We start from the raw sequence: 55,277 nt of genomic DNA, 5'->3' as shown, positions 1-55,277 counted from the left end.
GCGTACAGCCCAGCCCGTCGCGCCAGACCGCTCGTTGCTGCCAGAACAGGCCGAGCACGGATGAGGTGACCTCGCGGTTCTCCTCATCCATCTCATAGCCGATCACGCTGGCCGCATCGCCCAGCAAGGGGTTGAGATAGAAGTCATAGGCCTGGTCCGGATCGAGACCGGACACCCAGGTCAAAGAGCACATCTGCTTGGCAACAATGCCGGTGCCGGAGGGCAGGTAGACCCGCCCGATCGGCGACAGGTTGAGTGCCGTGATCCCGGCGGCCAGCAGGACGGCCAGGGCGGTCCCGGCGATATAGCGCTTTTTCATGTCAGTCCCCCGCGTGTCGTCGATTTGTGGGTCAGCCCAGCTTGTCGAAATCCGGTGCCCGGCGTTCGAGGAAGGCGGCCGCTGCTTCGGCAAATTCCGGCGATTGCAGTTGCGAGGCGAAGATCGCGTTCTCGCGGTCCATGCGGTCCTCGATGCTTTCGACCGGCTGGCGCATCAGGGCCTTGGACGCTTTCAGCGAGGTTGGCGCTTTGGCGGCAAGGATGGCGGCGATGAAGCGGGCGGTCTCGTCCAGCTTGCCCGGCTCGGTGACGCGATTGACCAGGCCCGTCTCGCGGGCCCGTGTCGCGTCCCAGGTCTCGCCCAGCAGCAGGAGTTCGGCGGCGACTGCATGGCCGAAAATACGCGGCATCAGCTGGGAGGAGGCAAATTCCGGTGCCAGGGCCAGGTCGACGAAAGGCGTCTTGAACACGGCCCGGTCCGAGGCGACGACCAGGTCGCAATGCAGCAGCAACGTCACACCGATCCCGATGGCGAGGCCATCAACGGCGGCGACGACCGGCTTCTGTGCATTCAGCAGCGCCAGCATGAAGCGGCGCACCGGCGGGACGTCGTGCTCGTTGAAATCCGGCGGGCGCTGGGTGAAGTCGACTATGTCATTGCCGGCGGTGAAGACGCCATCGGTACCGGTGATGATGCTGACGCGGACCGACGGATCGGTGTCGGCGCTTTCCAGAGCCTCGGCGGCGGCGTCATACATGTCCTGGGTAAGGGCGTTTTTCTTTGTTGGACGGTTGAAGCGTATCGTGCGGATACGGTCTGCGGTTTCGACCAAAACCTGTTCGCTCATGCGAGCCTCCCTAATGGGTTTGCCCATTCGGGCTTGTGGATATGGCGGGAGCCTAGAGCAAAAGCGGGGCGCTTGAACACCGTTAATCAGTTGACGTAAACGTCACCCGGGCCACTTGGCCGGCCATCAGAAATCCACCGCGATCCGGGTCAGGACGCGGTGCAACATGTCGGCATCCTCTTCGCCCAGCCGGTTCTCCAGCTCGGTATTGAGGTCACGCAGGATGTGGTCGGCGGTATCGCCCAGGGCCCGCCCCTTTTCGGTCAGCGACACGATCGCCGAGCGCTTGTCGCTGGGCGAGGTCTTCTTGGTGACAAGGCCCAGCGCTTCCATGCGATTGACCAGGCCGGTCACGGCCGGCGGGTGCAGGGAGAGCATCTCGCCGATATCACCCATGCGGCGCTCGCCGCGGCGGGCCAGCAGGAACAGGACGGCAGCCTGGGCAGAGGTCACGCCAGCGACGGATTTCAGGCGTGCGTCGGCGTCCCGGTTGAGCTTGCGGGCGGCAATTTCGAGCAGCAGGAATAATCGCCGGTCAACGGCGCGAGCGCGGGCCATGCTCGGCAGACTGGGTTGATTCTGCGGGCGAGGGGAGCGTCAGCGATATTTCCACACCTTGGCCTGTCTTACCTCGCGGTCCTCAAGGTCGCGGGTGACGGGAACCGTGTATTCGGCCAGCCTTTCCAGCCGGTCCTGGGGCAGGAAGGAGCGTCCCGGGTCGCCGATCAACACGGTCGCGCCACGGGCATTGAGGGTCTCCAGCCAGCCGCCGATCAGGCGTGCCGGTTCAGCCTCGTAGAAGACATCACCGGCCAGCACCACATCCCACCCGTCATCCGTGCCGACCAGATCGCCGAGCCGTGTGGTCAGCGCGACGCCATTGGCCTGCGCGTTTGTCTCGATGGCGGCGATGGCGAAAGCGTCCAGTTCGCAGGCTTCGACCGTGGCGGCGCCGGCCTTCATCGCGGCAATGCCGGAGACCGCGCCGCCGGCGGCAAAGTCGAGCACGCGCAGGCCGGAAACAATGGCCGGATTGTCGAGGCAATAGCGCGCCAGCGCTTGTCCGCCTGCCCAGGCGAAGGCCCAGAATGGCGGTGGCAGTCCCATTTCGCCGAGCGCTTCCTCGGTCTGCTCCCAGATCGCGACTGTCTCGACCGCCAGGTGCAGTTCGACCTCGGGCACCATTGGCGGCGCCATCAACGCCGTATGCGCGCGGATGAAGGCGTGGGGGTCATCGAGCCGGGGGGTGCCGGTCATGGCGCTTCCTGTCAGTATGGGGCGACCCCGGGTTATGCGTCCGGTGGCGAAGGAGCAAGCCATGACCACACGCGTGACACGGTCCACCTATGTGCTGGCCGTCAATGACCTGGACTCAACGGCCCGCTGGTGGGTGGAGAAGCTGGGCTTCGAGCACTGGCTGCGGGCGGATGGCTGGGCCTTCCTGCGCCGCGATAATTGCTATCTGCGCATCGGTCATTGCGCCGATGCCATCCCGCCGGCGGAGCTCGGCGATCACCAATTCTTCGCCTATGTTGAGTTTGACGACGTCAGGGCCTTCCACGACGAGATCAAGGGGCCTGGTGTCAATATCATCCACCGTCTCACCGATCAGCCCTGGGGCATGCGCGAATTTGGCGTGCAGACGCCGGACGGCCACCGGATCATGTTTGCGCAGAATATCGGGTAGAGGGGGACGGGGCGGCTCGTCCTTCGGGCAACTCGTCCGCCGGACCTCCGACTGGGATGACAACCGGTTTGGCGACGGGCGGCAGACCTTGCCCGACCTACTCCGAAGACCGTACGAATTCCGCCTGCCCGAGCGCTGGCATGGCCCGCAACCCGTCCTCGAACCGGGTCAGGTCGCCAACCACGACCAAGGTGAACCTGTCCTCGCGCAGATAGGCCCCGGCGACGGCGTTGACCTCGCGATCGGTGACCGACATCAGGGCCGGGACGCGGCGGTCGAGATAGTCGTGATCGAGGCCGAAAGCGTCGCGTTGGGCCAGGTTTTCGAGCAGGCCATAGGTCGAGCCGGTCGACATCACGAACAGGCTGGCCAGCCAGCGCCGGGTCCCGTCCATGTTCCACACTTGATCGCGCGCCGAAGCAATGGTCGCGAAGACTGACGTCAGCGCCTCAACTGTATGCGGCGTATCGATATCGTCGGTATAGGTCCACATCCCGCCGCCGCGGGTCCACTGGATGAAACTGCTGGGTGAATAGGACCAGCCGGCTTCGCGCATGCGTGCGGAGATGGCGCCGCCCAGGGAGGCGTCCATTACCGACAGGGGCGTCGCATCCTTCGAGGTGATGCTGCCGACCGGGAAGACCAGGTGGACCGTTGTCTGCAACGAGCCGGGCCGGTCAACCAGATGCACGACGGGGCCACGGGCCGGTATCGCCAGCGGCGCGCTGTCAGGCTCGCCGCGCGGCCAGTCACCAAAGGCGTCCCGCACCGCCGCTTCCATGCGGGCGGTGTCGAACCGTCCGGCAATATAGAGATGGGTCCGGCCGGCCCCGAATTTGGTGGCGTGGAAATCGCGGATATCAGCAATTGCATAGCTATCGACCTGGCCCGGACGTGGAAGACCGAAATGGAAGGGATGGCCAGGCGGGAAGAGCGACTGAACGGCGGTCGTGAAGGCCATATAGTCGGGCTCCTGCCGGCGCAGCTCGATATCGCGCGACATGCCGGCACTGATCCGGGCAAGCGCGTCTGGCGGGAAATCGGGGCGGCGCACCGCGTCGGCGATCAGGGCCAGCGCGTCTTCGCCATGATCAGACAGCACATGCGCACCGACCAGGGTGTGGGTCTGGGTCACCGTGGTGTTCAGCGCGCCTCCCATGGTTGCGAAGCGTCGGCCGATCTCGGCCCGGTCCAGTCCGGCAAAACCTTCCTCGATCATCGCCGTGGTCAGGTCGGCAATCCAGGTCTGCTCGCCATCATCAATATTGCCCGATCTCACCGAGACGACGATATCCATGGTCGGGGTCAGCCCCCAGGGAATGAAGGTCACGGTCAGGCCGTTTTCCAGCATCAGCGATTGCGAGGCCGGCAGTTCGAAGGGCAGGGGCTCGCCCGGTGCCGGCGGCAGCAGTCCCCGGCCCGGCCCGTCGGCCAGCCCGGCGGTGGCCAGCGAGACCAGGCCTGCCAGCGCCATGACAAGGGCGAGGCTGAAACAGCGAAGGGGGCGAAGCGGATTCATGGCAGATCCTCCGCCTTGACCGGTGGGGCAAGCGGCGCGGCGGGCGGACGTCCGTCGCCGGGCACCAGTTCAAGGATGGTCCGGTTGTCCCGGCGCAGCCAGTCACGCGCCACGCGCTGTATCATCTGCGGGGTCACCTGTTCGAAGCCGTCCTCGATCCGGTTGATACGGCCGGGATCATCGTCAAACAGGGCGAAACTGGCCAGCAGGTCGGCCACGCCGAAACGGGTGCCATAGTCGAATTGCAGATAGAATTCTGCCAGGAATTTGTTGCGCGCGCTGGCGAGTACAGCGTCGCTGACGCGGGTCTCGCGCAATTCGTCGATCACCCGGTCGAACTCGGTCAGCACCGTGTCGGGCGCGATCTCGCCATCATGGATCAGGCTGGCCGTCCACAGCATCGGCCCGTCATAGTTGAAGGCATTGCCCAGAAGGTTGATGCCGCCACCCACGCCGCTGCCATAACCCAGATCATCGACGAGATGTTGTTGCAACCGGGCATCGCCGCCGCGGGTCAGGATCTGGTCGATCAGGATCATGGCGAAGTATTCCGGCGTGCCGCGTTCCGGCATGTGATAGGCGATGGCGAGGCCCGGTTGGGTGGCCAGCGGGTCGGTCAGCCGGGCGCGTTTTTCGATCGTCTGGGGTGGCTCGGACACGTCGATCTCGGGCAGGTCCGGACCGGCGGGAATATCGCCGAAATACTGCTCGACAGTGGCCAGGGTGGCGTCGGTGTCAAAACTCCCCGCGATCACCAGGACCGCGTTGCGCGGCGTGTAGTATTGCTCGAAAAAAGTCCATGCCTCCTCGACCGTGGCGGCGTCGAGATCGCTGAGATCACCGTAGAAATTGTGCGCATTGTGCCAGTTTTCATTGGCCGCCATCGGCAGGTCGACCCAGGTCCAGTCGCCATAGGCGCGGTTCTGCACATTGACGAAAATCTCGTTGCGCACGACGTCACGCTCGCGCTGGAAGACGGCCTCATCGATGGTCGGGGCGGCCATCCGGTCGGCCTCAGCCCACAGGAAAGCGTTGAGGGCGTTGGCTGGCACCACACCGAAATAATTGGTGAAATCGAGCCGGGTCGAGCCGTTGGCGATGCCGCCGAGGTCGGCGATGTAGTAGTAAAAGACCGGTTCGGGCAGGTTCTGTGAGCCGGCAAAAAAGATATGCTCGAACAGATGGGCAAAGCCGGTCCGCCCACGTGGTTCATTGCGATAGCCGACGCCATAATAGACCGCGACGGTCGCGGTCGGCACGGTATGGTCTTCGGCGAGGACCACCCGCAAGCCATTGTCGAGGGTTTCATAGCGTAGCGGGATGTTCACCCCGTTGCGGGCGGCCGCTGTCTGGCCTGATGCCGCTGCCGCAAAGAATGCACAAAGCGGCAGGACGAGCGCGGCAATGGCCCGGACGATGATACGCATGACACTCACCCTGTCTGGCTGGTCACCGGCTGCAAATCGGCGACCGGACTCGTCCCATCAAGCCCGTCACCGGGCGACGGGTCAAATCTCCAGGGCAAATGGCCGGCCATTTGCCGCAGTCAAAATACCGCAGTCAAAACACCGCGCCGGTGAGCAGGGTCGCTACCAGCAGCAGGCCAGTGGTGCGGTTGGCCTTGAACAGGTCGAGGCAGCGCGGCCCGTCGCTGATGTCGAGGCGCCGGACCTGGTTGAACAGATGCGCGGTGTAGAGCGTGAAGGGGATGACAATCCACGGCTCGGCCCGGCTCAGCCAGATCACCAGCGCGACGAGGATGGCATTGGCGCCGTAAAAGCCAGCCACCCAGAATTGCGAATTCTCGCCGAACAGGCGGGCGGTGGACTTCACGCCGACCAGCGCATCGTCCTCAGCGTCCTGATGGGCGTAGATGGTGTCATAACCCAGCGTCCAGAATACCGCTGCCACATAGAGCACGATCATCGCCGCATCGATGCGGCCGGTGGCGGCGGTGTAGGCGACGGGGATGCCCCAGTTGAAGGTCAGGCCCAGCCAGGCCTGCGGCCACCAGGTGATGCGCTTCATGAAGGGGTAGGCGGCGACCAGCAGCAGGGCGGTGAGACCGACCAGTATGGCAATCAGCGGCAATTGCACCAAAACGATCAGGCCGACCAGCGCCTGCCCGGAGAGGAAAGCCCAGGCCTGTTTCAGGCTCACCGTTCCCGCCGCCAGCGGCCGCTCGGCGGTGCGGGCGACGCGGGCGTCCAGTTCGCGGTCGATGATATCATTATAGGTGCAACCGGCGCCACGCATGGCAATGGCGCCGATGGCGAACAGGAAAGCCAGCCAGATGTCGTAGGGCGCAATCCCGTCGCCGATACGGGCCAGCATCAATCCCATCCAGCAGGGCAGGGCCAGCAGCCAGAAGCCGATGGGCCGGTCATAGCGGGCCAGGCGCAGATAGGGGCGCAGTGCCAGCGGCGCTCGGTCGACCCAGGATGTTGGCAGGCTGTCGGCGACTCGCCGGTCGAAATTCAGTTGCATCAAGGGTGTTTGGCAAAGGCTGACGGCCAATTCAAGGCAGGAATGCGGGATTGGCAGCGGGACTTGACGTCCCGGGTGCGCGCGGTCAAAGCGGTGTCATGTCGACCGATCCCCGCCTTTTCATCGATGCTCCGCTGTCTGCGAGCGCCGCCATTCCGCTGGCACGCGAGGATGCGCACTACCTGATCAATGTCATGCGACGCGGCGAGGGCGATGTCGTGCGGGTCTTCAATGGCCGGGATGGCGAATGGTCGGCTGTAATCGCCCACGCCTCGCGCAAGGGTGCGGGACTGACGGTGGCCGACCAGACCCGGCCGCAACAGGGCGTGCCTGATCTCTGGCTGATGTTCGCTCCGGTCCGGCGCAGCAAGACCGAGCTCATCGTCGAGAAGGCGACCGAGCTGGGCGCTGCCGTGATCGCGCCCGTGGTTACCGAGCGCACCCAGTCCGACCGCATCAAGTTCGAGCGCCTGCAGGCGATCACCAAGGAGGCAGCCGAGCAGACCGAGCGTCTCGACCTGCCGGAACTGCGTACCAGCGAGAAACTTGCTGCTGTACTGGACAACTGGCCGGACGACCGGCTGCTGATTTTCTGTGACGAGAGCGGCGATGAGGCCGATGCGGCCTGGGGCGGTGCGCGCGGGCGTGGTCAACCCATGGCGGCGGCGCTCGCTGGCGCTGGCGACAGGCCGGCGGCGATCCTGATCGGTCCCGAAGGTGGATTTTCCCCGGCCGAACGCGACCGTCTGCGCAGCCTCCAGCACGTCGTCCCTGTGACGCTGGGGCCGCGGATCCTGCGTGCAGAGACGGCGGCAATTGCAGCGCTGACAATCTGGCAGTCGACCTGTGGTGACTGGCGCTAGCGGGGATTTGCGCGTCACAAGGCCGTGATTCTCAGAGCCAAACCCTTGTTACCGGGGCAGTGCCCCCATATCTGTTGCGGACATTTTGAAACGGCGGGGGCGCTTGGCATGAGCGGCACGTATAATCCGGGCGGCGAAGGTGCTCCCATTGAAAGCCTCGACCAGCTGACGGCCTATTTCGCCGCCGGTGAGAAGCCGGACACGGCCTTCCGCATCGGGACCGAGCACGAAAAATTCGGCTTTGCCCTGGGCGATCACACGCCTCTGCCCTTCCGCGCCGAGGGGCCGAGCGTCGAGAAAATGCTGTCGGGCCTCGAGCGCTTCGGATGGCAGCCGGTGCGCGAAGGCGGCGAGCTGATCGCGCTGAAGCGCGACGGCGCCTCGATCACGCTGGAGCCGGGCGGGCAGTTCGAACTGTCCGGTGCGCCGCTGGAAACCATCCACCAGACCTGTGCCGAGGTGAATTCGCATCTGCGCGAGGTGCGCGAAGTCGCCGACGAGATCGGCGCCGGCTTCCTCGGCCTCGGCTTTTCGCCGAAATGGTCGCTGGAAGAAACACCGATGATGCCCAAGGCCCGCTACGGGCTGATGAAAGCCTATATGCCCAAGGTCGGCACGATGGGTCACCAGATGATGTTCCGTTCGTGCACGGTGCAGACCAATCTCGATTTCTCGACCGAAGCCGACATGGCCAAGAAATTCCGCGTCTCTCTGGCCCTGCAGCCGCTGGCGACGGCCCTGTTCGCCAATTCGCCGTTCAAGGATGGCGGGCTGCACGGTTTCCTGTCCTACCGGGCCCATGTCTGGACCGACACCGACAATAACCGCACAGGCATGCTGCCCTTCGTCTTCGATGAGGGGTTCGGTTATGAGCAATACCGCGACTGGGCGCTCGACGTGCCGATGTATTTCGTCAAGCGCAAGGGTGAGTATCTGGACGCCACCGGCAAGTCCTTCCGCGACTTCCTGGACGGCAGGCTCGATGTCGTCCCTGGCGAGAAGCCGGTGCTGAGCGATTGGGAAGACCATCTCTCCACCGTCTTCCCGGAAGTGCGGCTGAAGACCTTCCTGGAAATGCGCGGCGCCGACTCAGGACCGTGGAACACGCTGTGTGCCCTGCCGGCCTTCTGGGTCGGACTGCTCTATGACAACACGGCGCTCGATGCCGCCTGGGACCTGGTCAAGGACTGGACCGAAGCCGAGCGCGACGCCTTGCGCATCGGTGCGGCGAAGACAGGCCTGCACACGCCCTTCCGCGACGGCACGCTGCAGGATATCGCCCGCGAAGCCCTCGCCATTGCCCGCTCCGGCCTGCGCGCCCGCGCCCGGCAGAATGGGCATGGCGAAAGCGAGACGCTCTTCCTTGATGATCTCGACGAGATCGTCCGCACCGGACGCACCCGCGCCGAGGACCTGATCGACCGCTTCAAGGGTGAGTGGGACGGCTCGATCGAGCCGGTCTTCACCGAGTGCGCCTACTAGGCCTGGCGCCGTAATTCCGTGCCCGGATGAACGCTGCACACCCAAATGTGTAGCGCTCCCATGCATCAGGCCGCCGCCGAGGCTTGAGCCTTGCCCGCGCGCGTGGTCAATTGCGCCCCTATTTAAAGCCCGCGTGGGGCGGGTACTGGGGAGAGACGCGTGACGGACACCACCGCAACGCCGGGCAATGCGCCCAATCAAGACAACAAGGACACCTCCTTCTTCGGGCATCCGAAGGGTCTGGCAATCCTGTTCCTGACCGAGATGTGGGAGCGCTTTTCCTATTACGGGATGCGCGGCCTGCTGATCATCTATCTGACGCAGCACTTCCTGTTCTCGGACGAGAGCTCGGGCATCATGTATGGCGCCTACACGGCGCTGGTCTACATCATGACCATCATCGGCGGCACGCTTGCCGACCGTTATCTCGGGCAGCGAAAGGCCGTCACCTACGGGGCGATCCTCCTTGTCATCGGTCACGGCCTGATGGCTTTCGAGGGCAGTGGCTCGCGTGAGGTGTTTGACTATGAGGGCGCGGAATACCAGCTGACGCTGGACGGTCGCGGCGGTGACGCCAACCAGATCGTCGTGGCAGCGGACGGTGCGATCTCGCAGATCAGCTTCGTCGAAAGTGGTACCGTGATGCAGGTTGCAGAACCGGACCTCGTCGGCCTGCCGGCTGAAATGCCCTTCTCCAGCGACATGACCCGGATCGAGCGCGAGGAGTTGTACGTCAACATCCTCTATTTCGCCCTGGCGTTCATCATCGCCGGCGTCGGCTTCCTGAAAGCCAATATCTCCACCATTGTCGGCTCGCTCTACGGGCTGGGCGACACGCGTCGGGATTCGGGTTTCACGATCTTCTACATGGGCATCAATCTGGGGTCCTTCCTGGCCTCCTTCTCGGTTGGCATTATCGGGATCTACTGGGGTTGGGCCTGGGGCTTCGGTCTGGCCGGTATCGGCATGTTGGCCGGCCTTTTGACCTTCCTCTTCTTCCAGCCCTGGCTTGAAGGCCGCGCCGAGCCGCCCAACCCGGCCAAGCTGAAGGAAAAGGTCCTCGGCTTCATGAATGTCGAATGGGCCTGCTATGCGACCGGTATCGCCATCGTCCTGGTGTCGATGCTGATCGTGAAATTCCCGGACATGTTCGCCGATGTGGCGGGCTGGCTGGGCATCGCCATGTTCCTGGTCCTGATCGGCTATGCCATCACCAAGACCCAGGGCGATGAGCGCAAGAAGATGTTCGCGGCGATCTATTTCGTCCTCGCGCAGATCCCGTTCTGGGCCCTGTTCGAGCAGGCGGGCTCCTCGCTGAACCTGTTCACTGACCGTCTGGTCGACCGCACCATGTTCGGCTGGTCCGTTCCGGCGCCAGTCTTCCAATCGCTCAATGCGGGCTTCATCTTCCTGTTTGCGCCGATCATGGCGTGGCTGTGGATTTCGCTGGCGAAAAAGGGCTGGAACCCGTCGACACCGGTCAAGTTCGCGCTGGGTGTCTTCCTCGCAGGTCTGGGTTTTTACACCCTGGTCGGCGGCATGGGTGCCAGTGGGGCGACGGGCCTGACGGCCGTCTACTTCATCTTCCTGATCTACTGGATCCACACCATGGGTGAGCTGATGGTGTCGCCAGTCGGCCTGTCGGCCGTGACCAAGCTGGCCCCGGCCCGTGTGGTCGGCATGACGATGGGGGCCTGGTTCCTGTATTCAGGCCTGTCCAACTTCCTGGCCGGTGTAATCGCATCCTCGACCGGTGCCGACACGATCGGCGGTCAGCTGACCGACGTCGCAGCGGCCAAGGCGGGCTATGTCGAGGTCTATTCCAATGTCGGCCTGGTCGGCATGGGTATTGCCCTTCTGATGCTTCTGATCTCGCCGCTCATCAAATGGCTGATGGCGGGTGCGGACGGCACGACGATTGTCGCGCACCCGACCGAGACCGAAGCTGGCGGACCCTCCGTGGACCGCTAGACCGGCGTACGACCCGATCCAAAAGAAGGCCGCGGAATCCTTGTTCCGCGGCCTTTTTCTTTGCGCTTTTCTGAGTGGATCAGAGCCCGGGCATCTGCACCCGGTTGCCATTGCACCGGGTCGCCTCGGTCGTGCCGGATATCTCGAACACGCCGGCGGTGCGGTCGACCCGGATGCGGGCATGGCGCAGAGTGTCCATGCCGAGGATCATGGCCGGCTCGTCGGCCCAGCCCAGCGCGTCGAACACGTCGAGATCGGATTGCAGGGCCGGGGCCTGGTCGACGCACAGCCCGCCGATCTGCAGCTGGCGGATGAGGACCGGGCGGGCCTCCTCGCCATCGGCATCCTCGATGCCTGTGACAGCGACATTGACGTTGAACTGGATGCCGGCATCAAACAGGTGCCGGCGCAGCTGGCGATTGATCAGCGTGTGCGAGCTGCCGGTGTCGATGATGACATGAACGGTTGCCGAGCGCCGGCGCAGCCGGGCTTCGCCGATCAGCAGGCCGCGTCGCTCGATCTGCCCGTCCGGGTGTCGGGCGGGCTCACTGTCGAGGATCAGCTGCAAGCCGTCGAAGTCGATTTCGTAGCGGTCGGCATCGATGGCATCGGCGCCGAGCAGGCCGGCCACCGGCAGCGGGTGATCGGCCGGAACCGGGATGATAACGCTGTAGACGCTGACCGGGTCGAGACCGGGTACGCGCAGCTGGTTGATCTGGTGGCGTTCGGCGTCGAAGCGGGCATTCAGTGACTGCACCAGGTCATAGGTCTGCCACTGCGACACAAAGCCGATTTCCTCGGCCACGGTCTGGGCGATGGCGGTGTGGCTGGCGCCGGTGTCGAGAATGAAGAGGCGTGGTTCGCTGTCTTCCAGCGTCACTGGCAGCAGGAGATGGCCGCTGGCGGCCCTTTGAAGCGGCACGGCTGTCTGGGCAGCGGCTGGTCCTGCCAGGGCCGTCCCGGCCAGCAACAGGGCAAGGGCCAGGGATGGAAACGCCCTGGTTTTGGACTGGTATGATTGGCTGGGCATGCACGCTCCTGTGCCTGGACGCGGCGCAAGGGGCGCCGCGAAATGATGCGCCAGCAGCCCCCACGCCGACACAGGATGATCAACTCGCCCGGCCCGCATTTGGGGGATGGGCAGGTGATCAGCCTAGCCGCAGGATTGGCTCATCGCTACCGGATCACAGCCCACTCTCCCGATTGTGATCGGCAGCGGCGGGGGGCCACCGCTGCCGTCAACATCCGCGGCTCGTTGTCTAGAACGTGCTGCGGGCGCTGATCTGATAGGTCTGACCCATCGTGAAGTTCCGATAGTCAGTCCCGTTGATGATGCCGCTGGCCCGGGACCCGTCATAGAAAACGCGCTGACGGTCATCACCGGTATTGAAAACACCATCGACCTGGGCGCGGAGCGTGACGCCGAAGAAGCGGGTGGTCTCGACATAGATGTCCAGATCGCCATCGGTATTGTCGTGCAGCTGGTATTCTCGCGATCGGAAGACTTCGCCGTCGGTGATCCAGTGATAGTCCCAGCCCCAGGCCATCTGGCTCTGCGGGAAGGTCTGACGGAAATCGAGCGACAATTCCCACTCACGATAGCCCGACCAGTGCCGGTCCTCGCCGGTCAGCGGATCCTCGACATTGGTATTGTACCACTCGAGGAAGATATCGAGCACGGCATTGTTGAGGCCCAACGAATCCAGCGGCGTGGTCATGTTGCCGGTGACACGCAGATTGGTGCCGTCACCGATATTGCCGGGTGCGTCGAACACGCCGGTCGGGGTGACGATGGACACCCAGCCGTCGAGATCCTCGACCCAGTCATAGCCGATCTGCAGCGAGAAGGAGCCGGCATCGCCGAAGCGTCGCTCCCATTCGCCTTCCAGCGTCCAGGTGCGTTGCGGCACATAGTCCGGATTGCCGAGGGTGGAGTTGTTGTCGGTCACGTCGACCGAGGAGGCGAACTTGCCGAACTCCAGCTGGTCGACATCACGACGGCCTGTGAACCGGAAGCGGTTGCGGTCATCGGAGCGGTAGTTCAGCGTCACGCTGGGCTTGGGATAGGTGAAGGAGCGCGTCTGCTGGGCATCACCTGTCTGGGCGATTTCCGAGAATTCGTAGCGCAGGCCGCTTTCCAGGCTGACGCGATCATTGATCTGCCAGACATGGTTGGCAAACACTTCGCTACGGCTTTCCTCGACCCGGGTTTCGGCGACCGGCAGATTGATCGGCGTGATGGTGACGCCGTCATTTTCCGACAACGCCAGATGGGTGTCGCGGGAATTGATTGCGTGTTCGCCGCCGATCTCAAGGGAATGACGTTCATTGGGGTCCCAGGACAGGGTCTGCCGTATGGCGGTCTCTTCCATTTCAGCGCCGGCGCTGACGATGACCGAGTCGGTGAAACCGGCGACAGGGTCATAATTCTCATAGGCTTCCGGCCCGTCTTCCCACCGATCCCGTGTGGCCAGCAGCATGGTCTCGATCGAGATCTGGTCGGTCAGGTCGCGTTGGTAGGACAGGGTGCCGGAATACAGGCTGCCATGGTTTTCGGTCTCGTTGTGCTCGAGCCGTTGCGGCGTCAGCGTGTTGCCAGCAACCGAGTCATAGGCGGCATGGCGGACGCGGGTCCAGGTCCAGATATTTGCGCGGGCATCCATCCGGAGACGCGAATTGTCATCAATGTCCCAATTCATCGACCAGCTGGGCGCAAACTCTTCGTATTGACGCTGGTCATTGTCGGAACCGCGCGAGAACTCGACGCCATTGGCATCGTGGCGCGACTCGCGGCGCTGGGCGCGGTTGCCGGACATGCCGGTATCAATGCCGAAGGTCATTTCAGTCGGGCCGACGGGGCGGGAATAGGAGGCGATCAGGCGCGGGCCGAGCCGACCGCTGTCGGACACTTGCAGGCGGGCATCCCAGGAGCCGGACACGCCAGCGCCTTCACGCAGGACCACATTCACCAGGCGCGAATGACCGCGCATGTCGTATTGCGGCAGCGCTTCCTGGATGAGTTCGATGCGCTCCACATCGTCGACCGGGATGCGTTGCAGCACGGTCTGCAATGAGAGCGACTTGTTCGATGGACGGCGTCCGTTGATCAGGAGATTGCCGAAGCTGTCACCCAGGCCGCGGCGGCTGGTATCACCGTTCGACAGGCCGAAGCCGGGAACGCGTGAAACCATGTCCAGCGCCGTGACTGGCGCGAAATCGGTGAAATAGGTCGGCTGGTATGCGGCGACCCCCGCCTGCCGCTGGACCTGTACCGTATTGTTGGACGCTGGTCCGTCCTGCATGGCGCCTGCGGCCGTGCTTGCGAGTGTGCCGATGAAAACACCGGCCACCCCGTTCATGAAAGTCCCTCGCATAATGTCCCTACGCTTTGTGCCTGCCCAACGCCCCGTGCCCCACCGTGTAGGGGTGACGTAGCCCGGGCGAAACGTAAGCTTCGGTAAGGTTGCTCACGCCCGCGTCATCTGGGCTCCGACCGGGACCGGGCCTTGCGGCGCTCAAGACCTGTCAGGCAAAGGCGATGTGGCCGCCGCGGATTGTCCGGCGGCAGCCATTTCGGGAGTTCATGAAATTTTGGTCAGGTTCTGCCGGGACGGCGATTGACGGCCGATTGGCGGCTATCAGCCGCCGGAACCGCCCACGGTCAGGCCGGAGATCCTCAGGCTTGGCTGCCCGACGCCGACCGGAACACCCTGTCCGCCTTTGCCACACATGCCGACACCGGGATCCATCTCGAAATCATCACCGATCATGGTGATCTGGGTGAGGGCGGTCGGACCGTCGCCGATCAGGGTTGCGCCCTTGACCGGGGCGACGACCTTGCCGTCCTGGACCCGATAGGCCTCGGTGCACTGGAAGACGAACTTGCCGGACGTGATATCGACCTGTCCGCCGCCGAAATTCACGGCGTAGATGCCGTCCTTCAGGCTTTCGACCATTTCCTCGCGCTTGTGCTCACCGGCCAGCATGTAGGTGTTGGTCATGCGCGGCAGGGGCGGGTGGGCATAGGACTGGCGACGGCCATTGCCGGTCGGCTTGTGGCCCATCAGGCGGGCATTCATCCGGTCCTGCATATAACCGGTCAGGATGCCGTCCTCGATCAGGACCGAGCGTTCGGTCGGCGTGCCTTCATCATCAATGGTCAGCGAGCCGCGCCGTTCCGGCATGGTGCCGTCATCGACCACGGTGACGCCCTTGGCAGCGACCTGCTGGCCCATTCGACCGGCGAAGGCAGAGGAGCCCTTGCGGTTGAAATCGCCTTCCAGACCGTGTCCGACAGCCTCATGCAGCAGTACGGCAGGCCAGCCCGGTCCGAGCACCACGTCAAACACGCCGGCGGGCGCGTCGACGGCATCCAGATTGACCCGGGCGATACGCAGGGCTTCGTCGGCCAGCGGCTTCCAGGCGTCGGGTGTGATCCAGCGATCGAATTCGGCGCGGCCGCCGGCGCCGGCGGATCCGGTCTCGCGGCGACCGCCGCGTTCCACCGTGACCGATACATTCAGGCGCACCAGCGGACGGACATCGCTTTTCAGGTCGCCGCCCGCGCGCAGGATCGAGACCGAGCGTTTGGCACCGGCAATCGAGGCGGAGACCTGGACCACGCTGGCGTCCTTGGTGCGGCAGTAGGCATCAATTTCCTGCAGCAGGGCGGCCTTTGTCTCGAAACCGGGGCGGGCGACCGGGTCGATGGCGTCATAGAGCTTGCGATTGGTTCCGGCCGGGGGCGGGGCGAGCACGCCGGCATGACCGCGCTTGACCGCAGAGGCCGCCTCGGCGGCGCGGCGAACCGCGTCCAGGGTCGGATCGGAGGAGTGGGCATAGCCAAAGGCATCGCCGGCCACGCAGCGCAAGCCGAAGCCGCGCGAGGAGTCCAGATTGGCGGCTTTCAGGCGGCCATCATCGAAGACCAGCGATTCCGACACTTCCGTCTCCAAAAAGAGCTCGCCATCATCGGCGCCATGCAGGGCGTCGTGCAGGATGGGCTGGACGCTGTCGGCATCAAAATCGAACTGGCTGATCGGATCATCGGACATGATGCGTGCACTCCCGGAGGCTTCTCGACTTCATACATAGTCGAGCCGACCCCGGGCGTGAACACAATCGCGCCGGTCGAGCACAGTGCAGCGCGGGTGCGGCTGCTAAGGGTCGGTCAGCGCGAGGAGATGCGAAAGCGCGACAACTCGCTTACCGGCCGGTCCCAACCCGGTCGCAGATGTCGCGCCTGCCGGTAGGAGTCATAGGCGGCAGCGAGCTCGTCCAGGGCTTCCAGTGCGATGCCCCGATTGAGCCAGGCGTCGGCCTCGCGGGTATCATGGTCGCGAATTGCCAGGTCGGTCTGCTCGATGGCTTCGTGGTAGCGGCCCAGCCCGATCAGCGCGCAGGCGCGGTTCACGGCCAGCGCACTGGGCGGAAACCCGCCCATTGATTCGGCCGTTTCGAAATCGTCGAGCGCGTCGACATGGCGGTTCTGGTGGATCTTCAGGATGCCCCGATTGACCAGTGTGGCCGCGCGATCCCGTCGGGAGACACGGCTGTCGCGCAGTGCAATGTCGCAATCCTGCATGGCGCGCACGTCATGGCGTTCGGCCATGGCGTGGCGGTAGCAGGTGGCGGCGGGGGATTGGCCCAGTACCTGCAGTTGTGCGGCGGCCGGACTGGTACTCATACAAACCATCAGGGCAGCGAGTGAGACGAATGGACGCATCGGTCGCTCCTTTCCGTTGCTATGAACGGTCCGATGCTACTACAGCTGTCTGGTAACGCCTGATCAGAACTTCGCGAGCTGGGGAACCGGTCTTTACGTCGCCCGTCATTCTCCTGTAATGCGGCGCCCAGTGTAAAAGACACGAGAAAAAATACCGTTGATGGCCTGACAGGGCACGAGACGCTCTCTATATTCCGCCGCCATCGGTGGGGGATTCCCACCTTAATGCCTGACTTGTATGGGGAAGCCATGCGATTCCTGACCGCACTTGCGCTCACTTGGACGACTTTCGCCGCCGGCGCGTTTGCCACGCCCGGCCAGCCGACGGACGGAGCGCTGGGTTTTCAACCCGCCGTGACGCCGATCATGGAACGGATCACCTGGTTCCACGATATCTTGTTGCTGCCGATGATTACGGTGATCACGCTGGTCGTGATGGGCCTGTTGGTCTTCGTCATGTTCCGCTTCAACCGCAAAGCCAATCCGACACCGTCGAAGAACAGCCACAACACGCTGCTCGAAGTCGTGTGGACCGCGGTTCCGGTCTTGCTGTTGATCGTCATCGCGATCCCCTCCTTCCCGCTGCTCTACATGCAGGACGAGCTGCCGCCGGAAATCGACTTCACGCTGAAAGCGACCGGCAACCAGTGGAACTGGTCCTATGAGTATCCCGACCACGAGGTCGCGGAATACTTCTCGAACATGATCGAGGAGGAGGACCTCCAGCCGGGTCAGCTGCGAAACCTGTCGGTGGACTATCCGCTGGTGGTGCCGGTCGATGCGACCGTCCGCGTGCTGGTGACCGCAACGGACGTCATCCACAACTGGGCGATGCCGGCCTTTGGTACCAAGATGGATGCCATTCCGGGACGCATCAATGAAGCCTGGTTCCAGGCGACCCAGGAAGGCGTCTATTACGGCCAGTGCTCCGAACTGTGTGGCCTGCGCCATGCCTTCATGCCGATCGAAGTCCATGTCGTGCCCCAGGACGTCTTTGACGCCTGGATCGCGGCCAAGGCCGAGGACGAGTACTCCGAAGCCGCTGACGCGATCATCGCTGAATACACCGCCGCGCGGGAAACGCGCCTGGCGCAACTCGACTAGGGATGGGCTGAACCATGTCTGCTGACGCCGCAACGCACGACGATCATACTCCCAGCATGTGGGACTGGCGCCGCTGGGTGCTGTCCACCAACCACAAGGACATCGGCACGATGTACCTGGTCTTCGCGATCTTCGCGGGGATCATCGGTGGTGCCCTGTCCGGCATGATCCGCCTCGAGCTGATGGAGCCGGGTGTCCAGTTCTTCACCGGTGAAGACACCGGCTGGGGTGCCTGGTTCGGCAATGCCCACAACTACAATGTCGCGACCACCATGCACGCCCTGGTCATGATCTTCTTCATGGTCATGCCGGCGATGATCGGCGGTTTCGGCAACTGGTTCGTGCCACTGATGATCGGTGCGCCGGACATGGCCTTCCCGCGCATGAACAACATCTCCTTCTGGCTGCTGCCGGCCTCGTTCGGGCTGGCCCTGATGTCGATGTTCGTTCCCGGCGCCGGTGCCGATCTGGGTTTCGGCGGCGGCTGGGTGCTTTACCCGCCGCTCTCGACCTCCGGCCATAACGGTCCGGCGATGGATCTGCTGATCCTGTCGCTGCACATTGCCGGTATCTCGTCGATCCTGGGTGCCATCAACTTCATCACCACCATCTTCAACATGCGCGCTCCGGGCATGACCATCCACAAGATGCCGCTCTTCGTGTGGTCGGTGCTGGTGACGGTCTTCCTGCTGCTGCTGTCGCTGCCGGTTCTGGCTGGCGCCCTGACCATGCTGCTGACGGACCGCAATTTCGGCACGGCCTTCTTCGATCCGGCCGGTGGCGGTGATCCGGTGATGTACCAGCACCTGTTCTGGTTCTTCGGTCACCCGGAAGTCTACATCCTCATCCTGCCCGGTTTCGGCATCATCTCGCACATCGTCTCGACCTTCTCGCGCAAGCCGATCTTCGGCTATCTCGGGATGGCCTATGCGATGGTGGCAATCGGCTTCATCGGTTTCATCGTGTGGGCACACCACATGTACACCGTCGGCATGCCGGTTGACCTGAAGGCCTATTTCGTCGCCGCGACGATGGTCATTGCGGTGCCGACAGGGATCAAGATCTTCTCCTGGATTGCCACCATGTGGGGCGGCTCGATGGAGTTCCGCACGCCGATGATGTGGGCAATCGGCTTCATCGTCCTGTTCACCGTGGGTGGTGTGACCGGTGTGGTGCTGGCCAATGCCGGCGTCGACCAGTCGCTGCACGACACCTATTATGTGGTCGCGCACTTCCACTACGTGTTGTCGCTGGGCGCCGTGTTCGCGATCTTCGCCGGCTGGTACTACTGGTTCGAGAAGATCTTCGGCGTGAAGTACAATTCCTTCCTCGCTCGCGCCCAGTTCTTCTTCTTCTTCATCGGCGCCAATGTGATCTTCTTCCCGCAGCACTTCCTCGGTCTGCAGGGCATGCCGCGTCGTTATGTCGACTACCCGGATAACTTCGCGCTGTGGAATTACGTCTCCACGATGGGCTATTTCATCATGCTGATCGGCATGGTGCTGTTCTTCGCGGTGCTGATCGACGCCATGATCCGTCGCCGCAAGGGTGAGGCCAATCCGTGGGGCGAGGGTGCCACGACGCTGGAGTGGACGCTGTCCTCACCGCCGCCCTTCCACCAGTTCTCTGAACTGCCGAAGATCAAATAGGACGGACTCTTGGACACCATCGTGACCCCAAGCGACCATCGCGCAGAGGGCGAGGCTGTTTCGACAGCCTCGCCCCGCGACTATTTTGACCTGATGAAACCTCGGGTGATGACGCTGGTCGTCTTCACCGCCTTTGCCGGCCTCATCGCGGCACCGGTTGATGCCGATCCCTTCCTGGCCTTCATGTCCATCCTCTGCCTGGCCGTCGGTGCCGGCGCGGCCGGGGCCTTGAACATGGCCTATGACGCCGATATCGACGCCACCATGCAGCGCACGCGCAAGCGTCCGATCCCGCGTGGCGTGGTGTCGGTGTCGAACGCTTATGGCTTCGGTGTTGTCGCCTCGATCCTGTCAGTCTTGCTGATGGCGCTGGCGAGCAATTATCTCGCCGCCGGCCTGCTGGCCTTCTCGATCTTTTTCTACGCGGTCATCTACACGATGATCCTCAAGCGTTCGACGCCGCAGAATATCGTGATCGGGGGTGCCGCCGGTGCCTTTCCGCCGATGATCGGCTGGGTCGCGGCGACCGGCGAAATCTCGCTCGATGCGGTGATCCTCTTCATGATCATCTTCCTGTGGACGCCGCCCCATTCCTGGGCGCTGGCACTCTACAAGTCCGGCGATTACGCCGCGGCCAATGTGCCGATGATGCCGGTCGCCAAGGGCGCCAAATCGACGCGTCTGCAAATCCTGCTCTATTCCATCGTGCTGGTTATCTTCGCCGGCGCACCGGTCCTGACCGGGCTGGGCGGCGCCGTCTATGGCGCGACCTCGCTCGGCGGCGGAGCGCTCTTTCTGCTGCTGGCCTGGCGGATTTTTCGTTCGCGGGCCGGTGAGGCGGGTTCGGCCGAGGAGGGCGCGCTGTATGCCGTGCGCGCCGGCGACAAGGCAGCCCGTGACCTGTTTGCCTACTCTATCGGCTATCTGACGGTGCTATTTGCCGCATTGATTGTCGAGCACGCATTTGGTGCATATGTGGCCATTCCCGGAGTGAGCCCATGACCCAAGACAATGATCTGATGAACGCCCGCGAAGGCAAGCCTACCGGCGAGACGCTGAAGCTGACGCCCGAGCAGGAAAAGGCTCGCAACAAGCGCAATATCGTGATCGCCTGGTCGCTGGTCGGTTTCATGGTCGCTGTCTTTGCGATCACCGTCGTGCGCCTGAGCCAGAATGCGGCGGGAGCGGGCGTATGATGCGTCTGCCAGCCAACAAGAACACACGCGTCGCGGCCTTTGCCGCGCTGGGTGCGGTTGTGATGGTTGGCGCGGCCTACGCCTCGGTGCCGCTCTATAACCTGTTCTGCCAGGTGACCGGCTATGGCGGCACGACCCAGGTCGCTGTCGGCGAGGCCGGCGAAATCCTCGACCGGGAAGTCACTGTCTTTTTTGACGCCAACACCAATCGCAGCCTGCCCTGGACCTTTGAGCCCGCTCAGCGATCTATGACGGTCCATCTGGGTGAAACGGCGCTCGCCTATTACACGGCGACCAATAATTCGAGCCAGCCGGTCACCGGCGTCGCGACCTTCAATGTCGCGCCCTACAAGGCAGCGAGCTATTTTTCCAAGCTGGAATGTTTCTGCTTTACCGAGCAGACCTTGCAGCCGGGCGAGAGCATCGAGATGCCGGTCCTGTTCTTTGTCGATCCGCTGATGGACGAAGAACGGCGCCTGGATGATGTCACCGGCATCACCTTGTCCTATACGTTTTTTGAGTCCCAAGACGGGGCATCGGCCAGCGCCGACGCCGCGCCTTAGCATTGAACCTTTCGGGTGCGCCGCGTATCAGGGGCACACTTCGCTGATTTGAGATCGCAGGAGATTCGCGATGGCTGGGCATGCTGCCAAACACGACTACCACCTGGTTGACCCGAGCCCGTGGCCGTTTGTGGGCTCTGTGGGCGCCTTTCTTCTGGCTGTCGGCGCTGTCGGCAACATGGCCGGCCTTGTCGATGCCGACCACCCGCTGGCCTTCATGTATGCCGATGGTGCCTGGGGCGGTCTGATCGTCGGTTTCGCCCTGGTCATCTACACGATGATCGGTTGGTGGGGCGACATGATCAAGGAGTCCAAGAAGGGCGACCACACCGCCGTTGTCGACATCGGCATGCGCTATGGCATGATCCTGTTCATCGCCTCGGAAGTCATGTTCTTCGTGGCCTGGTTCTGGGCCTTCTTCGAATACGCCATCTTCCACGAGGTCCGCATGGACCCGGCGCTCGCGACCTGGCCGCCGGCCGGAGTCGAGACCTTCAATCCGTGGCATATCCCGCTGATGAACACGCTGATCCTGCTGCTTTCGGGCACCACGGTCACCTGGGCCCACCATGCCCTGCAGCATGATGACCGCAAGGGCGCCATCACCGGTCTGATCTTCACGGTTGTTCTGGGGGCCTGTTTCACGGCGCTGCAGATTGTCGAATATGCCGAAGCCGGCTTTGCCTTCTCGATGGCCGATGGCGGCAATCTCTACGGCTCGACCTTCTACATGGCGACCGGCTTCCACGGTGCACACGTGCTGATCGGCACCATCTTCCTCGCAGTCTGCCTGATCCGCCTGCTGGCCGGTCAGATGAGCGCGAAGAAGCATTTCGGTCTCGAGGCAGCGGCCTGGTACTGGCACTTCGTTGACGTGGTCTGGCTCTTCCTGTTCGCCTTCGTCTACGTCGTCTATCAAGGCTGATAACTGACATGGACAAACCCTCCCCGTTTTCCACCGGCGCCCAGGGGCGCTGCCCGGAATGCGGGGAGGGGGCCATGTTTGACGGTCTCCTGAAGATCGCGCCGCGCTGCGATGTCTGCGGCGCGGATTTCGAAATCGCCGATGTCGGTGACGGTGCCTCGGTCTTCGTGCTTTTCATCGTCGGTTTCCTCGCGATGGTGCTCTTCCTGCTCGTCGAGGCCGCCTTCCACCCCGCCTGGTGGGTGCATCTGATGTTGCAGCTGCCCTTTGTGCCGGTCGCGTGCATTGCAACACTGCGACCGATCAAGGGCCTGCTATTTGCCCTGCAATACCAGAACGACGCCCGGGAGGCGCAACTGGACGATTGAGGCCGATCCGCCCCGGAGATGGCCCGCTCCTGGCAAGGACACTGATCGACATGCCCCGCTTCCGGCCGTTGCCCGTACTAACCGTCTTCACGCTGGCCAGCCTGGTCTTGCTGGTGACGCTGGGCGGCTGGCAGATGCAGCGCATGGCCTGGAAGTCCGATCTGATAACCGCCTATGAGGCGCGAGGCGCTGCGGTGAGTTTCCGCGAGGCGATCTGCTCTCCGGCCGAAGGCGTGTTCTCGCCACCTGTGACCGGGCCCGTCCCGCTCACTGGCCAGACCCTGCGCCTTTACACCCTGCGCGACACGGCCGGCTGGATGCGGCTGGCGCTGATGCGGGCGCCGGCCTGCGCGGCGGGAGAGCCAGTGCGCTATCTGCTGGTCGAAGTGGCCTTCGAGGACTGGGCCACCGGCGAGCGGACACCGGTCCAGAACTGGCGGGTCGAAACACCGCCAACTGCAGGTCTTTTCACTCCGGGAAACGATCCGGATACCAATGCATGGTATAGCCATGATGCAGAGACGATGGCGACGGCTCTCGGGGTCGACCCGACGGCCCTGCTGGACGTCTGGGCACGAGCGGACAATGGCATGCCGCTGTCGCTGAGCCAGACACCGCCGGCCAAGCATCTGGGCTATGCCCTGACCTGGTACGGTCTGGCGCTGGCGCTGATCGGGGTCTATCTCGCCCTGCACGCCAGCCGCGGACGGCTGCGACTATCAAAGCCATCGCAAGGTGGCGACAAGGACAAGAAGGCGGAATAATATCCGCCCCGGGACGGAGATCGAATTTGGCAGTCTGGCGCGAAACTTCGTGGGACGAAACACTGACCGGACAGGGCATACGCCTCCGGGCTCCGACACTGTCGGACTATGAGGGCTGGGCCAAACTGCGCAGCGCCAGCCGCACTCACACTGAGCCCTGGGAGCCAGCCTGGACCAGCGACGAGTTGTCCAAGGGCGCCTTTCGGCGCCGGATCGAGCGCTATCAGGCCGACCGCGAGGCGGGGCTGGGCTATCCATTCTTTGTGGTTCGTTCGCGTGATGATGTCTTGCTGGGGGCCTGCAATCTCAACAATGTCCGACGCGGCGTGCTGCAATCGGCCGATATCGGCTATTGGATCGGCTCGCCCTATGTCCGCAAGGGGCATACGCGCGGCGCCGTTCGCCGGGTCCTGGCCTTTGCCTTCGATGAGCTGCGACTGCACCGCGTCGAGGCCGCCTGCCAGCCATCCAACAAGGCGTCGCGCCAATTGCTCGAATCGGTCGGTTTCATCCATGAGGGGCGTTCGCGCTCTTTCCTCAACATCGCCGGCGAATGGCGTGATCATGATCGCTTCGCCATTCTTTCGAGTGATTTGCGCACATGACCGAAACCGGATTCGAAGCCGGCGTGAGGGCCGCCGGAGCGGTCGCCTTTGCCTGTGACCCAAAGGCGGATCAGGTCCGGCTGACCGGCGACACCGCGGCATTCGGCCTCGACGCCGAGACCATGGCCTGGCAGGGCTTTCTTGACCGTCTGGGACCGGCCGATCAGTCCCGCCTTGTCGCTGCCATGGAACGCGAGCTGGTTGACCTGAGAATCCGTTTGATAGGCGGCGATGACCGCCTGGTTTATGTCCGGTTGCTGGGCCGGCGAGGCGATGATGGTCGTGTTGAGGGCCTCATGACTCCCGCAGGCGCCACGCGTGAACTGCCGGGACGGATCGGCGAGGAACACACGCTCGCCAATGCGGTCGAGAACGGCGAGTTGCTGGCCTGGTACCAACCGATCATCGCGCTCGACAGTGGCCGTCTGGCCGGGTTCGAGGCCCTCGCGCGCTGGGACCGACCCGGTGTCGGTGTGCTGGCTCCGGACGACTTCCTGGTAATGGCCAGTGAGCTGGATCTGCTCAACCGGATTTCGACGACAGTACGCGGCCATGCCGTGGCTGACCTGTCGTCCTGGCGCAAGGCCCATCCGGCCGCGTCCGGCCTGTTCATCTCAGCCAATGCGACGGTCAGTGAGCTGGTCGACCCGGATTTCGTTACGGCACTGCTGGGCAATGTTGCGGACGCGAAGCTTCCGCCAGGCGCCTTCAAGCTGGAGATCGCCGAGACCGAGATCATGCACGACCCTGACCCGGCTGAGAGCGCCATGCAGCGCCTGTCTGCAGGTGGTGTCTCGCTGGCGCTGGATGATTTCGGTACGGGCTATTCCTCACTGGCCCGGCTCGACATGCTGCCTTTCGACGTGGTCAAGATCGATCGCTATTTCGTGCGCGCCATGGTTGGTGACGAAGCGGCCGGGACGGTGGTGCAGTCGGTGATCCAGCTGGCCACGCATTTCGGGATGAAGGTTGTGGCGGAAGGCGTGGAGAATGCCGCTGCCGCGGATCGGCTGGCAGCGATGGGCTGCCAGTATGCACAGGGCTATCGCTATGCGGGTGCGCTGGCGCCCGATGCCGCCGAACAGGCCCTGGTCGATGGCATGGCCGGGCATTTCAAGCCGCCTTTGCCAGCCTGACCCGACTGGAGCCGTCAGCCGCGCAGGCGTTTCAGAGTGCCGGAAAAATTCAGACAGGCCTCGCCGTCACCGGTGATCAGTCCGCGCACGAATATCAGTGATCCGCCGGCCCGCAGGACTTCGCCACGCGCCTCCATCAAGGCTCCTTCCTTCGCGCCCGAAATGAATTCCGATGTAAAGGCCACCGTGACGCCATAGCCGGACGGGGCCAGGGCTTCGTGGGCGATGCCGAACAAGGCGAAATCGGCAAAACTCATCAGGCATCCGCCATGCACCGCACCCATTCCGTTGAGATGACGTCGCTCGGCCCGGAAGGCCATTTCGGGCCCATCGGCGCCAACCCGCATGTAAAAGGGTCCGACCGTCTGTTCGAACGGGTCATCGGGCCAGATGCGCCAGCCGGCGAATTCACCGGTCTCAACGATTTTGGGAGCCATGGGCAGTTTCCGGAGTGGCGACGGTCAGGCGTGACCGGACAGGGCGGAGAGATGTTCGGGGCTGATGCCAAGGCATTCAAGCGCGCGGGGCCATTTGTCCGCGTCATCGGTCTCGAACACAAGCTGTTCGTCCATGTCGCAGACCAGCCAGGCATTGGCGACCAGCTCGTCATCCAGCTGCCCGGCGGCCCAGCCTGAATAACCCAGGGCCAGCAGGCTGCGCTGCGGCGGGCTGTCGGATGCCATGGCCTCCAGCACATCCTTGGTAGCGGTCAGCCCGATGCGGTCATTGATCGGCAGGGTCGCCTCGTCATTGGCGTAGTCGCGGGTATGCAGGACAAATCCTCGGTCCTTGTCGACCGGGCCGCCGACCAGCACCGGACCGTCCGGCGCGGGCTGGCTCGAATCGACCTCCAGCTGCTCGAACAGCTCCGGCAGTCGCAAGCCGGCGGCGGGCTTGTTGATGATGATTCCCATGGCGCCTTCGGCTGTGTGATCACAGACCAGGATGACGGCCCGGTCGAAGCGCGGATCGCCAATGGCAGGCGTTGCAATCAAAAGCTTGCCGCCGAGGAAGGTCTCGTCCACATGTGTCGTACTTGCAGGGGCCATGCGGGCCATGTTCACCCCAAAAGGGGGACGCGTCCAGCCGGGTTCCCGCTATCTTGCCGTGCGGATTGCCGCCATTACTGATCTACAGGAGAAATGCCATGACCATCTCGGTCGGAGATCGCCTTCCCGCCGCCAGCTTCATGACCATGACCGCTGACGGACCGAACAAGTTGAGCACGGACGATGTGTTCGCCGGCAAGACCGTGGCCCTGTTCGCGGTGCCGGGTGCCTTCACGCCGACCTGTTCGGCCAAACACCTGCCGGGCTTTGTCGAAAAGGCCGCCGAAATCCGCGGCAAGGGCGTCGATACGATTGCCTGCCTGTCGGTCAATGACGTCTTCGTCATGGACGCCTGGGGCAAGTCCCAGAATGCCGGCGATGATGTCGTCATGCTGGCAGACGGCAATGGCGAGTTCGCCAAGGCGGTCGGTCTGGAAATGGACGGCACGGGTTTTGGCATGGGCGTGCGCGCCCAGCGCTTCTCCATCCTGGTCAAGGATGGCGTGGTTGCTGAACTCAACGTCGAAGCTCCGGGCGAGTTCAAGGTTTCGTCGGCCGACCATATTCTCGGCCAACTCTAGTCCCGGCCCGTTCCGGGCTGGCCATCAACAATAAAAGGGGGTTCGCATGGACTTTGGATTGATCGGAATTGGTGTTCTTTTCATCCTCGCACTGTTCATCATCGCATCGGTGATCAAGACGGTGCCACAGGGCAAGGAGTTCACCGTCGAGCGTTTCGGGCGGTTCACGCGGACCCTCAAGCCCGGACTTCATTTCCTGGTGCCGTTCATCGACACCGTTGGCTACAAGATGAACATGCGCGAGCGCGTCCTCGACGTGCCCAACCAGGACGTCATCACCAAGGACAATGCGACCGTCTCGGTCGACGCCGTTGTCTTCATCCAGGTGCTGGACGCGCCGCGGGCGGCGTATGAGGTCGACAATCTCGACTTCGCCATCATCAACCTGTCGCTGACCAATGTGCGGACCGTGATCGGTTCCATGGATCTCGACGAGACGCTCTCCAAGCGTGACGAGATCAATGCCCGTTTGCTCGGGGTGATCGATGCCGCCACCAACCCTTGGGGCGCCAAGGTCACCCGGATGGAAATCCGCGACCTGTCACCCCCGGTCGACATCACCGAGGCCATGGCCCGGCAGATGAAGGCGGAGCGCCTGAAGCGGGCCGAGATCCTCGAGGCCGAGGGTGCCAAGCAATCCGCCATCCTGCGAGCCGAAGGTGAAAAGGAAGCCGCGATCCGTGAGGCCGAAGGCCGCAAGGAAAGTGCCTTTCTCGACGCCGAGGCCCGTGAACGCGAAGCCGAAGCCGAAGCGCGCGCGACCCAGATGGTGTCGGACGCCATTTCCAAGGGCGATGTGTCGGCGATCAACTACTTCCTTGGCCAGAAATACATCGAGGCCTTCGGCAAGCTGGCAACAAGCGAGCAGCAGCGCACGGTGATCATCCCGGCTGAATTCTCCAACATCCTGTCGACGATTACGGGTGTCGGTGAGCTGGGCAAGGCGGCGCATGACGCCGTATCGGAAGCCACGCGCAAGCCATAAGGGCTGCGCGGTCGTAAAGGAGGTCTCATGATGGAAATGTTGCTGTCGGTCTTTGACCGCATGAATCTCTGGGCCTGGTGGGCCGTCTCCGGCGTGATTCTCATCGCCGAGCTGCTCACCGGCACGACATATCTGCTGTGGCCGGCGGCTGCGGCCTTCCTGACCGGTTTCGTGGCTTTGGAAGTGCTCGGTGTCAGCTGGCCGGTTCAACTGGCCGTATTTGCCCTGCTGTCCTTCGTTCTTCTGTGGATCGGCGACCGCTGGGTACGCCCGTCCATGCGGGCCGGCGCTGGCAGCGGGCTGAATGACCGATCAGCCCGCATGGTCGGGCAGCGGGTCCAGGTTGTCGCTGACTTTTCCTCGGGCCGCGGACGGGTTCGCTATGGCGACAGTGAATGGGCCGCCGAAACGACAGACGGAACAAATCCGGTGGCCGGATCGACCCTGAAGGTTGAAGCAATCAACGGCGTCATCCTGACCATTGTTTCGTAAGCGAAGTTTTTGGGCGAGCCCTGCGCATATCATATGACAGGGTTCGCTCAAATTTTAGCATTCGGCGAAAGCCTCCAGCAATTTGATCATCCTAAACCCTCGCTCGCATAAGCAATCAACAACGCCTGAGTGAGCGCCATGACCAACCAATTCCTCTCCGCCCTTGTCTGTGTTTCCGCCCTTGTCGCCCCGGTCGCCCTGAGCGCACCGGCTTTCGCCAATAACGGCCCCGATCGCGAAAGCGTCGAGCTGGTTGCCCCGGAATACCCGCGTGGCGCCGAGCGTCGCGGCATTGAGGGCTCAGTTCGCATTGCCTATTCGATCGACGCTGACGGCAATGTCGTGAACGCCCAGGTCGTTGAAGCCAGCCCGGAAGGCGTGTTCGACCGCGCCGCCCTTGCCGCGATCGAAAACTGGCGTTACGCCCCGGCCGCCGGCCAGACCGACGGTCACTCCCGTGAGCTGGAATTCCGTCTCGGCGAGTAAGCTCGCACAACCCAGCCGTGACTGAAGAGCCGCCCCCGCCCGGGCGGCTCTTTACGTTTTCTTGCCCATTTCCCCCGAAGTTGAACGTTGCGACTGCCAGTAACGCCAGCCACGGACCCCCGTCATGCCGGAAATTTGCGAAGAAGATCGCCTTGCAGCACTGCACGCGCTGGGACTGCTCGACACCGGTGTAGAGGCGGGATACGAGGCGATTACCGATCTGGTGACAGCGGTGACCGGTGCTCGCATGGCGGCCGTCTCGCTGGTCGATCGTGATCGGCAATGGTTCAAGTCTGCCGTCAACCTGCCGGCCCCGGAGACACCGAGATCCTGGGCATTTTGCCATTACGCGATCCAGCAGGATGATATCTACGAAGTGCACGACGCGCGGGCCAATCCGCTGTTTGCAGACAATCCACTGGTCACGGGCGAGCCCCATATCCGCGGATATGCCGGCGTGCCGATCAGTCTCCCGACGGGGGAGAAACTGGGCACATTGTGTGCGATCCATGATGAACCCCTGACCCTGGATGAGACCGCACGAAACCGCCTCATATCATTGGCGCGGCTGATCGAGGAACTGATCCGGGAACGCGTCGGCGCGCGTGAACACGAGCGCCTCGCACTGGTTGCCCGCCACACCCACAACTCGGTCGTGATCACGGACCGCGATGGCGTGATTGACTGGGTCAACCCGGCCTTTGAACGCTTGTCCGGCTACAAGCTTGCGGAGGTCCGCGGTCGCCTGCCCGGCACTTTCCTCCTGTGCCCGAATTCCGATTCCGGGGCCGTAAAGGCGCTGGCGGAAGCCGTCCGGGACGGCAGGGAATGCCAAGTGGAACTCGTCAATCGCGCCAAGAATGGTGCCGAGTACACCATTCTCATCGAATTGACGCCCATTCGGGACGAAGACGGTTGTTGTACCGGTTTCATGTCCGTCCAGACGGATATCACCGCGCAGATCGAGACGCGTGAACGGCTGAGCCGGGCGCTGCGGGAAAGCCAGTCCTTGATGGACGTCATCCGGCAACACACTGTGTTCAGTGTGACCGACCCGGCGGGTGTCGTCACCGATGTCAATGACGCGTTCTGCCAGCAAAGCGGTTACACGAAAGAGGAAATTCTCGGCAAGACGCACCAGACCCTGCTGAGCTCCGGCATGCATCCGGACGCGTTCTGGGTCGAGATGCGGTCGACGATCAAGGCCGGCCGGCCCTGGCGCGGGGAAATCTGCAATCGCAACAAGTCCGGCGAGCTGTTCTGGGTCGATTCCATCGTTGCGCCGCAGATGAATGCGGGCGGCGAAATCGAACGCTACATATTCATCCGCTTTGACATCACGAACCGCAAACACATCGAAGCTGGCCTGGCCGCCAGCCAGAGGCAGCTTGAGGCATCGCTGGAACGACTCTCGGCAGTCACCGAATTGGGCGGAATCGGGAGCTGGGAAGTCGATCTCGACACGATGACGCCGATCTGGGACGACATCACCCGCAAAATCCACGAAGTGGATGGGGACTACGTTCCGAACATGGATACCGCGATCAATTTCTATGCACCGGAAAGTCGCGGGCCGATCTCGGACGCGGTTGCACATTGCGTTGAAACCGGCGAGCCGTGGGATCTGGAGCTGCCGCTCATTACAGCAACAAACAGGCGTATCTGGGTTCGCGCGGTCGGTCGCCGCGTGCTCCGGGACGGGAAACCGATCCGCTTGGTCGGCTCGTTCCAGGACGTCTCCGAACGTCGTGAGCGCGAGGAAGAATTGCGCCTGATTTCGACCAGGCTCGAAGTCGCACTCGAAAGCTCAGGCATCGGCGTCTGGGACATCTGCCCGCCAACCGGTGAATATCACTGGGATGACGGCAGTCGTCGCTTGTTCGGAATCGATCGTGATTCGGCCAATCCTGCGCCGGACGACTGGTTCAACGGCATACACCCGGATGATCGTGAGGCGGTGTCCGCCGGCCTGGCTAACGCCTACGCAACCAAGACCCATGTCCGTCGGGAGTATCGTTATCGCCGGTCCGACGGTGGCTACCGGCACATCCGCTCTTTCGGTGTCTATCGGGAACGCCTTGATGCGCCGCCGATCATCACCGGCGTCCATTTGGACGTGTCAGCCGATATCGAGCAGGCCGCCGCCCTGGAACTGGCCCGCGAACGGGCTGAGAGCGCCAGCTACGCGAAATCCCAATTCCTGGCGAATATGAGCCATGAGATCCGGACGCCGCTCAATGGCGTTCTGGGCATGACGCAGGTCCTCCACATGACCGAGCTGACAGAACAGCAGTCACGGCATGTCGAAACCATTCGCAGTTCCGGCCAGGCCTTGGCGGACCTGATCGACGATATCCTGGATATCTCGAAGATTGAGTCCGGCATGATCGAGCTTGAGCAGCGGGCGTTCGAGATGCCGGAATTGGTTGCAATGGTCAGCGACATCACGCGGCTGCGTGCGCAAGAGAAACAGCTCGCGTTGGATATGTCCCTGGCGCCGGATGTCGCAAAAGTTGTCGTGGGCGATGAAAAACGGTTGCGGCAGATCCTGATCAATATCGTCGGCAATGCGGTGAAATTTACCGACAGTGGCCGGGTCAGTATCGATATCCGTGCCGGGGCCGAGGACGTCGTCGAGTTTCGGATCAGTGATACCGGGCCGGGTATCGAGCCGGATCATCTGGCCAGTATTTTTGACCGCTTTGCCCAGGCAGATAATTCAATCACGCGCCAATATGGCGGCACCGGGTTGGGACTGGCAATTTGCCATGAACTGGTGACCTTGATGGGCGGCGAGATCGGTGTCGAGAGCGTGCCCGGCGAAGGCTCGACCTTCTGGTTCAAACTTCCCCTTCCAGCCGCCGATGACAAAAAATTGTCCAAGAAGCCGATGATGACCTCGGGCCGGTCCGGTGACGACAATACCGGACGCCGGATACTGGTGGTCGACGATGTGCCAGCGAACCTGATGGTGCTTACCGCCCTGCTGCAGAACAACCAGTATGAGATCATGACGGCGTGCAATGGGCGTGAAGCCCTCGACCTGCTCGATGCCAACCATTTTGACGCCGTGTTGATGGATATCCAGATGCCTGTAATGGCGGGAGACGAGGCGATCCGGCGCATTCGGGCGTCCGATGCCGACCATGCCGAAATCCCGATTTTTGCCCTTACCGCCGACGCGACCCGGGCCACACGTGAATTGTGCACACGTATCGGCGCGACCGGCTATTTCACCAAGCCGCTGAATCTGCCGGACGTGCTGGACGCCTTGCGGCGCGAGACGGCGGACGCGCCTGGCGCGGGGACAGGTGGTGGGCGGTCGCGCTACGGCTGACGCCCGCGCGCTTCGGCCAGGCCTTCGCGGGCCAGCTCGTCGGCGCGCTCATTGCCGGGATCGCCGGCATGCCCCTTCACCCAGCGCCAGTCGATCGTGTGTGAGCGGGTCAGCTCATCGAGACGCTGCCACAGATCGACATTCTTGACCGGTTTCTTGTCGGCGGTTTTCCAGCCGCGCTTTTTCCAGCCATGGATCCATTTGGTGATGCCGTCGCGCAGATAGACGCTGTCGGTGATCAGGATGACCGAGCGGTCGGCCTTCCTGAGCGCTTCCAGCGCCTGGATGGCGGCCATCATCTCCATCCGGTTATTGGTGGTGTCGGCTTCGCCACCCTTGAGCTCCTTGCGGTGGCCATTCCATTCCAGGATGGCGCCCCATCCGCCCGGCCCGGGATTGCCTGAACAGGCGCCGTCTGTGTGTATGGTGATGGTGCTCAAAGCGGGTACTTCTTTGCCATGTCGTCGAGACCAGCCTGGATGATCTCCTCGAGAACAGCCATGTCGATATCGGCCAGCTTGTTGATGTACAGACAGGATTTGCCGAGCTTGTGCTTGCCGAGACGGGCCAGCTGGTCGGAATAATTGCTGTAGCCGGGAATGATGTAGAGGACGAGATTGGCCTTGCGCGCGGAAAACCCGGTACGCATGAAGTCGCCCTCACGGCCGCTCTCATATTTGTAGTGATATTCGCCGAACCCAATGATCGATGGCCCCCACATCCGCGGCTCCCATCCGGTGATCCGTTGCATGATGTCCAGAATGGTCTCGGCGTCAGCCCGTCGGGTCGGGTGCTCGATGGCGGCGATGAAGTCGGCTGGAGACATGGCGGTTGGCTTGGTCTTGTTCTCGGACATGTCGTCTATCCTCAGGCTACGGCGCGAGGCAGTTTGAACACGACATCCTCGTCCGTCACGCGAATATCCTCCAACTGGACGTCAAACCGCGTGCGGAAGGCCTCGATCAGTCCTTCGACCAGATCCTCAGGCGCCGACGCGCCGGCCGTGATTCCAACCGTGCGAATCGAGCCGAGCGAGCTCCAGTCGACATCATCCGCGCAGGAGACAAGGGCCGCCGCGCGCGCGCCGGCTCGCTGGGCGACCTCGACCAGCCGCACGGAATTGGACGAGTTCGGCGAGCCAATCACGAAGACGATATCACTGCGCGGCGCCATCGCCTTGACGGCGGCCTGGCGGTTGGTGGTCGCATAGCAAATGTCTTCCTTGTGCGGCGCCTTCATGTCCGGGAAGCGGGCCTGCAATGCCTGCACGATCGCCGAGGTATCGTCGACTGACAGGGTGGTCTGCGTGACGAAGGCGATGCGACTGGGGTCATTCGGCTCGAAGCGCTCGGCGTCGGCCACCGTCTCGACCAGGCTGATGGCCCCATCCGGCAGTTGCCCCATCGTGCCGACAACTTCGGGGTGCCCGGCATGACCAATCAGGATGATCTCATCGCCATTGGCGAAATGGCGTTCCGCCTCGACATGGACCTTGGACACAAGCGGGCAGGTGGCGTCGACATAGATCATCTCGCGGCGCTTGGCTTCGGCGGGCACCGCCTTGGCCACGCCGTGGGCAGAGAACACGACCGGGCGGTCGGTGGGGCATTCGTCCAATTCTTCCACGAAGACAGCGCCCAGCGCTTCCAGGCGCTCCACGACATGCCGGTTGTGAACGATCTCGTGGCGCACATAGACCGGTGCGCCGAAGCGCTCGATCGCGCGCTCGACGATCTGGATTGCACGGTCCACACCGGCACAGAAACCGCGCGGAGCCGCGCGCAGGATGGTCAGCGGGGGGCGGGGTGTCGCAGTCACGCTCGTCTCTCCTTCAGCGATGGCGTTGCGGAAGCGGCATCGCCATCGTATGACCGTCGTAACAAAGAGCCCGGTCCCAAGCCAGCGGCCGGGACTGCTTCCAGGACAGGTAGTACATAATGTTGTTCAAATCCGTGCGTTCTTTTGCCGCCATCGCCGCGATGGCGGGCCTGCTGACCTCCTGCCAGAGCGTACAAGAAGTGCTGTCCGAACCGGAGCCGAATGCCGGCCCGTGCCCGTCGGCCCTGTCCCTGTACGACGCCCACCGGATCGTTGAACTGCGCAATGACGAAGTCATCTACGAGAATGTCGGTTTCACCGGCGAGATCCTGGCTGTCCGTTCGCTGTGCAGCTATTATGGCGAGCGTCCGATCCTGGCCAATCTGGAGATCGATTTCGGCTTTGGTCGCGGCCCGGCAGCGCAGGGCAGCGAGCGGACCTACGAGTTCTTCGTCGCCGTCACCCGCCGCGACATGGCCGTGATGGCCAAGGAGATTTTCCCGGTCAGCGTCCGCTTCCCGGCCGGGGAAGACCGGGTCTTCCGCACCGAGACGATCGATGCCATCTCCATCCCGCGCGCCAATGAAGGCACGTCGGGCGTCAATTTCGAGATCCTCGTCGGCTTTGAGCTGACCGAGGAACAGATCGCTTTCAATCGCTCCGGCCAGCGTTTCCGCGTGGCAGCCGGCCAGGACTGAACCCATGCCGTCTATTGCCGATCAGCTCAGCGCCGTGCTGGGCGACGCGTTTGCTTCCCTTGAGCTTCCGCGTGAGCTGGGCCGTGTGAGCCCGTCCAAGCAGAAGCCGGAAGTCTTTCCCTTCCAGTGCAATGGCGCCATGCCGGCGGCCAAGCAGGCCAAGACCAATCCGCGCGAATTGGCGGCCAAGCTGATCGAGGCGCTGCACGGTATTCCGCAGATCGGTGCCGCCGAGATCGCCGGTCCCGGCTTCATCAATCTGCGTCCGGCCGAGCACTTGTATGGCGAGCGCGCGGCCGAGATCGCCGGCGATGACCGCGCCGGCGCGCCGCTGGCCGCTGCGCCCCGGACCGTGATGATTGATTTCGGCGGACCCAATGTCGCCAAGCCGATGCATGTCGGCCATCTGCGCTCCTCAGTCCTGGGGGACAGCCTGCAGCGCTTGTTCCGCTTTCGCGGCGACACGGTGGTCTCCGATATCCATCTCGGAGACTGGGGCCTGCAGATGGGCCATCTCATCACCGAGCTGCATGAAGAACAGCCGGACCTCGTCTATTTCGACGCGGCGATCACAGATGGTTATCCGTCCGAACCGCCGGTCACGATCGAGGATCTCGCCCGCCTCTATCCGCAAGCCTCGGTCAAGGCCAAGGCCGGTCCGGAACGGCTGGAAATCTCGCGCAGTGCGACCGCCGAGCTTCAGGCCGGCCGCCCCGGCTATCGCGCCCTGCTGCGTCATTTCATCGATGTCTCGGTCGCCGCCCTGAAACGCGATTTTGGTGCGCTGGGTGTGCATTTCGACCTGTGGAAAGGCGAAAGCGATGTCGATCCCCTGATCCCCGGCCTGGTCGAGGACTTCAAGGCCCGCGGCGTGGCCGAGGAGAGCGAGGGTGCCCTGATCGTCCGCGTCGCCCGCGACGGCGACAAGAAAGAACTGGCACCGTTGATCCTGGTCTCCAAGACCGGCGCGGCACTCTATGGCACCACTGATCTGGCTACCATTCTCGACCGCAAGCAGTCGGTCGATCCGGACCTGACCCTTTATGTCGTCGATCTGGCCCAGGGCGATCATTTCGAGCAGGTCTTCCGCGCTGCCGAGAAGGCCGGCCTCGCCGAAGAGGGTGCGCTGGAACATGTGAAATTCGGGACGGTCAACGGCACGGATGGCAAGCGCCTGCGGACGCGCGATGGCGGGACCTTCCGTCTCGCCGACCTGATCGCCAGTGCCATCGAGCGGGCCGATGAACGCCTCAAGGAGGCGGGTCTCGCGGCCGATGTCAGCGCCGAGGAACATGCCCGTGTGGCCCGCATGGTCGGGCTCGCGGCGATCAAGTTCGCCGATCTGCAGAACTACCGGACCACCAACTACGTCTTCGATCTCGACCGTTTCACCAGTTTTGAAGGCAAGACCGGTCCTTATCTCCTTTATGCCGCCGTGCGGGTGAAATCCCTGATGCGCCGGGCCGCCGAGGCTGGTGTGACGCCGGGTGAGATCCTCGTCGATGCGCAGGAGGAACGTGATCTTGTCCTCTGCCTCGATGCCTTCGGTGCGGCGCTCGACAACGCGGCCGACAATCGGGCCCCCAACGCGCTGTGCGACCACGCCTTCACCCTGGCCCAGGCCTTCTCGAAATTCTATTCCGCCTGCCCGGTACTTGTCGCCGAAGACGATGCGGTGAAAGCCTCCCGCCTGGCCCTGGCCGAAGCGACGCTGAAACAGCTTGAGCTCTGCCTGGGCCTGTTGGGACTGGAAGCGCCGGAGCGGATGTAGCTCGCCGGATTCTTGACACCTTGATGATATCTGACTATCCAACAAGACATTCCGTTACGCTCGTAGGCGGGCATGTATTTCGGCCCTCGCACTTTGTGCGGGGGCTTTTTATTGCTAGCCTTGGCAACCTTAAGTAGATTCATTTTGCGGAGGGCAAAATGAAGGTTGCGGTTTTGATCGATGGTGGCTTTACCCGCGTCCTGGCCCGCAAGGACGGTCATTCCTACAATCCCGACTTTATTGAGAATCTGGCACATTGCGTTGTTTCAGACCGTGAAACGCTCTTGCGCGCGCTCTATTATGATTGCGAGCCATTTACCGGCACCGTTCAGCTTCCAGTGTCCGGCGAAGACAAGGAGTTTTCGAAATCCGGCAAGTGGCTGGACGACCTGGCGCGGAAGGACTTTTTCGCAGTGCGCAAAGGCGTGTTGAAGTTTCGCGGCTTCAAACCGCGGAAAATTCCCGTGTCCGGAAGGGCGTTGAGTGATCAGGATTTTGCGCCGGATTTTGAGCAAAAGGGAGTCGATATGAGAATCGGACTCGATATGGCGACCCTCTCGAATGGCCCCAAGGTCGAACGGATCGTCCTGATTTCAAACGATACTGATTGCGTGCCGGCCATGAAGCATGCGCGCAAGGCGGGCGTCCAGCTGGTTCTCGGAGTGCCGCCAAATCAATCGCCTGCGCATGAGCTGGCGATGCATTCTGACCTCACCCGGACCTTCGCATGGCCGGGCCGCACCCAGCCGAAAGCGCCACAATAGCAAAACAAATGGAGAGGGCCGCTTCCCCCCGTGAGGAGCTGCTCCCGGTTCGCCAGCCTGATCGCAGACCCTGCCGCGTTGCCGCAACCGATTTCACCGCCGCCGGACATTGACTCTCGGTCGCGGAATCATAAAGTCCGCTGCAACTGCGAAACCCGCATGAAACCGGGTCAAGCGGGACCAAACTCCCCGCGGGAGAGACCGGCGAATATGCCGGCGCCGAAGGCGCAACCGCCCCGGAAACGCTCAGGCCAAGGGACCGCGGGAGAGACAAACGCTGGAAAGCGGGTGAGGGATCAACACCTTCGCCCCACCGACGGAGCAAGTGCGGCCGGTCCCGATCGGGGGGCATCCACGGCGCGCACGGAATCTCTCAGGTATTCGGGACAGCGGGGGCGATCAGCTTGCAGGCCTTGCCGGGCGTGCAGGATCGCACCCTTGCAAGGACCCGAGATGACCGAAACGCTTCACAAGACACCGCTCCACGCCCTCCATGTCGAGCTTGGCGGCAAGATGGTCCCCTTCGCCGGCTATGACATGCCGGTCCAATACCCGCTGGGTATCATGGGCGAGCACAAGCATTGCCGTGAACAGGCCGGCCTGTTCGACGTCTCCCACATGGGCCAGGCGCGCTATGTCGGTGATGAGGCGGCGCTGGAAGCCCTGCTGACTTGCGATCTCTCCGAGATCGGCGCCGGCGAACAGAAATATACACTTTTGCCAAATGAGCGTGGCGGCATCCGCGACGACCTGATGGTCTCCCGCCCGGACGGCAATGGCATCTATCTGGTCGTCAACGCGGCGACCAAGGACGCCGATTTCGCCCATATCGAAGCGGCAACGGCCGGCAAGGGCACGCTGACCCGCATCCCCGAGCGCGCGCTTCTGGCGTTGCAGGGGCCAGCGGCGAAGGACGTCATGGCGCGGCTGTGCCCTCAGGCCTGCAAGATGGTCTTCATGCAGTGCGGCCTGTTCACGCTGGACGGCGTCGAAGTGATGATGTCGCGCTCGGGCTATACCGGCGAGGACGGGTTCGAGATTTCAATCCCCGAGGCTGATGCTGATCGCATTGCCCGCCTGCTGCTGGCCCAGGACGAAGTCGCCGCCATCGGACTTGGCGCCCGCGACAGCCTGCGTCTGGAAGCCGGGCTCTGCCTGTATGGCCATGACATGGACGAAAACCGCACCGCGGTTGAAGCCTCCCTGATCTGGGCCCTGGCCAAGACCCGCCGCGAGCGCGGCGATTTCCCGGGCGCCGACGTGATCGCCACACAGATCGAAGAGAAGACCTGTCAGAAGCGGGTCGGCCTGACGCTGACCGGCGCTCCGGCCCGCGAAGGCGCCGAGATCGCCGACAAGTCGGGCAATATCATCGGTATCGTGACCTCCGGCGGCTTCGGCCCGACCGTGAGCGGTCCGGTCGCCATGGGCTATGTGGATCGCGACTTCATGGCACCGGGCACCGAAGTCGACATTCTTGTGCGCGGCAAGCCGCGCGCCGCCATCATCACCAAATTGCCGTTCGTACCGGCGAATTTCTATCGGGGCTGAGGCCCGATCATCTTTCTGGGGCAGGAGATTTAACCCATGACCACGCGTTACACCGAAGACCATGAATGGATCACCGTTGACGGCGATATCGCCACCGTCGGCATCACCGCCTACGCTGCCGGCCAGCTCGGCGATGTCGTCTTTGTCGAATTGCCGGAAGTCGGCAAGACCCTCGCCAAGGGCGATGAGTTCGCCGTTGTCGAATCCGTGAAGGCGGCTTCCGAGGTTTACGCCCCGGTCGATGGCGAGATCACCGCCATCAATGACGCCCTCGAAGGCGAGCCGGCCAAGGTTAATGAAGACGCCACCGGCGAGGGCTGGTTCGTCAAGATCAAGCTCACCGACGCCTCCCAGCTCGACGGCCTGATGGACGAAGCCGCCTACACCGCACACACGGCTTAGGGCGCGAAGATGCGCAATCTGCTCCGTTTGAAGCACCTCTTCCCTTCGCTGGTCGTTGTCTTTGCGATCTTCGCGTTTGCGTTGAGGGAGAGTCCTGCGGTGTGGTTTGCCATCCTTCTCGGCATTGCCGCCGCCATCCCAGTCATTGTCATGCTGTACAGCCGTCATTCGGAAACGGCTGATGAATCATCCTCCGATAAAACCAAGCCGGAGTAGCTTGATGCGATACCTCCCCCACACAGATACCGACCGCAAGGCCATGCTCGATGCGATCGGCGTGGCCTCCATCGACGACCTTTTCACCGATGTGCCGGAAGCGGCGCGTCTGGATGGCCTGATTGACCTGCCGACCAAGCAGACCGAGCTGCAGGTCGAACGGGCCTTGGCGGCCATGTCGTCGCGCAATGTCGCGGCCAGCCATGCGCCTTTCTTTGTGGGGGCAGGCGCCTACAAGCACCATGTCCCGGCGACCGTGGATCATCTGATCCAGCGCTCGGAATTCCTGACCGCTTACACGCCCTACCAGCCGGAAATCTCACAGGGGACGCTGCAGACCCTGTTTGAATTCCAGACCCAGGTGGCGCTCCTGACCGGTATGGATGTCGCCAATGCCTCCATGTATGACGGTTCCACGGCCTGTGCCGAGGCGGTCATGATGGCGGCCCGTGTCACGCGGCGGACCAAGGCCGTGATGGCGGGTTCGGTTCACCCGCATTATGTCGAGGCCTCGCAGACGCTGGCCAAGTATTCCGATGTGTCGATATCCGTGACGGACGCGGCCCCGGCCGATCTCGACGCCGTGATCGCCGAGATCGATGACACGACTGCCTGCGTCGTCATCCAGACGCCCGACATTTTCGGTCGCTTGCACGATCTTCGCGAAGTCTCGCGCATCGCCCACGAGAAGGGTGCGCTGGTCATTGCCGTCTTCACCGAAGCGGTGTCGCTGGGCCTCGTCGAGGCGCCCGGCCATATGGGCGCGGACATTGCCGTGGGTGAGGGCCAGTCGATCGGTGTCGGCCTGAACTTTGGGGGGCCCTATGTCGGCCTGTTTGCCTGCAAGGATGATCGCCGTTTCATCCGCCAGATGCCGGGCCGCCTCGCCGGCGAGACCATCGATGCCGATGGCCGCCGCGGCTATGTGCTGACCCTGTCGACCCGCGAGCAGCATATCCGGCGCGACAAGGCGACGTCGAATATCTGCACCAATGCCGGCCTGTGCTCGCTGGCCTGGACCATTCACATGACGCTGCTCGGCGAAAAGGGGCTGACCCAGCTTGCCCGTCTCAATCACGAGACCGCCTGCGAGCTGGCTGATGCCCTGTCAGCCGTGCCGGGTGTCGAGCTGGTCAATGAGACCTTCTTCAACGAGTTCACCATCCTGCTGCCGAAGAATGCCGACCAGGTGGTCAATGACCTGGCGCGCTTCGGCGTGCTAGGCGGGGTGCCCGCCAGCCGCCTCTATCCGGGCCGGTTCGAGAATTATCTCATCATCGCCGCCACTGAAACCAATACGCCGGAAGACATCGCCGTCTTCGCCAAGGCCCTCGCGGGAGTGCTCTGATCATGTCGATGAACACCCAAGGACGCCCCACCCGCATGGCCGAGAACATCGCCCCCGATAATCTGGCAACCGGCGGCTATGCCGACACCATTTCCGGCAGCCGTGGTCTCGATCAGGCCGAACCGTTGATCTTCGAGCGCGGTGGCATGGATCGCTGCGGCGTTGACCTGCCTGAGCCCAAGGGGCTCAAGACACGTCTGGGCGGTCTCGAGCGCAAGGATGCGATCGGCCTGCCCGGTCTCGCCGAGCCGGAAACCATGCGCCACTATGTGCGCCTGTCGCGGAAGAATTACGCCATCGATCTGGGCCTTTACCCGCTTGGCTCGTGCACGATGAAGCACAATCCGCGTCTCAACGAGAAGGTCGCGCGGATGCCGGGCTTTGCCGATGTGCACCCGCTGCAGCCGGCCTCGACGGTGCAGGGCGCCTATCAGGTGATGGGCGAGCTGGCCCATTGGCTGATGACGCTGACCAACATGCCCGCCGTCGCCCTGTCGCCGAAGGCCGGTGCCCATGGCGAGTTCTGCGGCATGATGGCGATCCGCGCCAAGCTGGATGCCGATGGCCAGACCGGCCGTCGCCGCATTCTCGTTCCGGAAAGCGCCCACGGTACCAATCCCGCAACCGCCGTACAGTGTGGTTTTACCGTTGACGAGATCCCGGCGGACAAGACCGGTCGTGTCGACATGGAGGCCTTCAAGGCCAAGCTCGGCGAAGATGTCGCCGGTATCATGCTGACCAATCCCAACACGTGTGGCCTGTTCGAGCGGGACATTCGCGAGATTGCCGATTTGATCCACGAGGCCGGCGGGTATTTCTACTGCGATGGTGCGAACTTCAACGCCATTGTCGGCCGGGTCCGCCCGGGTGATCTCGGCGTCGACGCCATGCATATCAATCTGCACAAGACTTTCTCCACCCCGCATGGCGGTGGTGGCCCGGGTTCCGGCCCGACCGTGCTTTCCGAAGCGCTGGCCCCCTTCGCTCCGGTGCCTTACGTCGTCGCGACGGAGAAGGATGGCTGGGACCTGGTCGAGCACATGGACGAGGCCGAGGGCACGCCCTTTGGCCGCATGGCGGCCTTCCACGGCCAGATGGGCATGTTCACCCGCGCCCTGACCTACATGATGAGCCATGGCTCGGATGGTCTCAAACAGGTCGCCGAGGATGCTGTCCTCAATGCCAATTACATCCAGGCCCGCCTCAGCCATGTCATGACCGTGGCCTTCGAGGGCACCTGCATGCATGAGGCCCTGTTTGACGATCGCTTCCTCAAGGATACGGGCGTCACCACGCTCGACTTCGCCAAGGCGATGATCGATGAGGGCTATCATCCGATGACCATGTATTTCCCGCTGGTCGTCCATGGTGCCATGTTGATCGAGCCGACCGAGACCGAGTCGATGAGCGGTCTGGATCGCTTCATCGAAGTGCTCGATGCGCTCGCGACCGCGGCCAAGGCCGGTGACACGGGCCGCTTCCTGGCGGCTCCGGTCCACGCCCCGACCAAGCGTCTCGACGAAACCCGCGCTGCCCGCCAGCCGGTCCTGCGCTGGACGCCGTCGGCAGACGCGGCTGAATGACGATATCGTTATCCGGGACCGCGAGCTGCGCGGTCCCGGATGACAGGGCACTGCCAATCCGATTAATTTATGCGTGTCGTCGCGGTCGATATCGGTTCTGGCGGCACAGCAAGCGGGCGGGATGCCGGACATCCCTGTCCTGCAAAGCCGGTTCATCAAACCGGTGCGCAGATGCAACATCCTGCAGCCGACTGTAGGTGCCGCCTGAATTTCGGCGCTTTTGTCTCGCATTGGGGTGATGTTTACGCGTTTATGGTTGTCTGTTCGTCCGCGCATCCCATATCGGTGATGCGCCCCGACGGACGGGGTTGGAGATGGTCGCAGCGATGAATGAGAGCCTGAATGGCTGGGCGAGAAGCCATCCGATCGGCGCCTTTGTGGTGCTGATCATCCGTGGCATCTGCATCGCTGTCGGCTTGTTGTTGATGGTGATCTCGGTTCCCGTCGCAATTCTCACGCCTTTCCCGCTTGTTCCGATCGGCGCCTTTGTCGGCCTGATGGGCCTGATCCTGGTCGCCGGTGCTTCCAAGACGCTGCACGGCAAGATCACCGAAATGCTGCGCAAGGTGCCCTGGCTCTGGAAGCGGGTTCGTTGGGCCTTCGGCGAGAAAGACGCAGATCCGGCCGAGTAGTCAGTGTGGCTGACGACCGGCCCGCACGCGCCCGGGTGCCATTCCATAGTATTTCTTGAAGGCGCGGCTGAAGGCCGCATCCGAGCCGTAGCCATACCGTTCGCTGATATCGGCGAGGCTGTCCTGGGTCTGCACGAGGGCTTCACGGGCGCGGGCCAAACGGTGACGGGTGACGTATTTCATCGGGGCGGTGTCCAGCATCGTCGTGAAACGGGCGCAAAAGGCCGAGCGTGACATGGCAGCTATGCCGGCCAGGCTGTCGAGTGACCAATTGATCGCCGGGTCAGTGTGGATGGCGGCGAGGGCGCGTCCGAGGCCCGGCTCGTGGAGGGCGGCCAGCCAACCGCGCTCGCCCGGTCCGGCATGTTCGAGCCAGCGCCGGATCAGCTGGATCACCAGAATGTCGGCAAGCCGGGTAATCAGCGTCTCGCTGCCGGGTCGCATCAAGCGCGCCTCTTCGCTGATCAGCTGTACCGTCGAGCGCAGCCAGGTTTCGACCAGCGCATCCCATCCATTGACCTCGATACTCTCCGGCAGTTCGCGAAACAGTTGCCGGGTAGTCGGGTCCTCGATCTTCATGAGGGCAAAGGTGAAGCGCGTCTCGGCCCCGCCGCCGCCATGAAACACGCGCTCGAAGCGGCGGGTGACGGGTTCTACCGGCAAATCCTCAAGCGCTGTCAGACTGGCGCCTGGCGCACTGGCCAGCTGCATGGGCTGGCCCCGGGTCAAAAGTGTGAGGCTTCCCGGCTGCAAAAGGCGTGTCTCATCCGTTGCCGTGGCCAGATGGGCCGTGCCGGCGGTGATGATGAGCAAACCCACCTGATCGTCGAGCGAGGGCACATCAATGCCCCAGGGCGCCGTCATCACGCCCTGGCAGTACAGCGTGCCGGATAGCTGCAAGGCCTGCAGGGCGAGCGCCAGGGGGGCGTGGGTGTCATCGATGATGCGGGTTGGTCCGGCCATGATCCCAGCTTGACCAGGCTGCGAGCAAAAATCCAGACCTTTGGACGAATGATCAAAAAATACGGCCATATTGTAATTCAAATACGCAACCTGGCGCGTCAGAAGGATGGGCAAGCAAGTTTGGCTAAAGGAGATCCTGATGACTGCAAACCTGATGACCCGTATCGTTCTCGCGCTGGCTGGTCTGGTCGCCCTGCTGATAGGCGCCACCCTGCTGCTCGACCCGCAATCCCTCTATGCCGGATCCGGGCTGGTCCTTGACGGCGGAGCCAGCCAGCTCAGCGAAATCCGCGCCCCGGCCGGGCTCCTGGTGCTGAGCGGGCTGGCCGTGCTGGCCGGATCGATCTGGCTGAAATGGGCGACCGCTGCCCTGCAGCTGACGGTTCTGGTCTTTCTCGGCTACGGCGTTGGCCGTGTGGCCAGCCTTGCGCTGGACGGCATGCCGTCCGACTCCCTGGTCATGGCCATGCTGATCGAGTTGGGGATCGGGGTTTTGGCGCTGGTCCTGCTCATGGTCCGCAATCGCTCCGGCGCGTCGGCCTGATGCCCGGTCTGACCCTCACAGGCACAGGCAAACGAAAAGGCCCGCAGCAGTCGCTGCGGGCCTTCTGGTATCCGGGCAAATTGTGACCGGCCTAGTTCAGGCGCTGACCAACCGTCTTGATGTCGGCATCAACGAGCTTGTTGAGGTCCGACTTTTTGAGCTGGGTCTTGAGGATTTCCTCGGCGGCCTGGGCAGCCAGTTCGGCCGCGGCTGCCTTGACGTCGGCAGCAGCCTGGGCTTCGGCCTGGGCGATGCGCTGCTCGGCCATGGCGGTACGGCGTTCGAGGCGTTCCGTCATTTCCTTGCGGGCTTCCGCCTTCAGTGACTTCGCTTCGGTCTTGGCCTGGGCGATGATGGCTTCGGCTTCCGCTTCCGCTTCACGCTGCTTGCGCTGGTAGGAGGCCAGCATTTCGGCGGCGTCCTCGCGCAGGCGCTTGGCTTCGTCCAACTCGTTGGAAATACCCTCGGCGCGGTCATCCAGTGTTTTGGCGATCGTCCGGTGCACACCCATGTGCAGCAGCAGGCCGAAAAAGATCAACAGTGCCAGGAAGGCGTAGAAGGACGGGTCGCCCGGTTGGGCGGCCAGCCATTCCAGGAGGGTCTGCTCTTCGCCGTGACCGGCGTCTTCAGCACGGATCATCATGGCTTACGCCTCCTTCGCCTTGATCAGGCCGTCGACGGTCTTGCCGGCATCAGCCTCAGAGACCTCAACCCCGGCCAGCGCAGAGACGACTGCGGCGGTTGCCGTGGCGGCAATGCCGCGCACTTCGGCGAAGGCCTTGTCCTTGGCCTTGCGGATGGCGGCTTCCGACGCTTCCTGCTTGGCGCTCAGCTCGGCTTCGACTGCAGCGGTTTCCTTGGCAATCTCGGCGTCCAGCGTCTGGCGCGTCTTGGCGGCAAGCGCGTGAGCCTTGTTGCGGGCTTCGGCGAGCGATTTTTCATACGCTTCGCCGGCGGCCTCGGCATCAGCCTTGGCCTGGGCGGCAGCGTCGAGATCGTCGGCGATACGGTCGCGACGGTCTTCGATCGTCGTCTTGATCTTCGGCAGGATGAGACGGTCCAGCGCGATGTACAGGATCACGAAGGCGATCGTCAGCCAGAAGAGCTGGGACGCGAAATAGGTCGGGTCGAAGGGCGGGAACACACCCGAGTCTGCATGATCGGCAGCAGCCTCGGCGACGTGTTGGGCCACTTCTGAATGCGGTGCGTGCGTCATGGGACGCCGGCTCCTCTAATCAGGTGGAGCGAAGAAATGCGGCCGCATCCGGTGATGCGGCCGCAATCCGAAATCAGACAGCGAAGAGCAGCAGGATCGCGATGAGCAGCGAGAAGATGCCCAGGGCTTCCGTCACGGCGAAGCCGAAGATCAGCGTACCGAACTGCGCCTGTGCTGCAGACGGGTTGCGCATGGCACCCTGCAGGAATGCGGCGAAGATGTTGCCGACGCCAACAGCTGCGCCGAGCATGCCGAGACAAGCGAGGCCGGCACCGATGTATTTGCCCATGTCTTCCATATCAAAAACTCCTTTGAGGGGCTGTATCAGGTATTCGTTGGTGGTGACGCCTGCAGGTCAGTGACCCGGGTGCAGGGCATCGTTGAGGTAAATGCAGGTCAACATTGCAAACACATAGGCCTGCAGGAAGGCGACCAGGAATTCGAGGGCGGTCAGGCTGACCGCCATGGCCAGCGGTGCGATGCCCGCGAGGTAGCCGAAGCCACCCCATGCTGCTGCCAGGGTCACGACAAAACCGGCGAACACTTTCAGCAGAATGTGACCGGCCAGCATGTTGGCGAACAGGCGGACCGAATGGCTCAGCGGGCGTGACACGAAGGAGATGATCTCGATCACGACGACCAGCGGCAGAACGAAAATGGGCACGCCCGAAGGTACGAACAGCTTCAGGAAACCAAAGCCGTTCTTGAACACGCCATATATAATGACGGTCAGCCAGACCAGCATCGCCAGGGCGACGGTCACGATCAGATGGCTGGTGATGGTGAAGGAGTGGGCACCCGGCGCCGGGAAGTAGGGGAACATGCCGAGCATGTTGGCGACCAGGATGAAAATGAAGAGGGTAAAGACGAAGGGGAAGAAGCGCAGGCCTTCCTGTCCGGCGGTCGAGCGGACCATGTCGGCGACGAAGCCGTAGATGATCTCGGCCACCGACTGGGCGCGGTTCGGCACCAGGGCGCGGCTCGACATGGCGACCATGAAGAGCACGATCGTCAGGACCGTCGTCAACACCATGAAATAGCTGGAGTTGGTGAAAGCCAGATTCAGACCGAATGCCTCGAAGGGGAAGACTTCGTGGACTTCGAACTGTTTGATCGGGTTGGTGTCTGCCACGCCCGGCCTCTTTCATGTCTTGCGGCTTGCGCCGTCTTGAACCCGTGAAACCGTCAGGCGTTATCGCCGTCCGATTCCGATGTTATCTCGCGCGCGGACCGGACCACATTGAGTGTACCGGCCGCAAAGCCCAGCAAGGTGCCGACGATCAGACCGAAAGGACTGATTCCGGCGAGCAGGTCGAGCACATAGCCCAGTACGCCCCCGACCAAAACCCCGCCGAAGAATTCCGACCCATATCGCATGCCCAGTGACCATGCGGAGCTGGGCGGCTTTCCGGCCGGTTTCTGGTATTTCGCGCGCTTCGCATCAATGCGGAGCTGCAGCGCGTCCAGATCGGCTCGGGATTTGTTGCGTGGGCTGTCGTCTTCGCCTGACATGTTGGACCGGTCTGCCTACGGAAGAACAGCCCCCCACAGGCGCGCGCACACTATCCACGGCCCTGCGGCAAGTCAAGCAAGGGTGCGGGTGCGGTAAGTAACTGAAAAATAAGTCCGTATAAGCTACTCAGCGGCAATCAGCTGTTCCGCGCCGACAAGGTCGACCGAGACCAGCTGGGAAACACCGCGCTCAGCCATCGTCACACCATACAAGCGGTCCATGCGCGACATGGTCAGCGCATTGTGGGTGATGACCAGGAAACGGGTCTCGGTCAGACGGCGCATTTCCTTGAGCATGCGGCAATAGCGGTCGACATTGGCGTCATCGAGCGGCGCGTCGACCTCATCGAGGACACAGACCGGCGCCGGGTTGGACAGGAAGACGGCGAAGATCAGGGCGGAGGCAGTCAGCGCCTGCTCGCCGCCGGACATCAGGGCCATATTGTCGAGTTTCTTGCCCGGCGGGCAGGCAAAGATCTCGAGGCCGGCTTCCAGCGGGTCATCATGTTCGGTCAGGCGCAGCTCGGCATGGCCGCCTTCGAACAGGGTCTCGAACAGGGTCTGGAAATGGTTGTTGACGATGTCGAAGGCTTCCAGAAGACGGGCCCGGCCTTCGCGTGACAATTCGTCGACGGCCTTGCGCAGGCGGGCAATGGCCTCGACCAGATCGTCGCGCTCGCGGGTCATTTCCTCAATCTTGGCAGAGAGTTCCTCGGCCTCGTCATCGGCGCGCAGATTGACCGCGCCCAGACGTTCGCGGGACTGGCGGGCTTCGTCCAGCCGCCGTTCCAGCTCGCTCGGACTCAGTTCGGACATTTCGTCCTCGTCGAAGCGGGTGCTCAATGTGCCCGGCGCTTCACCGGTCGCATCCTGCAAGCGCTCGGTGGTCTCGGCGAGGCGCTCGCGGGCGGCGGTCAGGGTTGCTTCGGCGGCGGCGCGCCCTTCACGGGCTGCAGAAGCGGCAGCCTCGGCCTGGCGAGCGGCGCTGTCGGCGGATTTGACTTCGCCTTCATTGGCGGAGGCGGCCTGGCGGGCGTCCTCGGCGGTCACCTCGGCGGCGCGCAGCTTCGACGCCAGCTCGAACAACTGATCCTCGATCACCTCCGGGCGGGCGCGGGCGGTTTCCAAGCGGGCTTCCGCTTCGCTGCGCTCATTGGCAATCTCTGCGAGGCGGGCCTCGGCCGATTTGCAGCGTTCAGCCCAGGCGTCATGGTCGCGCTTGAAGCCCATGCGCCGCTGACGGCGTTGTTCGCGCTCTCGTTTGAGGCTCTCCAGCGCCGCGCGGGCATCTGCCGCGGCGCTGCGGGCCGTGTCGGCAGTGTCTCGCGCGGCGTCGAGCGCATCGGTATCGCCCTCGGCGGTTTCGGCTTCGACCAGCAGGGCGCGGGCATCATCAATGGCCTTGCGGTTTTCAGCCTGTTCGGCGGTCAGCCGGTCGAGACGCTCCTCCAGCGCGGTGGCGCGGGCGGCATCCTTGGCGGCACTTTCGCGCAGGTCGGAGATCCGGGCCATAGCGTCGCGGGCCTGGCGCTCGGCGGGTCCGACAGCGGCGCGGGCGGCGGCTTCGGCCTCGCGCGTGGTGCGGGCGGTTTCGCGGGCGTCGGTCTCGGCCTCCCGGGCCGTGTCGTGGTCCGTGAGTGTGTCGTCCAGCTCGACCCGAATGGCGTCGAGGCGGTTTTTCTGTTCCAGCCGGGCCACGGCGGCGGAAGGGGCATCGGCCCGCGCCACCAGCCCGTCCCAGCGCCAAAGATCGCCTTCGCGGGTCACCAGACGCTGGCCGGGTTTGAGCTTGGCGGCGGCCTCGATTGCCTTGTCGGCCTTGATGACGCCGACTGCATCGAGTCGGGCCTTCAGGGCTGGTGGGGCCTGGATGTGATCGGACAGCGGGACACAGCCGCCCGGCAGCGCCTCGGCATGGCAGGTCGTCTGCGCCCAGTGACGAGCCGCGCTGGCGTCAAGCGAGGCCTCCAGGTCATCTCCAAGGGCGGCTGCCAGGGCGTGCTCATAGCCCGGACGGGCGCGCACGGCCTCGATCGCCGGTGACAGGGATTCTGCCTGGGAACCAGCCAGCAGGCGTTCCAGGGCGCGCAATTCCCGCTCCAGCGTCTCGCGCTGGGCTGAGGCCTCACGCCAGCAGTCGGCGGCAGCTTCCAGCGTCTGGGCGGCAGACTGGCGGGCTTGCTCGGCCTGTTCCAGCGCGCCGCGGACGTTTGCCAGGCTTGTTTCAGCGGTTGCGGCCGCTGTCTCGGCCGTTTCCAGTTCGGCCAGCGCCGTCGAGCCACGCACGCGATCAAGCTCGGAGCGGGCGCCGTCAATCTCGCGCTCGATCTGGACGAGGCGGGCTTCATGGCGTGACAGGTCACGGCGGGCGCTGTCGATGGCGGCGCGCTTGTCGGCGGCTTCGCTGGCCCGGGCGTCAAGCCCATCCTCGGCAGCCTGACGAGCGGTTTCAGCCTCGACCGACGCCAGTTCGGCAGCATCCAGCGCCGCTTGCTCGTCCTTGGTTTCGGTGTCGAGTCTGGTGATCTGGGCTTCGGCTTCGGCGCGGCTGGTACGGGCATCCTCGGCGATGTCGGTCTCGCGCCGGGCGGCATTGGCCAGATCGTCGAGCCGGCGTTCCAGTCCGTGGATGGAGCGCTGTACGTCTTCCGCATCGCGTTGCAGCCGATCGCGCTCACGTTCCAGCAGGCGCAAGGCGGCGGCAGCTTCGGCTTCGGCCTGACGGGCCGGTTCGCGGGAGGCGGCAAGGACTTCGGCGCGCGTGCGCGCTTCGGCAGCTGCGAGACTGGAATCCTCGGTCGCGGTCCGTTTTTCGGCCAGCACGGCCTCGGCAGTCTCGACCGCGCTGGCGGCTTCGCGCCAGCGATTGAGCCAGACGGCCGCTTCCAGGGCGCGGATCGAGGCGGACAGTTTTCGATAGCGCGAGGCCTGCCGGGCCTGACGCTGAAGCGAGCCGTGCCGGGCGGTGATCTCGTCGATCACTTCCTGCAACCGGTCGAGATTGGTCTCGGCGCCCTTGAGCCGCAGCTCGGCCTCGTGACGGCGGGCGCGTAGTCCGGAGACGCCGGCGGCCTCTTCCAGCACGCGGCGGCGGTTTTGCGGCTTCGATGCGATCAGTTCGGAAATCTGGCCCTGACGGACGAGCGCCGGGGAGTTGGCCCCCGTACCGGCATCCATGAAGAGAAGCTGGACATCCTTGGCCCGTACTTCCTCGCCATTGATCTTGTAGGCCGAGCCGGCACCGCGGGTGATGCGCCGTGTCACGTCGAGCGTGTCGGCGTCGTTGAAACGGGCCGGGGCGAGCTTGTCGGCATTGTCGACCGAGAGCACGACTTCGGCGAAATTGCGGGAGGGGCGGGCATCGGTCCCGGCGAAGATCACGTCTTCCATGCCGTCACCGCGCAGCGATTTGGCGGAGGTCGCCCCCATCACCCAGCGCAGGGCTTCAAGCAGATTCGACTTGCCGCAACCGTTGGGTCCGATCACGCCCGTAAGGCCCGGATCAATTCTCAATTCCGTCGGTTCGACGAATGACTTGAATCCGGCCAGCCTCAGCTGTGTGAACTTCACCCGGTCTCCCTTGCGCCGCGAAACATGTTTTTCGCATCCAATTGCGGCGCTGGCGTGAAGGCCTGCCTAGTCAGCCGAATCGGACTCATCGAGGAAGTGAAGGATGATTCGGCGGAAAGAGTCTTCGTCCAAACGGCCCGGCACGGTTTCCCCATCAATCATCAGGGGTTCGCCACCATGCAAAAACACGGTCGGACCGGCAGTCGCATGATTGTGGCCAGCCTCGCCATCTCCCGGGTGTCCGATCGCCAGCAGGTCGCCGGCAATGATGAAGGCCGGTGTCGAGCGGATACCGTCCTCTGACGCCTGCACCGCAACGGCATTCACGTGTTCATTGGCGGCCGTGTCCTGGAAGCAGGCCAGCAAGGTTTCAGCCGAGCCGCCGGTCGCCGCCGCGATGCGGTTATAGACCGCCAGGACATCGCCGCCCTCGCGGGCCGTCTCGAAGATGTTGGCCTGCTCGTGGAAGAGCAGGTCGACGGCGTCGAAATAGCGATCATCGGGCACGCATTCCGACAGGATGACACCGGCTCCGGCGATTTGTGGCGGCGAGGTCAGCATCGGCCGGACCGAATAGCGGATCAGCCCGGTCTCCACGAATTCCGACCGGATCATCGGCCAGACTTCGGTCTGGAAATGCGCGCAATGAGGACAGGCAAAGGAGGCGTATTCAATGATCAGCAGGTCCGCATCGGCGCCGCCAATGACCCGGTCGGTCGGGCGCAGCTCGGCTGCGCCCTCCGCGAGTTGGGCCTGTGCAATGCTCGGCAGGGCCAGGCCGGCGACGAGAAGGAACAGGCTGGTCAGGATACGCGTGACTGACATGATCGGGACTACTCCTCGCCGCTTGTCGCTGCGTCATCGCCCGGCATTGCGGCCTCGGTGTTTTCGGCGATGAGATGGTCGAGAATGCGGCGGAAGGTTTCGGCGTCCGAGAAGTTCGGGACCGGCTCGCCGTCGATGATCAGCTGCTCATTGCCGAGGAAATAGGTGTAGGCGCTTTCGCCCGGCGCGCGGCGCGAGTCGAGCATCTCACCATTGAAGATGAAGCGCGGCGTGCCGGTAATGCCTTCGGCGCCGGCCCGGTCATTGGCGTCCAGGATATCCTGGGTGATGGTCTCGTCGGACAGGCATTGGGTGAAGTCGGCTTCGCTCATGCCCATGGAACGGGCAATGGCGAGATACTGGTTGCGGGCGCTGCCTTGCGTCTGGGCGGCCTGGAAGATGGCGTTCTGCTGTTGGAACAACAGGTCGACCATGTCGTAATAGCGGTCTTCCGGCACACAATGGGCCAGCGAGAAGCCGGCAATGGCGAACTGGGCCGAGCCGGTGATCATTTCGCGCAGGACAAAGCGGACCTGGCCGGTCTCGATATAATCGCTTTCCAGCATCGGGTAGACTTCGTTGTGCCAGGTGGCGCAGTGGCCGCAGGCGACCGAGGCGTATTCGATCATGGTGACCGGCGCGTCCGGGCTGCCGAGGCCGCGATCGCCGGCGCGTTCGAAGCGCGACTGGCCATCGACGGGCGCATCGCTGCTGCCACAGGCGGAGACGGCGAGAACTGCGGTCATGGCCGCGGCGGAGAAAAGTCGTCGGGTCAGGCTCATTCAGGATCCCCCTGGCAGATGGTCACGATCCCTCACGGGCCTTGACCGCACGTTCAAAACGGTTGAGCGCGGACAATAGACGCGCCTCGGGTGTTTGCTCCACCCCTTCGTTCACTTGTGACGATGTTTTCATCGGCTTCACATCCGCTTGATCAGCAGGCTTGGCGCGTTTGAAGCTGGCGCTCGCCTGACCTTGCAGGATGCGCAGACGGGTCGGGGCCCGGTCGCCGGCGAAGGTTCTTACCCGCTCCAGAATGCGGCGGGATTCGGCTTGCAGGATGGCGGCCGCCGCGCCCCTCGCGCGGATGACCAGCGTGTTGACCCCACCGGCACGCTGCACGGTTTCCGGCTCGCTCCACTTGGCCAGGCGCTCGCCGACAATCTCGGTCCAGTGCTCGCGCAATTGTTCGACACCGACGCCGAAACGCCGCGCCAATGGCCGCAGCACGCGCTCCATCGCCCGTGCGGTGGAGGGCAGGGGCCGGGCCGCGGGGCGACCGCGCCGACTGTTGATGAAGTCGGTTGCAGCCTGTTCCATCGTTGACGGGGGCGGTTTGCGCATCATGCTCTCAGTTTCGCTTCGAACGTCTCCGCCTGCAACCGGTCAGCCCTTCAAACCATGACAATCGACATCGCCCGTCTCCGCCGCCAATTGCTGGCCTGGTACGATCAGGAGGGTCGCACGCTGCCGTGGCGAATCCGGCCGGAAGACCGGATCGCTGGCGGACCGGTCGCCGACCCATATGCGATCTGGCTGTCGGAAATCATGCTGCAGCAGACCACCGTGCCCCATGCGACGCCCTATTGGCACCGCTTCCTTTCGCTCTGGCCCACCGTCCAGGATCTGGCAGTCGCGCCGCGCGATGATGTGCTGCGGGAGTGGGCCGGGCTGGGCTATTACGCCCGCGCTCGCAACCTGCATGCCTGTGCGATCGAGGTGGCGACCGATCATGACGGGCAGTTTCCCGACACGCTGGACGGATTGCGGTCCCTGCCGGGTATTGGTGATTACACCGCCAACGCCATTCTGGCGGCCGCCTTCGACAAGCCGGCCAGCGTGGTCGATGGCAATGTCGAGCGGGTGATCACCCGTCTCCATCGCGTCGAAACGGCGATGCCGAAAGCCAAGCCGGAGGTCCGCAAGTTGGCCGCGGCGATCGCGGATCCGGACCGGTCCGGCGATTATGCGCAGGCGATCATGGATCTCGGCGCGACCGTCTGCACGCCGCGAAAGCCGGACTGCTCGGCGTGCTGCTGGTCATTTGCCTGTGCTGCGTCGGCTGTCGGCGACATGGAACGCTATCCGGTCAAGGCACCCAGGAAGGTCAAGCCGGTCCGTCGCGGCACAGCCTGGCTGGTGCGCCGGGCCGGGCGCATCTGGCTGCGCAAGCGCGGCGATGCCGGACTGCTGGGCGGCATGACCGAAGTTCCATCCTCGCCCTGGCTCGAAACCGGACACGCCAGTGAAGCGCCGCCACTCGAGGCCGAGTGGGCCGATCGCGGCGAGGTGCGTCACGTCTTCACCCATTTCGAGTTGCGATTGGCGGTGCGGGAAGGTGAGGCATCACCCGGATGGGAACCGGACTCGGGCTATTGGGCCGATGAGCGTGACCTCGGCAATGAGGCCCTGCCCAGCGTCATGCGCAAGGTCCTGGCCGCCCGCCGGAGCTAGGCGGGGCGGTAGGGCCTCAGCTCCCGCGCCCGGCGCATGGCGTTGAACAGGCTGGCAGGTTTGAGCGGTTTGGAGGCGAAGGAATCCATGCCCGCCGCGAGGCAGATATCGGCATCCTGATGTGACGCGTTCGCGGTCAGGGCCGTCACCGGAATGTCGCGCCACGGGGCGTCGCTGTCGCGCAGGCGGCGGGTCGCCTCGAGCCCGTCGAGGATCGGCATCCGCACATCCATCAATACGATGTCGAAAGGCGCAGCCTCCAGCGCCGCCAGGGCTTCCAGCCCGTTTTCCGCTTCGGTGACATGTACTTTCAACGGTCCCATGAAAGCCTGCACGACCTGCCGGTTGATGTCATTGTCCTCGACCAACAGGACACGCAGTCCGAGCAATCCGGCATAGCCCGGATCGTCGGCGAGCTGCGTCGGCGTGCGCTCTTCCGGCGCAGCCGGTCTGGTCTGTGCGGGTTTCGCCGTGAAGGTGAGGGTAAAGGTGGAGCCCTGACCTGGTGTCGCTTCTGCGGTGATGTCACCGCCCATCAATCGGGCCAGATCGCGGGCAATGGACAGGCCCAGCCCGGTGCCGCCAAATTCCCCGGCAATGGCGGCATCGGATTGTGTGAACGGCGAAAAGAGCGTGTCGAGCTTCTCGGGTGGAATGCCGATTCCGGTATCGCAAACCTTGATCTCGAGCAGGCCGGCCTGGTCCGTTTCCCGGTGCCAGCGGGCGGACAGCTGGACCGAGCCCTTGCTGGTGAACTTGATGGCATTGGACAGAAGATTGGACAGGCACTGGCGGACGCGAAGCGGGTCAAATTCCAGCCGTTCGGGCAGGGACGGGTCGATCTCCACCGAAAAATCGAGCGATTTGGCCTCGGCGGATGCCTGGAAGAGGGTGTGCATGTCCCCAAACAGGCGGGCGGGATCGACGACCTGTGGCGACAGCTCCATCTTGCCAGCCTCGATCTTGGACATGTCGAGGACGTCGTTGAGCAATTGGGTCAGCGTCTCGCCGCTCTCCTCGATCATGCGGGCCTGGTCCTGCCGCTGCTTCGACCGGGACGTTGTCCGCAATACCTGAGCCAGACCGAGGATGCCGTTCAGCGGCGTGCGGATCTCATGGCTGATATTGGCGAGGAATGTGCTCTTGGCCTGATTGGCGGCTTCCAGCTCACGCGTCCGCTCGGCGACGCGGGCTTCGAGCAGGTCGAATGCGTCCTTGTTTGTGGCCCGTTGTTCTTCCAGCGTGCGGGCCAGCATGCCGATCTCGTGACGGCTCCCGAGAAGTGGTTGCAGCGCCGGATTGGTCGCCG

57 protein-coding genes and 1 riboswitch (2 of these 58 running past the window's edge) are annotated in these 55,277 nt (G+C 63.4%); of the genes, 30 read left to right on the top strand and 27 right to left on the bottom strand.

The window, feature by feature from the left end; translation table 11 throughout:
* The 4 genes from MMAR10_RS11665 to MMAR10_RS11650 form a co-directional block, all read right to left on the bottom strand.
* Positions 1-319: the 5' end (the start) of a serine hydrolase domain-containing protein gene (locus MMAR10_RS11665; protein ID WP_011644186.1), read on the bottom strand. It extends 1,088 nt beyond the left edge of the window; 319 of the gene's 1,407 nt are visible here — the first part of the coding sequence; the start codon lies at positions 317-319; its stop codon lies beyond the left edge, outside the window.
* Positions 320-350: 31 nt separating this feature from the next.
* Positions 351-1,127 (bottom strand): enoyl-CoA hydratase, encoded by a 777-nt coding sequence (locus MMAR10_RS11660; protein ID WP_011644185.1) that lies wholly within the window; start codon positions 1,125-1,127, stop codon positions 351-353.
* Positions 1,128-1,253: 126 nt separating this feature from the next.
* On the bottom strand, positions 1,254-1,685 hold the full coding sequence (locus MMAR10_RS11655) for a MarR family winged helix-turn-helix transcriptional regulator (RefSeq protein ID WP_011644184.1): 432 nt from the start codon (positions 1,683-1,685) through the stop codon (positions 1,254-1,256).
* A 39-nt stretch (positions 1,686-1,724) separates the two neighbouring features.
* Complete coding sequence (locus MMAR10_RS11650) at positions 1,725-2,384, bottom strand: class I SAM-dependent methyltransferase (RefSeq protein ID WP_011644183.1); 660 nt, start codon at positions 2,382-2,384, stop codon at positions 1,725-1,727.
* A 61-nt stretch (positions 2,385-2,445) separates the two neighbouring features.
* On the opposite strand from MMAR10_RS11650, the gene MMAR10_RS11645 reads away from it, so the two are divergent.
* Complete coding sequence (locus MMAR10_RS11645; RefSeq protein WP_041637661.1) at positions 2,446-2,814, top strand: VOC family protein; 369 nt, start codon at positions 2,446-2,448, stop codon at positions 2,812-2,814.
* A gap of 97 nt (positions 2,815-2,911) precedes the next feature.
* Here MMAR10_RS11645 and MMAR10_RS11640 read toward each other — a convergent pair whose 3' ends face one another.
* The 3 genes from MMAR10_RS11640 to ubiA form a co-directional block, all read right to left on the bottom strand.
* Positions 2,912-4,333: a M16 family metallopeptidase gene (locus tag MMAR10_RS11640; protein WP_011644181.1), complete on the bottom strand. Its 1,422-nt coding sequence runs from the start codon at positions 4,331-4,333 to the stop codon at positions 2,912-2,914.
* Entirely contained in the window at positions 4,330-5,760 is a 1,431-nt protein-coding gene (locus MMAR10_RS11635) for a M16 family metallopeptidase (protein ID WP_011644180.1), read from the bottom strand. Before MMAR10_RS11635 ends, MMAR10_RS11640 begins: the two co-directional genes overlap by 4 nt.
* Before the next feature lie 133 nt (positions 5,761-5,893).
* On the bottom strand, positions 5,894-6,820 hold the full coding sequence (gene ubiA / locus MMAR10_RS11630; RefSeq protein WP_011644179.1) for a 4-hydroxybenzoate octaprenyltransferase: 927 nt from the start codon (positions 6,818-6,820) through the stop codon (positions 5,894-5,896).
* Between the two features lie 98 nt (positions 6,821-6,918).
* Between ubiA and MMAR10_RS11625 the strand changes: the two genes are divergently transcribed.
* The 3 genes from MMAR10_RS11625 (at position 6,919) to MMAR10_RS11615 (ending at position 11,136) form a co-directional block, all read left to right on the top strand.
* Entirely contained in the window at positions 6,919-7,683 is a 765-nt protein-coding gene (locus tag MMAR10_RS11625; protein ID WP_011644178.1) for a 16S rRNA (uracil(1498)-N(3))-methyltransferase, read from the top strand.
* Between the two features lie 108 nt (positions 7,684-7,791).
* Positions 7,792-9,165 (top strand): glutamate--cysteine ligase, encoded by a 1,374-nt coding sequence (locus MMAR10_RS11620; RefSeq protein ID WP_011644177.1) that lies wholly within the window; start codon positions 7,792-7,794, stop codon positions 9,163-9,165.
* Between the two features lie 159 nt (positions 9,166-9,324).
* Positions 9,325-11,136: a peptide MFS transporter gene (locus tag MMAR10_RS11615; RefSeq protein ID WP_011644176.1), complete on the top strand. Its 1,812-nt coding sequence runs from the start codon at positions 9,325-9,327 to the stop codon at positions 11,134-11,136.
* A gap of 79 nt (positions 11,137-11,215) precedes the next feature.
* On the opposite strand, the gene MMAR10_RS11610 is transcribed toward MMAR10_RS11615, so the two are convergent.
* The 4 genes from MMAR10_RS11610 to MMAR10_RS11595 all read right to left on the bottom strand — a co-directional run bounded on the left by MMAR10_RS11610 (position 11,216) and on the right by MMAR10_RS11595 (position 16,822).
* Complete coding sequence (locus tag MMAR10_RS11610; RefSeq protein ID WP_011644175.1) at positions 11,216-12,166, bottom strand: retroviral-like aspartic protease family protein; 951 nt, start codon at positions 12,164-12,166, stop codon at positions 11,216-11,218.
* 229 nt (positions 12,167-12,395) lie between these two features.
* Positions 12,396-14,495 (bottom strand): TonB-dependent receptor plug domain-containing protein, encoded by a 2,100-nt coding sequence (locus MMAR10_RS11605; protein ID WP_041636960.1) that lies wholly within the window; start codon positions 14,493-14,495, stop codon positions 12,396-12,398.
* A 279-nt stretch (positions 14,496-14,774) separates the two neighbouring features.
* Positions 14,775-16,190, bottom strand: a complete 1,416-nt coding sequence (tldD, locus tag MMAR10_RS11600; RefSeq protein ID WP_011644173.1) for a metalloprotease TldD — start codon at positions 16,188-16,190, stop codon at positions 14,775-14,777.
* Between the two features lie 116 nt (positions 16,191-16,306).
* A complete protein-coding gene (locus MMAR10_RS11595; RefSeq protein ID WP_150099769.1) occupies positions 16,307-16,822 on the bottom strand; it encodes a tetratricopeptide repeat protein in 516 nt (171 codons plus the stop codon).
* 288 nt (positions 16,823-17,110) lie between these two features.
* On the opposite strand from MMAR10_RS11595, the gene coxB reads away from it, so the two are divergent.
* The 10 genes from coxB to MMAR10_RS11545 all read left to right on the top strand — a co-directional run bounded on the left by coxB (position 17,111) and on the right by MMAR10_RS11545 (position 25,171).
* Positions 17,111-17,965, top strand: coding sequence for a cytochrome c oxidase subunit II (gene coxB / locus MMAR10_RS11590; RefSeq protein ID WP_041636957.1), 855 nt, complete (start codon positions 17,111-17,113; stop codon positions 17,963-17,965).
* A 14-nt stretch (positions 17,966-17,979) separates the two neighbouring features.
* Complete coding sequence (gene ctaD / locus MMAR10_RS11585) at positions 17,980-19,614, top strand: cytochrome c oxidase subunit I (RefSeq protein WP_011644170.1); 1,635 nt, start codon at positions 17,980-17,982, stop codon at positions 19,612-19,614.
* Between the two features lie 9 nt (positions 19,615-19,623).
* Positions 19,624-20,616: a heme o synthase gene (locus tag MMAR10_RS11580; RefSeq protein WP_011644169.1), complete on the top strand. Its 993-nt coding sequence runs from the start codon at positions 19,624-19,626 to the stop codon at positions 20,614-20,616.
* On the top strand, positions 20,613-20,810 hold the full coding sequence (locus MMAR10_RS11575) for a hypothetical protein (RefSeq protein ID WP_011644168.1): 198 nt from the start codon (positions 20,613-20,615) through the stop codon (positions 20,808-20,810). Before MMAR10_RS11580 ends, MMAR10_RS11575 begins: the two co-directional genes overlap by 4 nt.
* Positions 20,807-21,373 (top strand): cytochrome c oxidase assembly protein, encoded by a 567-nt coding sequence (locus MMAR10_RS11570; RefSeq protein ID WP_011644167.1) that lies wholly within the window; start codon positions 20,807-20,809, stop codon positions 21,371-21,373. Before MMAR10_RS11575 ends, MMAR10_RS11570 begins: the two co-directional genes overlap by 4 nt.
* Before the next feature lie 70 nt (positions 21,374-21,443).
* The gene (locus tag MMAR10_RS11565) at positions 21,444-22,298 is read left to right on the top strand and encodes a cytochrome c oxidase subunit 3 (protein ID WP_011644166.1); all 855 of its coding nucleotides are present in this window, start codon (positions 21,444-21,446) and stop codon (positions 22,296-22,298) included.
* 74 nt (positions 22,299-22,372) lie between these two features.
* Positions 22,373-22,666, top strand: coding sequence for a DUF983 domain-containing protein (locus MMAR10_RS11560; RefSeq protein WP_233353827.1), 294 nt, complete (start codon positions 22,373-22,375; stop codon positions 22,664-22,666).
* A 50-nt stretch (positions 22,667-22,716) separates the two neighbouring features.
* Positions 22,717-23,430, top strand: a complete 714-nt coding sequence (locus MMAR10_RS11555) for an SURF1 family protein (RefSeq protein WP_011644164.1) — start codon at positions 22,717-22,719, stop codon at positions 23,428-23,430.
* Positions 23,427-24,035: a GNAT family N-acetyltransferase gene (locus MMAR10_RS11550; RefSeq protein ID WP_417479219.1), complete on the top strand. Its 609-nt coding sequence runs from the start codon at positions 23,427-23,429 to the stop codon at positions 24,033-24,035. The genes MMAR10_RS11555 and MMAR10_RS11550 overlap by 4 nt, the downstream gene beginning before the upstream one ends.
* Positions 24,032-25,171: an EAL domain-containing protein gene (locus MMAR10_RS11545; RefSeq protein ID WP_011644162.1), complete on the top strand. Its 1,140-nt coding sequence runs from the start codon at positions 24,032-24,034 to the stop codon at positions 25,169-25,171. The genes MMAR10_RS11550 and MMAR10_RS11545 overlap by 4 nt, the downstream gene beginning before the upstream one ends.
* Positions 25,172-25,185: 14 nt before the next feature.
* On the opposite strand, the gene MMAR10_RS11540 is transcribed toward MMAR10_RS11545, so the two are convergent.
* Complete coding sequence (locus MMAR10_RS11540; RefSeq protein WP_011644161.1) at positions 25,186-25,608, bottom strand: PaaI family thioesterase; 423 nt, start codon at positions 25,606-25,608, stop codon at positions 25,186-25,188.
* 24 nt (positions 25,609-25,632) lie between these two features.
* On the bottom strand, positions 25,633-26,229 hold the full coding sequence (locus tag MMAR10_RS11535) for a YqgE/AlgH family protein (protein ID WP_233353826.1): 597 nt from the start codon (positions 26,227-26,229) through the stop codon (positions 25,633-25,635).
* A gap of 89 nt (positions 26,230-26,318) precedes the next feature.
* Here MMAR10_RS11535 and MMAR10_RS11530 point away from each other — a divergent pair, with 89 nt between their 5' ends.
* From MMAR10_RS11530 to MMAR10_RS11510, 5 genes are all read left to right on the top strand, one after another.
* A complete protein-coding gene (locus tag MMAR10_RS11530; protein ID WP_011644159.1) occupies positions 26,319-26,801 on the top strand; it encodes a peroxiredoxin in 483 nt (160 codons plus the stop codon).
* A gap of 46 nt (positions 26,802-26,847) precedes the next feature.
* Positions 26,848-27,786, top strand: coding sequence for an SPFH domain-containing protein (locus MMAR10_RS11525; RefSeq protein ID WP_011644158.1), 939 nt, complete (start codon positions 26,848-26,850; stop codon positions 27,784-27,786).
* 27 nt (positions 27,787-27,813) lie between these two features.
* On the top strand, positions 27,814-28,278 hold the full coding sequence (locus tag MMAR10_RS11520; RefSeq protein WP_233353825.1) for an NfeD family protein: 465 nt from the start codon (positions 27,814-27,816) through the stop codon (positions 28,276-28,278).
* A 138-nt stretch (positions 28,279-28,416) separates the two neighbouring features.
* Positions 28,417-28,764, top strand: a complete 348-nt coding sequence (locus MMAR10_RS11515) for an energy transducer TonB (RefSeq protein ID WP_011644156.1) — start codon at positions 28,417-28,419, stop codon at positions 28,762-28,764.
* A gap of 124 nt (positions 28,765-28,888) precedes the next feature.
* A complete protein-coding gene (locus tag MMAR10_RS11510; RefSeq protein WP_011644155.1) occupies positions 28,889-32,101 on the top strand; it encodes a PAS domain S-box protein in 3,213 nt (1,070 codons plus the stop codon).
* On the opposite strand, the gene rnhA is transcribed toward MMAR10_RS11510, so the two are convergent.
* Genes rnhA through ispH form a run of 3 tightly spaced genes read right to left on the bottom strand, consistent with a single transcriptional unit; the run spans position 32,092 to position 33,919 of the window.
* Positions 32,092-32,541, bottom strand: a complete 450-nt coding sequence (gene rnhA / locus MMAR10_RS11505) for a ribonuclease HI (RefSeq protein WP_011644154.1) — start codon at positions 32,539-32,541, stop codon at positions 32,092-32,094. The genes MMAR10_RS11510 and rnhA overlap by 10 nt on opposite strands.
* Entirely contained in the window at positions 32,538-32,957 is a 420-nt protein-coding gene (locus tag MMAR10_RS11500) for a DUF1801 domain-containing protein (RefSeq protein ID WP_011644153.1), read from the bottom strand. The genes rnhA and MMAR10_RS11500 overlap by 4 nt, the downstream gene beginning before the upstream one ends.
* A gap of 11 nt (positions 32,958-32,968) precedes the next feature.
* A complete protein-coding gene (gene ispH, locus MMAR10_RS11495) occupies positions 32,969-33,919 on the bottom strand; it encodes a 4-hydroxy-3-methylbut-2-enyl diphosphate reductase (RefSeq protein ID WP_011644152.1) in 951 nt (316 codons plus the stop codon).
* Positions 33,920-34,038: 119 nt separating this feature from the next.
* Here ispH and MMAR10_RS11490 point away from each other — a divergent pair, with 119 nt between their 5' ends.
* The 9 genes from MMAR10_RS11490 (at position 34,039) to MMAR10_RS11450 (ending at position 42,884) form a co-directional block, all read left to right on the top strand.
* Positions 34,039-34,617: a hypothetical protein gene (locus tag MMAR10_RS11490; protein ID WP_011644151.1), complete on the top strand. Its 579-nt coding sequence runs from the start codon at positions 34,039-34,041 to the stop codon at positions 34,615-34,617.
* 4 nt (positions 34,618-34,621) lie between these two features.
* Positions 34,622-36,388, top strand: a complete 1,767-nt coding sequence (gene argS, locus MMAR10_RS11485; protein ID WP_011644150.1) for an arginine--tRNA ligase — start codon at positions 34,622-34,624, stop codon at positions 36,386-36,388.
* 158 nt (positions 36,389-36,546) lie between these two features.
* Positions 36,547-37,152 carry an NYN domain-containing protein gene (locus MMAR10_RS11480; RefSeq protein ID WP_011644149.1) on the top strand — a complete coding sequence of 202 codons (606 nt, stop codon included), beginning with the start codon at positions 36,547-36,549 and terminating at the stop codon, positions 37,150-37,152.
* A 182-nt stretch (positions 37,153-37,334) separates the two neighbouring features.
* A riboswitch (glycine riboswitch) is annotated at positions 37,335-37,424 on the top strand.
* A 181-nt stretch (positions 37,425-37,605) separates the two neighbouring features.
* Entirely contained in the window at positions 37,606-38,703 is a 1,098-nt protein-coding gene (gcvT, locus tag MMAR10_RS11475) for a glycine cleavage system aminomethyltransferase GcvT (protein WP_011644148.1), read from the top strand.
* Positions 38,704-38,739: 36 nt separating this feature from the next.
* Positions 38,740-39,105 (top strand): glycine cleavage system protein GcvH, encoded by a 366-nt coding sequence (gene gcvH / locus MMAR10_RS11470; RefSeq protein ID WP_011644147.1) that lies wholly within the window; start codon positions 38,740-38,742, stop codon positions 39,103-39,105.
* A gap of 9 nt (positions 39,106-39,114) precedes the next feature.
* Positions 39,115-39,321, top strand: coding sequence for a hypothetical protein (locus MMAR10_RS11465; protein WP_041636955.1), 207 nt, complete (start codon positions 39,115-39,117; stop codon positions 39,319-39,321).
* Positions 39,322-39,325: 4 nt separating this feature from the next.
* Complete coding sequence (gene gcvPA / locus MMAR10_RS11460; protein ID WP_011644146.1) at positions 39,326-40,669, top strand: aminomethyl-transferring glycine dehydrogenase subunit GcvPA; 1,344 nt, start codon at positions 39,326-39,328, stop codon at positions 40,667-40,669.
* 2 nt (positions 40,670-40,671) lie between these two features.
* Complete coding sequence (gene gcvPB / locus MMAR10_RS11455) at positions 40,672-42,252, top strand: aminomethyl-transferring glycine dehydrogenase subunit GcvPB (protein WP_011644145.1); 1,581 nt, start codon at positions 40,672-40,674, stop codon at positions 42,250-42,252.
* Positions 42,253-42,578: 326 nt separating this feature from the next.
* A complete protein-coding gene (locus MMAR10_RS11450) occupies positions 42,579-42,884 on the top strand; it encodes a hypothetical protein (protein ID WP_150099768.1) in 306 nt (101 codons plus the stop codon).
* On the opposite strand, the gene MMAR10_RS11445 is transcribed toward MMAR10_RS11450, so the two are convergent.
* Positions 42,885-43,847 (bottom strand): AraC family transcriptional regulator, encoded by a 963-nt coding sequence (locus MMAR10_RS11445; RefSeq protein WP_011644143.1) that lies wholly within the window; start codon positions 43,845-43,847, stop codon positions 42,885-42,887. It abuts the gene before it with no gap.
* Positions 43,848-43,986: 139 nt separating this feature from the next.
* On the opposite strand from MMAR10_RS11445, the gene MMAR10_RS11440 reads away from it, so the two are divergent.
* Positions 43,987-44,391 (top strand): DUF4345 domain-containing protein, encoded by a 405-nt coding sequence (locus tag MMAR10_RS11440; RefSeq protein ID WP_041637652.1) that lies wholly within the window; start codon positions 43,987-43,989, stop codon positions 44,389-44,391.
* 91 nt (positions 44,392-44,482) lie between these two features.
* Here MMAR10_RS11440 and MMAR10_RS11435 read toward each other — a convergent pair whose 3' ends face one another.
* From MMAR10_RS11435 to MMAR10_RS11395, 9 genes are all read right to left on the bottom strand, one after another.
* A complete protein-coding gene (locus tag MMAR10_RS11435; protein ID WP_011644141.1) occupies positions 44,483-45,034 on the bottom strand; it encodes a F0F1 ATP synthase subunit B in 552 nt (183 codons plus the stop codon).
* Positions 45,035-45,037: 3 nt separating this feature from the next.
* On the bottom strand, positions 45,038-45,607 hold the full coding sequence (locus tag MMAR10_RS11430; RefSeq protein ID WP_011644140.1) for an ATP synthase subunit b 1: 570 nt from the start codon (positions 45,605-45,607) through the stop codon (positions 45,038-45,040).
* 73 nt (positions 45,608-45,680) lie between these two features.
* A complete protein-coding gene (locus tag MMAR10_RS11425) occupies positions 45,681-45,905 on the bottom strand; it encodes a F0F1 ATP synthase subunit C (RefSeq protein ID WP_011644139.1) in 225 nt (74 codons plus the stop codon).
* A gap of 57 nt (positions 45,906-45,962) precedes the next feature.
* On the bottom strand, positions 45,963-46,739 hold the full coding sequence (locus tag MMAR10_RS11420) for a F0F1 ATP synthase subunit A (RefSeq protein WP_011644138.1): 777 nt from the start codon (positions 46,737-46,739) through the stop codon (positions 45,963-45,965).
* A 53-nt stretch (positions 46,740-46,792) separates the two neighbouring features.
* Positions 46,793-47,119 (bottom strand): AtpZ/AtpI family protein, encoded by a 327-nt coding sequence (locus MMAR10_RS11415; RefSeq protein WP_011644137.1) that lies wholly within the window; start codon positions 47,117-47,119, stop codon positions 46,793-46,795.
* Positions 47,120-47,242: 123 nt separating this feature from the next.
* Positions 47,243-50,689: a chromosome segregation protein SMC gene (gene smc, locus MMAR10_RS11410; protein WP_011644136.1), complete on the bottom strand. Its 3,447-nt coding sequence runs from the start codon at positions 50,687-50,689 to the stop codon at positions 47,243-47,245.
* A 66-nt stretch (positions 50,690-50,755) separates the two neighbouring features.
* The gene (locus tag MMAR10_RS16380; RefSeq protein WP_011644135.1) at positions 50,756-51,514 is read right to left on the bottom strand and encodes a thioredoxin domain-containing protein; all 759 of its coding nucleotides are present in this window, start codon (positions 51,512-51,514) and stop codon (positions 50,756-50,758) included.
* An 8-nt stretch (positions 51,515-51,522) separates the two neighbouring features.
* On the bottom strand, positions 51,523-52,296 hold the full coding sequence (locus MMAR10_RS16375; RefSeq protein ID WP_011644134.1) for a thioredoxin domain-containing protein: 774 nt from the start codon (positions 52,294-52,296) through the stop codon (positions 51,523-51,525).
* A 22-nt stretch (positions 52,297-52,318) separates the two neighbouring features.
* On the bottom strand, positions 52,319-52,858 hold the full coding sequence (locus MMAR10_RS11395) for a DUF721 domain-containing protein (protein WP_190273919.1): 540 nt from the start codon (positions 52,856-52,858) through the stop codon (positions 52,319-52,321).
* 57 nt (positions 52,859-52,915) lie between these two features.
* Here MMAR10_RS11395 and MMAR10_RS11390 point away from each other — a divergent pair, with 57 nt between their 5' ends.
* Complete coding sequence (locus tag MMAR10_RS11390; protein WP_011644132.1) at positions 52,916-53,968, top strand: A/G-specific adenine glycosylase; 1,053 nt, start codon at positions 52,916-52,918, stop codon at positions 53,966-53,968.
* Here MMAR10_RS11390 and MMAR10_RS16370 read toward each other — a convergent pair.
* Positions 53,965-55,277 carry the 3' portion of a hybrid sensor histidine kinase/response regulator gene (locus MMAR10_RS16370; RefSeq protein WP_011644131.1) on the bottom strand. It continues 1,264 nt past the right edge of the window, so the window shows 1,313 of its 2,577 coding nt (coding positions 1,265-2,577); the start codon falls outside the window, past its right edge; it ends in the stop codon at positions 53,965-53,967. The two genes, MMAR10_RS11390 and MMAR10_RS16370, sit on opposite strands and share 4 nt — an antisense overlap.

This window comes from Maricaulis maris MCS10 (genome assembly GCF_000014745.1).
Classification (GTDB): Bacteria; Pseudomonadota; Alphaproteobacteria; order Caulobacterales; family Maricaulaceae; genus Maricaulis; species Maricaulis maris_A.
The sequence above is the reverse complement of the archived record's forward strand: the minus strand, read 5'-3'. Positions and strand labels throughout refer to the sequence as shown.

Bases quoted from the DNA above. Each gene is read 5' to 3' on its own strand.
- MMAR10_RS11635 (WP_011644180.1), bottom strand. From the start codon at position 5,760: ATGCGTATCATCGTCCGGGCCATTGCCGCGCTCGTCCTGCCGCTTTGT.
- MMAR10_RS11560 (WP_233353827.1), top strand. From the start codon at position 22,373: ATGTTTGACGGTCTCCTGAAGATCGCGCCGCGCTGCGATGTCTGCGGC.
- ubiA (WP_011644179.1), bottom strand. From the start codon at position 6,820: ATGCAACTGAATTTCGACCGGCGAGTCGCCGACAGCCTGCCAACATCC.
- MMAR10_RS11555 (WP_011644164.1), top strand. From the start codon at position 22,717: ATGCCCCGCTTCCGGCCGTTGCCCGTACTAACCGTCTTCACGCTGGCC.
- MMAR10_RS11640 (WP_011644181.1), bottom strand. From the start codon at position 4,333: ATGAATCCGCTTCGCCCCCTTCGCTGTTTCAGCCTCGCCCTTGTCATG.
- gcvPA (WP_011644146.1), top strand. From the start codon at position 39,326: ATGCGATACCTCCCCCACACAGATACCGACCGCAAGGCCATGCTCGAT.
- MMAR10_RS16375 (WP_011644134.1), bottom strand. From the start codon at position 52,296: ATGAGCCTGACCCGACGACTTTTCTCCGCCGCGGCCATGACCGCAGTT.
- MMAR10_RS11565 (WP_011644166.1), top strand. From the start codon at position 21,444: ATGGCTGGGCATGCTGCCAAACACGACTACCACCTGGTTGACCCGAGC.
- tldD (WP_011644173.1), bottom strand. From the start codon at position 16,190: ATGTCCGATGATCCGATCAGCCAGTTCGATTTTGATGCCGACAGCGTC.
- MMAR10_RS11490 (WP_011644151.1), top strand. From the start codon at position 34,039: ATGTTGTTCAAATCCGTGCGTTCTTTTGCCGCCATCGCCGCGATGGCG.
- MMAR10_RS11390 (WP_011644132.1), top strand. From the start codon at position 52,916: ATGACAATCGACATCGCCCGTCTCCGCCGCCAATTGCTGGCCTGGTAC.
- MMAR10_RS11605 (WP_041636960.1), bottom strand. From the start codon at position 14,495: ATGAACGGGGTGGCCGGTGTTTTCATCGGCACACTCGCAAGCACGGCC.
- MMAR10_RS11645 (WP_041637661.1), top strand. From the start codon at position 2,446: ATGACCACACGCGTGACACGGTCCACCTATGTGCTGGCCGTCAATGAC.
- gcvH (WP_011644147.1), top strand. From the start codon at position 38,740: ATGACCACGCGTTACACCGAAGACCATGAATGGATCACCGTTGACGGC.
- MMAR10_RS11540 (WP_011644161.1), bottom strand. From the start codon at position 25,608: ATGGCTCCCAAAATCGTTGAGACCGGTGAATTCGCCGGCTGGCGCATC.
- MMAR10_RS11450 (WP_150099768.1), top strand. From the start codon at position 42,579: ATGAATGAGAGCCTGAATGGCTGGGCGAGAAGCCATCCGATCGGCGCC.
- MMAR10_RS16380 (WP_011644135.1), bottom strand. From the start codon at position 51,514: ATGTCAGTCACGCGTATCCTGACCAGCCTGTTCCTTCTCGTCGCCGGC.
- MMAR10_RS11425 (WP_011644139.1), bottom strand. From the start codon at position 45,905: ATGGAAGACATGGGCAAATACATCGGTGCCGGCCTCGCTTGTCTCGGC.
- MMAR10_RS11480 (WP_011644149.1), top strand. From the start codon at position 36,547: ATGAAGGTTGCGGTTTTGATCGATGGTGGCTTTACCCGCGTCCTGGCC.
- MMAR10_RS11435 (WP_011644141.1), bottom strand. From the start codon at position 45,034: ATGATGATCCGTGCTGAAGACGCCGGTCACGGCGAAGAGCAGACCCTC.
- MMAR10_RS11610 (WP_011644175.1), bottom strand. From the start codon at position 12,166: ATGCCCAGCCAATCATACCAGTCCAAAACCAGGGCGTTTCCATCCCTG.
- MMAR10_RS11545 (WP_011644162.1), top strand. From the start codon at position 24,032: ATGACCGAAACCGGATTCGAAGCCGGCGTGAGGGCCGCCGGAGCGGTC.
- MMAR10_RS11655 (WP_011644184.1), bottom strand. From the start codon at position 1,685: ATGGCCCGCGCTCGCGCCGTTGACCGGCGATTATTCCTGCTGCTCGAA.
- MMAR10_RS11415 (WP_011644137.1), bottom strand. From the start codon at position 47,119: ATGTCAGGCGAAGACGACAGCCCACGCAACAAATCCCGAGCCGATCTG.
- MMAR10_RS11625 (WP_011644178.1), top strand. From the start codon at position 6,919: ATGTCGACCGATCCCCGCCTTTTCATCGATGCTCCGCTGTCTGCGAGC.
- MMAR10_RS11440 (WP_041637652.1), top strand. From the start codon at position 43,987: ATGACTGCAAACCTGATGACCCGTATCGTTCTCGCGCTGGCTGGTCTG.
- MMAR10_RS11570 (WP_011644167.1), top strand. From the start codon at position 20,807: ATGATGCGTCTGCCAGCCAACAAGAACACACGCGTCGCGGCCTTTGCC.
- MMAR10_RS11595 (WP_150099769.1), bottom strand. From the start codon at position 16,822: ATGAGTACCAGTCCGGCCGCCGCACAACTGCAGGTACTGGGCCAATCC.
- MMAR10_RS11575 (WP_011644168.1), top strand. From the start codon at position 20,613: ATGACCCAAGACAATGATCTGATGAACGCCCGCGAAGGCAAGCCTACC.
- MMAR10_RS11465 (WP_041636955.1), top strand. From the start codon at position 39,115: ATGCGCAATCTGCTCCGTTTGAAGCACCTCTTCCCTTCGCTGGTCGTT.
- MMAR10_RS11510 (WP_011644155.1), top strand. From the start codon at position 28,889: ATGCCGGAAATTTGCGAAGAAGATCGCCTTGCAGCACTGCACGCGCTG.
- argS (WP_011644150.1), top strand. From the start codon at position 34,622: ATGCCGTCTATTGCCGATCAGCTCAGCGCCGTGCTGGGCGACGCGTTT.
- ctaD (WP_011644170.1), top strand. From the start codon at position 17,980: ATGTCTGCTGACGCCGCAACGCACGACGATCATACTCCCAGCATGTGG.
- MMAR10_RS11500 (WP_011644153.1), bottom strand. From the start codon at position 32,957: ATGTCCGAGAACAAGACCAAGCCAACCGCCATGTCTCCAGCCGACTTC.
- MMAR10_RS11515 (WP_011644156.1), top strand. From the start codon at position 28,417: ATGACCAACCAATTCCTCTCCGCCCTTGTCTGTGTTTCCGCCCTTGTC.
- MMAR10_RS11650 (WP_011644183.1), bottom strand. From the start codon at position 2,384: ATGACCGGCACCCCCCGGCTCGATGACCCCCACGCCTTCATCCGCGCG.
- MMAR10_RS11520 (WP_233353825.1), top strand. From the start codon at position 27,814: ATGATGGAAATGTTGCTGTCGGTCTTTGACCGCATGAATCTCTGGGCC.
- MMAR10_RS11535 (WP_233353826.1), bottom strand. From the start codon at position 26,229: ATGGCCCGCATGGCCCCTGCAAGTACGACACATGTGGACGAGACCTTC.
- MMAR10_RS11660 (WP_011644185.1), bottom strand. From the start codon at position 1,127: ATGAGCGAACAGGTTTTGGTCGAAACCGCAGACCGTATCCGCACGATA.
- gcvPB (WP_011644145.1), top strand. From the start codon at position 40,672: ATGTCGATGAACACCCAAGGACGCCCCACCCGCATGGCCGAGAACATC.
- MMAR10_RS11530 (WP_011644159.1), top strand. From the start codon at position 26,319: ATGACCATCTCGGTCGGAGATCGCCTTCCCGCCGCCAGCTTCATGACC.
- MMAR10_RS11430 (WP_011644140.1), bottom strand. From the start codon at position 45,607: ATGACGCACGCACCGCATTCAGAAGTGGCCCAACACGTCGCCGAGGCT.
- gcvT (WP_011644148.1), top strand. From the start codon at position 37,606: ATGACCGAAACGCTTCACAAGACACCGCTCCACGCCCTCCATGTCGAG.
- MMAR10_RS11395 (WP_190273919.1), bottom strand. From the start codon at position 52,858: ATGCGCAAACCGCCCCCGTCAACGATGGAACAGGCTGCAACCGACTTC.
- MMAR10_RS11525 (WP_011644158.1), top strand. From the start codon at position 26,848: ATGGACTTTGGATTGATCGGAATTGGTGTTCTTTTCATCCTCGCACTG.
- coxB (WP_041636957.1), top strand. From the start codon at position 17,111: ATGCGATTCCTGACCGCACTTGCGCTCACTTGGACGACTTTCGCCGCC.
- MMAR10_RS11445 (WP_011644143.1), bottom strand. From the start codon at position 43,847: ATGGCCGGACCAACCCGCATCATCGATGACACCCACGCCCCCCTGGCG.
- MMAR10_RS11620 (WP_011644177.1), top strand. From the start codon at position 7,792: ATGAGCGGCACGTATAATCCGGGCGGCGAAGGTGCTCCCATTGAAAGC.